The sequence below is a fragment of the Ruegeria sp. CK1 genome, assembly GCF_056536545.1.
The window spans coordinates 57,378-114,454 of sequence record NZ_JBQFPX010000002.1; the positions used below are offsets into that span (position 1 = coordinate 57,378).

Annotated in this window: 52 protein-coding genes, 4 tRNA genes and 1 pseudogene (1 of these 57 only partly in view); 33 read left to right on the forward strand and 24 right to left on the reverse strand. The window is 55.4% G+C overall.

The features are described 5' to 3' along the window. Positions 1-651: the start of a cysteine--tRNA ligase gene (gene cysS / locus ACR0L3_RS06845; protein ID WP_480744766.1), read on the reverse strand. Its footprint begins 747 nt before the window's first position; 651 of the gene's 1,398 nt are visible here — the first part of the coding sequence; its start codon is at positions 649-651; its stop codon lies off the left edge, out of view. Positions 652-915: 264 nt separating this feature from the next. Between cysS and ACR0L3_RS06850 the strand changes: the two genes are divergently transcribed. Further along, on the forward strand, positions 916-2,124 hold the full coding sequence (locus ACR0L3_RS06850) for a pyridoxal phosphate-dependent aminotransferase (protein ID WP_480744767.1): 1,209 nt from the start codon (positions 916-918) through the stop codon (positions 2,122-2,124). On the opposite strand, the gene ACR0L3_RS06855 is transcribed toward ACR0L3_RS06850, so the two are convergent. Then, positions 2,110-2,628 carry an outer membrane protein gene (locus tag ACR0L3_RS06855; protein WP_480744769.1) on the reverse strand — a complete coding sequence of 173 codons (519 nt, stop codon included), beginning with the start codon at positions 2,626-2,628 and terminating at the stop codon, positions 2,110-2,112. The two genes, ACR0L3_RS06850 and ACR0L3_RS06855, sit on opposite strands and share 15 nt — an antisense overlap. Before the next feature lie 415 nt (positions 2,629-3,043). Here ACR0L3_RS06855 and ACR0L3_RS06860 point away from each other — a divergent pair, with 415 nt between their 5' ends. Continuing rightward, positions 3,044-4,588, forward strand: a complete 1,545-nt coding sequence (locus tag ACR0L3_RS06860; protein WP_480744771.1) for a trimethylamine methyltransferase family protein — start codon at positions 3,044-3,046, stop codon at positions 4,586-4,588. Between the two features lie 47 nt (positions 4,589-4,635). On the opposite strand, the gene ACR0L3_RS06865 is transcribed toward ACR0L3_RS06860, so the two are convergent. From ACR0L3_RS06865 to ACR0L3_RS06875, 3 genes are all read right to left on the reverse strand, one after another. Beyond that, positions 4,636-4,881, reverse strand: a complete 246-nt coding sequence (locus ACR0L3_RS06865) for an EF-hand domain-containing protein (protein WP_480744773.1) — start codon at positions 4,879-4,881, stop codon at positions 4,636-4,638. A 527-nt stretch (positions 4,882-5,408) separates the two neighbouring features. After that, positions 5,409-5,696: a hypothetical protein gene (locus ACR0L3_RS06870; RefSeq protein WP_480744775.1), complete on the reverse strand. Its 288-nt coding sequence runs from the start codon at positions 5,694-5,696 to the stop codon at positions 5,409-5,411. A gap of 12 nt (positions 5,697-5,708) precedes the next feature. Then, positions 5,709-9,329: a vitamin B12-dependent ribonucleotide reductase gene (locus ACR0L3_RS06875; RefSeq protein WP_480744777.1), complete on the reverse strand. Its 3,621-nt coding sequence runs from the start codon at positions 9,327-9,329 to the stop codon at positions 5,709-5,711. Between the two features lie 499 nt (positions 9,330-9,828). On the opposite strand from ACR0L3_RS06875, the gene ACR0L3_RS06880 reads away from it, so the two are divergent. Next, positions 9,829-10,296, forward strand: coding sequence for a hypothetical protein (locus ACR0L3_RS06880; RefSeq protein WP_480744778.1), 468 nt, complete (start codon positions 9,829-9,831; stop codon positions 10,294-10,296). A gap of 10 nt (positions 10,297-10,306) precedes the next feature. Here ACR0L3_RS06880 and ACR0L3_RS06885 read toward each other — a convergent pair. From ACR0L3_RS06885 to pdxH, 4 genes are all read right to left on the reverse strand, one after another. After that, positions 10,307-10,383, reverse strand: a tRNA-Pro gene (locus tag ACR0L3_RS06885). Positions 10,384-10,427: 44 nt separating this feature from the next. Further along, positions 10,428-10,895, reverse strand: coding sequence for a DUF192 domain-containing protein (locus ACR0L3_RS06890; protein ID WP_480744779.1), 468 nt, complete (start codon positions 10,893-10,895; stop codon positions 10,428-10,430). A gap of 6 nt (positions 10,896-10,901) precedes the next feature. Continuing rightward, positions 10,902-11,429 carry a cold-shock protein gene (locus ACR0L3_RS06895; protein WP_480744781.1) on the reverse strand — a complete coding sequence of 176 codons (528 nt, stop codon included), beginning with the start codon at positions 11,427-11,429 and terminating at the stop codon, positions 10,902-10,904. A gap of 121 nt (positions 11,430-11,550) precedes the next feature. Beyond that, on the reverse strand, positions 11,551-12,156 hold the full coding sequence (pdxH, locus tag ACR0L3_RS06900; protein WP_480744782.1) for a pyridoxamine 5'-phosphate oxidase: 606 nt from the start codon (positions 12,154-12,156) through the stop codon (positions 11,551-11,553). A gap of 135 nt (positions 12,157-12,291) precedes the next feature. Here pdxH and fabI point away from each other — a divergent pair, with 135 nt between their 5' ends. The 5 genes from fabI to trpE all read left to right on the forward strand — a co-directional run bounded on the left by fabI (position 12,292) and on the right by trpE (position 18,260). Continuing rightward, positions 12,292-13,098: an enoyl-ACP reductase FabI gene (gene fabI / locus ACR0L3_RS06905; protein ID WP_480744785.1), complete on the forward strand. Its 807-nt coding sequence runs from the start codon at positions 12,292-12,294 to the stop codon at positions 13,096-13,098. A gap of 4 nt (positions 13,099-13,102) precedes the next feature. After that, positions 13,103-13,612 carry a xanthine phosphoribosyltransferase gene (gene gpt, locus ACR0L3_RS06910; RefSeq protein ID WP_480744787.1) on the forward strand — a complete coding sequence of 170 codons (510 nt, stop codon included), beginning with the start codon at positions 13,103-13,105 and terminating at the stop codon, positions 13,610-13,612. A gap of 28 nt (positions 13,613-13,640) precedes the next feature. Further along, complete coding sequence (locus ACR0L3_RS06915) at positions 13,641-14,816, forward strand: aminotransferase (protein WP_480744789.1); 1,176 nt, start codon at positions 13,641-13,643, stop codon at positions 14,814-14,816. 78 nt (positions 14,817-14,894) lie between these two features. Then, positions 14,895-16,736, forward strand: coding sequence for a peptidyl-prolyl cis-trans isomerase (locus tag ACR0L3_RS06920; protein ID WP_480744790.1), 1,842 nt, complete (start codon positions 14,895-14,897; stop codon positions 16,734-16,736). 12 nt (positions 16,737-16,748) lie between these two features. Further along, the gene (gene trpE, locus ACR0L3_RS06925) at positions 16,749-18,260 is read left to right on the forward strand and encodes an anthranilate synthase component I (RefSeq protein ID WP_480744792.1); all 1,512 of its coding nucleotides are present in this window, start codon (positions 16,749-16,751) and stop codon (positions 18,258-18,260) included. Between the two features lie 44 nt (positions 18,261-18,304). On the opposite strand, the gene ACR0L3_RS06930 is transcribed toward trpE, so the two are convergent. Further along, on the reverse strand, positions 18,305-19,711 hold the full coding sequence (locus ACR0L3_RS06930; protein WP_480744794.1) for a divergent polysaccharide deacetylase family protein: 1,407 nt from the start codon (positions 19,709-19,711) through the stop codon (positions 18,305-18,307). 196 nt (positions 19,712-19,907) lie between these two features. Here ACR0L3_RS06930 and ACR0L3_RS06935 point away from each other — a divergent pair, with 196 nt between their 5' ends. The 6 genes from ACR0L3_RS06935 (at position 19,908) to lexA (ending at position 24,733) form a co-directional block, all read left to right on the forward strand. Beyond that, on the forward strand, positions 19,908-20,489 hold the full coding sequence (locus tag ACR0L3_RS06935; protein ID WP_480744796.1) for an anthranilate synthase component II: 582 nt from the start codon (positions 19,908-19,910) through the stop codon (positions 20,487-20,489). Then, on the forward strand, positions 20,486-21,505 hold the full coding sequence (gene trpD, locus ACR0L3_RS06940) for an anthranilate phosphoribosyltransferase (protein ID WP_480744797.1): 1,020 nt from the start codon (positions 20,486-20,488) through the stop codon (positions 21,503-21,505). The genes ACR0L3_RS06935 and trpD overlap by 4 nt, the downstream gene beginning before the upstream one ends. Continuing rightward, complete coding sequence (gene trpC, locus ACR0L3_RS06945; protein WP_480744799.1) at positions 21,502-22,314, forward strand: indole-3-glycerol phosphate synthase TrpC; 813 nt, start codon at positions 21,502-21,504, stop codon at positions 22,312-22,314. The genes trpD and trpC overlap by 4 nt, the downstream gene beginning before the upstream one ends. Further along, positions 22,314-22,787 (forward strand): cyclic pyranopterin monophosphate synthase MoaC, encoded by a 474-nt coding sequence (moaC, locus tag ACR0L3_RS06950; RefSeq protein ID WP_480744801.1) that lies wholly within the window; start codon positions 22,314-22,316, stop codon positions 22,785-22,787. Before trpC ends, moaC begins: the two co-directional genes overlap by 1 nt. Then, on the forward strand, positions 22,784-23,956 hold the full coding sequence (locus tag ACR0L3_RS06955) for a molybdopterin molybdotransferase MoeA (protein ID WP_480744802.1): 1,173 nt from the start codon (positions 22,784-22,786) through the stop codon (positions 23,954-23,956). Before moaC ends, ACR0L3_RS06955 begins: the two co-directional genes overlap by 4 nt. Positions 23,957-24,034: 78 nt before the next feature. Continuing rightward, complete coding sequence (lexA, locus tag ACR0L3_RS06960) at positions 24,035-24,733, forward strand: transcriptional repressor LexA (protein ID WP_480744804.1); 699 nt, start codon at positions 24,035-24,037, stop codon at positions 24,731-24,733. Here lexA and ACR0L3_RS06965 read toward each other — a convergent pair. Then, complete coding sequence (locus ACR0L3_RS06965) at positions 24,730-26,778, reverse strand: ComEC/Rec2 family competence protein (RefSeq protein WP_480744805.1); 2,049 nt, start codon at positions 26,776-26,778, stop codon at positions 24,730-24,732. The genes lexA and ACR0L3_RS06965 overlap by 4 nt on opposite strands. A 78-nt stretch (positions 26,779-26,856) precedes the next feature. On the opposite strand from ACR0L3_RS06965, the gene gltX reads away from it, so the two are divergent. Continuing rightward, complete coding sequence (gltX, locus tag ACR0L3_RS06970) at positions 26,857-28,257, forward strand: glutamate--tRNA ligase (protein ID WP_480745442.1); 1,401 nt, start codon at positions 26,857-26,859, stop codon at positions 28,255-28,257. A gap of 120 nt (positions 28,258-28,377) precedes the next feature. Next, positions 28,378-29,673: a citrate synthase gene (gene gltA / locus ACR0L3_RS06975; protein ID WP_480745443.1), complete on the forward strand. Its 1,296-nt coding sequence runs from the start codon at positions 28,378-28,380 to the stop codon at positions 29,671-29,673. A gap of 48 nt (positions 29,674-29,721) precedes the next feature. Here gltA and ACR0L3_RS06980 read toward each other — a convergent pair whose 3' ends face one another. After that, positions 29,722-30,786, reverse strand: coding sequence for a PA0069 family radical SAM protein (locus tag ACR0L3_RS06980; protein ID WP_480744806.1), 1,065 nt, complete (start codon positions 30,784-30,786; stop codon positions 29,722-29,724). Positions 30,787-31,076: 290 nt separating this feature from the next. On the opposite strand from ACR0L3_RS06980, the gene ACR0L3_RS06985 reads away from it, so the two are divergent. Both ACR0L3_RS06985 and ACR0L3_RS06990 read left to right on the forward strand, forming a co-directional pair. Then, positions 31,077-31,775 (forward strand): corrinoid protein, encoded by a 699-nt coding sequence (locus ACR0L3_RS06985; protein WP_480744808.1) that lies wholly within the window; start codon positions 31,077-31,079, stop codon positions 31,773-31,775. An 89-nt stretch (positions 31,776-31,864) separates the two neighbouring features. After that, positions 31,865-32,530 carry a DUF1638 domain-containing protein gene (locus ACR0L3_RS06990; RefSeq protein ID WP_480744809.1) on the forward strand — a complete coding sequence of 222 codons (666 nt, stop codon included), beginning with the start codon at positions 31,865-31,867 and terminating at the stop codon, positions 32,528-32,530. 6 nt (positions 32,531-32,536) lie between these two features. Here ACR0L3_RS06990 and ACR0L3_RS06995 read toward each other — a convergent pair whose 3' ends face one another. After that, positions 32,537-32,947, reverse strand: coding sequence for a SufE family protein (locus tag ACR0L3_RS06995; RefSeq protein WP_480744811.1), 411 nt, complete (start codon positions 32,945-32,947; stop codon positions 32,537-32,539). 139 nt (positions 32,948-33,086) lie between these two features. Here ACR0L3_RS06995 and ACR0L3_RS07000 point away from each other — a divergent pair, with 139 nt between their 5' ends. Further along, positions 33,087-33,614 (forward strand): hypothetical protein, encoded by a 528-nt coding sequence (locus tag ACR0L3_RS07000; protein WP_480744812.1) that lies wholly within the window; start codon positions 33,087-33,089, stop codon positions 33,612-33,614. Between the two features lie 6 nt (positions 33,615-33,620). On the opposite strand, the gene rnd is transcribed toward ACR0L3_RS07000, so the two are convergent. From rnd to purM, 3 genes are all read right to left on the reverse strand, one after another. Next, the gene (rnd, locus tag ACR0L3_RS07005; protein WP_480744814.1) at positions 33,621-34,778 is read right to left on the reverse strand and encodes a ribonuclease D; all 1,158 of its coding nucleotides are present in this window, start codon (positions 34,776-34,778) and stop codon (positions 33,621-33,623) included. Positions 34,779-34,894: 116 nt separating this feature from the next. After that, positions 34,895-35,491, reverse strand: a complete 597-nt coding sequence (gene purN / locus ACR0L3_RS07010) for a phosphoribosylglycinamide formyltransferase (RefSeq protein WP_480744816.1) — start codon at positions 35,489-35,491, stop codon at positions 34,895-34,897. Beyond that, positions 35,488-36,534 carry a phosphoribosylformylglycinamidine cyclo-ligase gene (gene purM, locus ACR0L3_RS07015; protein ID WP_480744818.1) on the reverse strand — a complete coding sequence of 349 codons (1,047 nt, stop codon included), beginning with the start codon at positions 36,532-36,534 and terminating at the stop codon, positions 35,488-35,490. Before purM ends, purN begins: the two co-directional genes overlap by 4 nt. Positions 36,535-36,641: 107 nt before the next feature. Here purM and ACR0L3_RS07020 point away from each other — a divergent pair. The 10 genes from ACR0L3_RS07020 (at position 36,642) to ACR0L3_RS07065 (ending at position 45,856) form a co-directional block, all read left to right on the forward strand. After that, positions 36,642-36,718: transfer RNA gene (locus tag ACR0L3_RS07020), tRNA-Ile, on the forward strand. Positions 36,719-36,832: 114 nt separating this feature from the next. Then, on the forward strand, positions 36,833-37,849 hold the full coding sequence (locus ACR0L3_RS07025) for a GlxA family transcriptional regulator (RefSeq protein WP_480744819.1): 1,017 nt from the start codon (positions 36,833-36,835) through the stop codon (positions 37,847-37,849). A 133-nt stretch (positions 37,850-37,982) separates the two neighbouring features. After that, the gene (locus ACR0L3_RS07030; protein ID WP_480744820.1) at positions 37,983-39,122 is read left to right on the forward strand and encodes an aromatic ring-hydroxylating oxygenase subunit alpha; all 1,140 of its coding nucleotides are present in this window, start codon (positions 37,983-37,985) and stop codon (positions 39,120-39,122) included. Next, positions 39,119-40,654 (forward strand): choline-sulfatase, encoded by a 1,536-nt coding sequence (gene betC, locus ACR0L3_RS07035; RefSeq protein ID WP_480744822.1) that lies wholly within the window; start codon positions 39,119-39,121, stop codon positions 40,652-40,654. Before ACR0L3_RS07030 ends, betC begins: the two co-directional genes overlap by 4 nt. Then, positions 40,651-41,442 (forward strand): SDR family NAD(P)-dependent oxidoreductase, encoded by a 792-nt coding sequence (locus tag ACR0L3_RS07040; RefSeq protein WP_480744823.1) that lies wholly within the window; start codon positions 40,651-40,653, stop codon positions 41,440-41,442. Before betC ends, ACR0L3_RS07040 begins: the two co-directional genes overlap by 4 nt. Further along, complete coding sequence (locus tag ACR0L3_RS07045) at positions 41,439-41,834, forward strand: cupin domain-containing protein (RefSeq protein ID WP_480744825.1); 396 nt, start codon at positions 41,439-41,441, stop codon at positions 41,832-41,834. Before ACR0L3_RS07040 ends, ACR0L3_RS07045 begins: the two co-directional genes overlap by 4 nt. Further along, positions 41,816-42,760: a 3,5-dioxohexanoate:acetyl-CoA acetone transferase gene (gene kce, locus ACR0L3_RS07050; RefSeq protein WP_480744826.1), complete on the forward strand. Its 945-nt coding sequence runs from the start codon at positions 41,816-41,818 to the stop codon at positions 42,758-42,760. Before ACR0L3_RS07045 ends, kce begins: the two co-directional genes overlap by 19 nt. A gap of 11 nt (positions 42,761-42,771) precedes the next feature. Further along, entirely contained in the window at positions 42,772-44,190 is a 1,419-nt protein-coding gene (locus ACR0L3_RS07055; RefSeq protein ID WP_480744828.1) for a gamma-aminobutyraldehyde dehydrogenase, read from the forward strand. After that, positions 44,190-44,930, forward strand: coding sequence for an SDR family NAD(P)-dependent oxidoreductase (locus ACR0L3_RS07060; RefSeq protein ID WP_480744830.1), 741 nt, complete (start codon positions 44,190-44,192; stop codon positions 44,928-44,930). Before ACR0L3_RS07055 ends, ACR0L3_RS07060 begins: the two co-directional genes overlap by 1 nt. Continuing rightward, positions 44,930-45,856: a 3-hydroxyacyl-CoA dehydrogenase NAD-binding domain-containing protein gene (locus ACR0L3_RS07065; protein WP_480744832.1), complete on the forward strand. Its 927-nt coding sequence runs from the start codon at positions 44,930-44,932 to the stop codon at positions 45,854-45,856. Before ACR0L3_RS07060 ends, ACR0L3_RS07065 begins: the two co-directional genes overlap by 1 nt. A 123-nt stretch (positions 45,857-45,979) precedes the next feature. On the opposite strand, the gene ACR0L3_RS07070 is transcribed toward ACR0L3_RS07065, so the two are convergent. Next, complete coding sequence (locus ACR0L3_RS07070; protein WP_480744833.1) at positions 45,980-47,299, reverse strand: ATP-binding protein; 1,320 nt, start codon at positions 47,297-47,299, stop codon at positions 45,980-45,982. Positions 47,300-47,343: 44 nt separating this feature from the next. On the opposite strand from ACR0L3_RS07070, the gene ACR0L3_RS07075 reads away from it, so the two are divergent. Both ACR0L3_RS07075 and ACR0L3_RS07080 read left to right on the forward strand, forming a co-directional pair. Then, the gene (locus ACR0L3_RS07075) at positions 47,344-48,252 is read left to right on the forward strand and encodes an MBL fold metallo-hydrolase (protein WP_480744835.1); all 909 of its coding nucleotides are present in this window, start codon (positions 47,344-47,346) and stop codon (positions 48,250-48,252) included. 83 nt (positions 48,253-48,335) lie between these two features. After that, positions 48,336-48,410, forward strand: a tRNA-Asn gene (locus ACR0L3_RS07080). A gap of 142 nt (positions 48,411-48,552) precedes the next feature. Here ACR0L3_RS07080 and ACR0L3_RS07085 read toward each other — a convergent pair. After that, positions 48,553-49,152 (reverse strand): hypothetical protein, encoded by a 600-nt coding sequence (locus ACR0L3_RS07085; protein ID WP_480744836.1) that lies wholly within the window; start codon positions 49,150-49,152, stop codon positions 48,553-48,555. A 352-nt stretch (positions 49,153-49,504) separates the two neighbouring features. Here ACR0L3_RS07085 and ACR0L3_RS07090 point away from each other — a divergent pair. Next, positions 49,505-49,579, forward strand: a tRNA-Asn gene (locus tag ACR0L3_RS07090). Between the two features lie 20 nt (positions 49,580-49,599). Here the strand turns inward: ACR0L3_RS07090 and ACR0L3_RS07095 are convergent. The 4 genes from ACR0L3_RS07095 to zwf all read right to left on the reverse strand — a co-directional run bounded on the left by ACR0L3_RS07095 (position 49,600) and on the right by zwf (position 55,116). Then, positions 49,600-51,219, reverse strand: a complete 1,620-nt coding sequence (locus ACR0L3_RS07095; protein WP_480744838.1) for a long-chain-fatty-acid--CoA ligase — start codon at positions 51,217-51,219, stop codon at positions 49,600-49,602. Positions 51,220-51,377: 158 nt separating this feature from the next. Next, the gene (pgi, locus tag ACR0L3_RS07100) at positions 51,378-52,988 is read right to left on the reverse strand and encodes a glucose-6-phosphate isomerase (protein WP_480744840.1); all 1,611 of its coding nucleotides are present in this window, start codon (positions 52,986-52,988) and stop codon (positions 51,378-51,380) included. A gap of 5 nt (positions 52,989-52,993) precedes the next feature. Continuing rightward, the gene (gene pgl, locus ACR0L3_RS07105) at positions 52,994-53,665 is read right to left on the reverse strand and encodes a 6-phosphogluconolactonase (RefSeq protein ID WP_480744842.1); all 672 of its coding nucleotides are present in this window, start codon (positions 53,663-53,665) and stop codon (positions 52,994-52,996) included. Next, positions 53,662-55,116, reverse strand: a complete 1,455-nt coding sequence (gene zwf, locus ACR0L3_RS07110; RefSeq protein ID WP_480744844.1) for a glucose-6-phosphate dehydrogenase — start codon at positions 55,114-55,116, stop codon at positions 53,662-53,664. Before zwf ends, pgl begins: the two co-directional genes overlap by 4 nt. Before the next feature lie 232 nt (positions 55,117-55,348). On the opposite strand from zwf, the pseudogene ACR0L3_RS07115 reads away from it, so the two are divergent. Further along, positions 55,349-55,819 (forward strand): annotated as a pseudogene (locus ACR0L3_RS07115) (radical SAM protein); the annotation flags it as partial. Here the strand turns inward: ACR0L3_RS07115 and ACR0L3_RS07120 are convergent. Beyond that, the gene (locus tag ACR0L3_RS07120) at positions 55,820-56,515 is read right to left on the reverse strand and encodes a lipid-binding SYLF domain-containing protein (RefSeq protein WP_480744846.1); all 696 of its coding nucleotides are present in this window, start codon (positions 56,513-56,515) and stop codon (positions 55,820-55,822) included. A 103-nt stretch (positions 56,516-56,618) separates the two neighbouring features. After that, positions 56,619-56,888 carry an usg protein gene (locus ACR0L3_RS07125; protein WP_480744847.1) on the reverse strand — a complete coding sequence of 90 codons (270 nt, stop codon included), beginning with the start codon at positions 56,886-56,888 and terminating at the stop codon, positions 56,619-56,621. Positions 56,889-57,077: the final 189 nt, after the last annotated feature.

Here is a 57,077-nt window from a genome sequence, read left to right on the forward strand (position 1 = left end):
GCCTGGGCGACCCCGTCCCCAAGGGCTGTCCCAGCCTGGCAATTCATCAGTCGAGGGCTTCCAAAGGACAAAATCCATCGGGTTCTTTTTGTAGGGTGCAACCTCGACCCGCGCGCCTGCGATCATGTCATCCACTGAACGGCCGGAAAGAGCGCCGTAATGCTCTTTCCAACTATCTACCGCGAACAACACATGCCCTTCGGCTACATAAGCGTGCCCTTTCGCAATCAGATCTTCGATCATCTCGATCATCTCGTCGATGTACTGGGTGGCGCGTGGCATTTCGTTTGGCTCAAGCGCTCCCAAGGCTCCCATGTCGTGCAGATACCAACCGATCGTCTCATCAGAACGTTCCTGCACCAGCTGTTCCAGCGTGCCTTCGGCACCAGCCTTCTGGCGTGCCAAGGCGGTTGCATTGATCTTGTCATCTACGTCGGTGAAATTGCGCGCATAGGTCACGTGATCTGCGCCATACACATGCCGTAGCAGGCGAAATAGCACATCGAACACCACTACTGGTCGAGCATTGCCCAGATGAGCACGATCATAGACCGTTGGTCCACAGACATACATCCGCACATTGTCGGCACTGATCGGCACGAAATCCTCTTTCGTCCGCGTCCGTGTGTTGTGCAGTCTGATTGTTGTCATCGGTCGGCTCCTAAAGACAGCGTTGCTTCTCGCGTTGGCGCGGGCTTAGCAACTTGTCTCTGGGATGAAAACGAAAGAAACCGGCCCGCTTGAAGGATCAGCAGGTAATGCAGCAAATAATGATGCAGTTCATCGGGTTCATGCTCATCCACTAGCACGCTGCTTGCTCTGAGCCAAGTGCTGAGTTTTTGCGCCAGCATCGCTGATTGACATTTCTCCGCACCTCTGGCCCTGTCTGCGCAAAAGATTTGACGGAGGCGGGCCATGAAATTGTCGGAGCGTGTCACTCACCTGACCGGAGGTGGTAGCGATGGGTGGGAGGTGTTTTACCGCTCGCGTCGGATGATCATGGACGGCTTCGCCGTGACTGAGTTGACCATTGGCGAACATGACATCCGCACCGATCCGTCGATTCTGGAAGCGATGGATCTTTCAGCGCAGCAAGGTCACACCGGATATGCTATGGTTCCCGGCACAGATTTGCTGCGCGATACGGTTGCCGCTCGTCTTCAATCGCGTACTGGCGTCCCTACAACACGCAACAACGTGCTGATCACTCCAGGCGGTCAATCCGCCTTATTCGCAGCCCATGTTGCTGTTTGTGACCCCGGGGATGTAGGGCTGTATCTTGATCCGTATTACGCCACCTACCCCGGCACGATACGCGGCGCAGGTGCAACCGCCCGCGCCATCCAGACAACAGCAGATAATGCGTTCCAACCCAGCGCCGAACAGATCGATGCCGCCGCTGATGGTGCCGTTTCATTGCTGATTAACACGCCCAACAACCCGACCGGAGTAGTCTATTCGCGACAGACGTTGGAAGGAATCGCTGAGATCTGTAAGAAGCGAGACCTTTGGCTGATTTCGGATGAGGTCTACGATACTCAGGTCTGGGAAGGTGAGCATATCTCGCCGCGCACCCTGCCCGGCATGGCCGAGCGCACTTTGGTTGTTGGGTCGATGTCCAAATCACACGCTATGACTGGTTCGCGCTGCGGGTGGGTCGTTGCCCCAGAAGAGGTGATTTCTCATCTTATAAACCTCGCTACGCACACCACCTATGGAGTTCCCGGATTTATTCAGGACGCCGCCAGTTTTGCTTTGAATTCAGGGGATGCGTTGGAGGAAAAGATTGCAGCGCCGTTCCGCAGGCGTCGTTCGATTGCGCTTGGTATTCTTGGCTCTCAAAACACCGTCGGCCTCGTGCCCGCCCAAGGTGCGATGTACCTTATGCTGGATATCCGTGCCACTGGCCTCAGCGGTGAACAATTTGCCAACGCCTTGCTGGACACACATGCAATAGCCGTAATGCCCGGCGAGAGTTTCGGCATCGCAGCGGCAGGTCATATCCGTGTAGCAATGACAATCGAGGATGAACGTTTCGCAGACGCACTGAAAACCATTTGCTCATTTGCGGCTGAACTGTCTGGCCAACACGTCGTTGAGCTTCAAAGTTCAGAAGCGAAATGAGGTGCGCAAGTTAAAGACGTTAGTGTCCAAAGTACCATTCGAGCGGGTAACGTCGTCGAATTCCTGCCTTAAAGCCTCACCGCTTATGATCAAACGGTCATTGATCGGATATGCCAAGCCGATTCCATAGACAGCGGCAGTGTCATTATCTGCAGAAGAGTCGGCCCTTGCTGCCCCGACCACCACATATCCTAACGCTGGGCCAAAATCGTACCCGCCTCGCAGCTTCAAGCTAGTTACGCTGTCCAGGCTACCTTCGCCCTCACCTAAGTCTAGGGACAGGCGATTATATTCCAACTCACCTCCCAAAACGAAACTGCCAAAATCTCGGTCGTATCCGGCATGGAGACCAAAACTCGGATCATCGCCGCCTGAGCCGTTTGGCCCATCCGCATCTGCGTATCCAAAGCTGAAACCAGCATAAGGCCCAGTCCAATCATCAGCCACCAAAGGGGTCGCGAACGACACAACCATTGTGAGACTGAGGGCCTTAAGAGCTTTCATAAATCTCTCCAAAAAACCTTTCGATTCTGCGTCGGCGTTAAAAGTCGCCTTAACTTTAAAACATGGCTCGAAATCCTTAAGATTCAATTTCGATCACAAGCCGTTCTTAAATAACTAAAGGAACTATAACAGATTTTTGTCCGGTTCGAAAAAAAATGTGCAGACAAATTAACAGTGTGACATCCGCATGCACATTTCGCTTTTGAGCAGCTTGGTCGCAAACAGAACAGAATATGACCGTGCAGACCGAAATACTGCAATTCACAAGGTGAGGACCTGAATGCAAAACGACGTTTGGAAGATTCGGCTGGTCGTACGCACCATCGGTGCTGAACGTGGTCGCGCGGCTCGTGGGCGGCCAATAGCGCTGTAAAGCAGCGACATTGACCAAAATTACACGACCGGAACCTAAAACATGAACGATCAATCCCGAAACACCTCCCGCAGTGGCGGACGCGCCGCGCGTCGTGCTGCCCGCGCCACCGCATTGCCTGAGCATCTGCGCCCCGTCCGCCCTGGCATGGAAGGTGGCGTTCTCAATGTTCTGACCCCAGTACAGGTCGAACAGATCCATCAGGCCGCGCTAACCGCATTGGAAACCATCGGGCTGGCCGATGCCCCACAAAGTGGAATCGACTATCTGGTCGGTGCAGGTTGCATTTTGGGCGATGATGGCCGCATCCGTTTCCCTCGCGCCCTTGTCGAAGATACGATCGCCAAAGCCAATCGTTCCGTAACACTGTTCAGCCGTGATGGGAAAACTGATCTGGAACTGTCGGGCACAAAGGTACACTATGGTACTGCCGGTGCCGCGGTAAGCATGGTTGATGTTCACGGGCAAGAATACCGCGACTCGACCGTTCAGGACTTGCACGACGCCGCCCGAATCTGCGAACAGCTTGAAAACATACACTTTGTTCAGCGTCCAATGGTCTGCCGCGATATTGCTGACAATCTTGAAATGGACCTGAACACGATCTACGCCGCCTGTTCAGGCACTTTTAAGCACATTGGTACATCTTTCACAGAACCAAGCCACGTCGCTCCGGCGATGGAAATGCTTCACATGATTGCCGGTGGCGAAGACAAATATCGCGAACGGCCATTCGTGTCGAATTCGAACTGTTTTGTTGTCCCTCCGATGAAATTCGCAACTGAAAGCTGCGAAGTAATGGAGGAATGCATCAAAGCCGGAATGCCGGTGCTGCTGCTATCAGCAGGGATGGCCGGGGCCACCGCGCCCTCAACCATTGCCGGGGCGATCACGCAAGCCACCGCAGAATGTCTCGCCGGTCTGGTTTACGTAAATGCCGTAAGCCCCAGCGCACCAGCGATTTTTGGCACTTGGCCATTTGGCTTGGACCTGCGCACAGGTGCGATGTCCATCGGTTCAGGAGAACAGGCGCTACTGACCGCAGGCTGTGCGCAGATGCACCGTTTCTACGACCTGCCTGGCGGAGCCGCAGCCGGCGCATCGGACTCAAAGCTGCCCGACATGCAGGCCGGATGGGAGCAGATGTGCTCGAACGTCATGGCGGGTCTCTCGGGTTTGAACATGGTGTACGAGGCCGCTGGAATGCATGCGTCATTGCTGGGCTTTTGCCACGAAAGCTTGATCCTAAGCGACGACTTGATTGGTCAGGCTCAGCGCTGCGTGCGTGGGATCGAAGTTTCGGACGAAACGTTGGCGTTAGACCAGATTGCCGAGGTCTGCATGGGTGGACCGGGTCACTATTTGGGTACCGACGCGACACTCAGCCGGATGCAAGCGGACTACGTTTACCCCACATTTGGAGATCGGACGTCACCCAAGGAATGGGTCGAACTGGGTAAACCTGACCTAATTGAAAAGGCGATCAAACGGAAAGAAGAAATACTTTCCGTACCGTCTCCAGCCCGGTTTGATCCGTTGCTGGACGCCGAAATTCGCGGCGGGTTCAACATATACCTTCCTTCGTAAGGCTTTAAAAAAGCGGCCAGAATTTCTCTGGCCGCTTTCTTTTCAAATCAGCCGTCGGTCGCAGGTAAAATACCTGCTTCTTGTGCAACTGCGATCTCGGCCTCGTCCAAAGCACCGTCGCCATTGGCATCCATCGCCGAGAATGTGCTTGAGTCCACATCAGGCAAAACGGCCTGCACTTCTTCTATAGTCAGCACTCCATCCCCGTTTGCGTCGACCGAGGACTGGCCAACGGCGAGAGTTGGCAAGCTAAGTGCGAAAGTGGAAAGTACAGCTAGAGTTTGCGGTTTCATTGTGATGCCTCCTGATTGAGTTTTTTGCATGTTTGCGTCCGGACACGCATCAGAAACACCTCAACCCTCCACATTGTCACCCGCATTGATAGAAACCGACAGTTTCGCGCCAATCTCCGCGTGTTTATCAGAGTCGCGTATGCGGCGAGCCGCTGGGCAAAATTCCCCCAAAGCGTCTAGGCGAGTCTTGCCCTACGTTAAAGCGTCATTCCGGCAGACCTTTGCCAAAAAAGAAAGGGGGCCGAAGCCCCCTGTCAGTTTCGCCTTCCAGGCTCATGTCGTTGACCGCCCGGTGTTTTTTTGCCTGCGGCCTGGACTGCGCATGAGACGAGCGCACCCGTCTCTTGAAAGAGTGGGAGGGAGCAAAAATTTCGCCCCACCCTGTTCCCGGCCAACACGGGCATGTCGACCGAGTAGAACAAGGCACCTAGTGGTAAGTCTTAGGCGTCGCCTTGCTCTGTGTTCGTCGGGACCGGAAGTCCGGGGGAAATCCAGGTCCCTACACCCCGCCTGGCGGGGCGTTTCTGTTAATGTTTCTCCCTAACCACTTCAAATACAGCGGGTATTTTCATTTCGGCGCTGGATGGAATTCGATCTGAACCATAAGTTGGTTTTAACCCGATGTGACTACTCAAAACGCTGATCTGATCCCGTTTATCGAAGGACTTTAGCCCCACAAATGATCCCGGCGTCCAATTTTTAGCAATGTCATCTAGATCGAGGCTCACTACGCAAACTTCTTGATCGCCCTGTACTTCGAACGGAACAACTACTTCTCGTTTAAGCTCACCAATTTGGATAACGCCTTCGAACATTGGCTTCTCTCCTCAACTACACCCGCTCGTAGCGCCGCAGGTGTTGCATTTCATGCAGGTGCCGTTGCGCACCAGCGTATAGTTTCCGCACTCACCGCAGGGATCACCCTCATACCCCTGCATTTTGGCTTTGGTCCGTGCGTCCATTCCGGTCGCGACAGCTGTTTCTGCGGCGGGCGCTTCAAATGTTGGCGCGGTTTCCGCCATTCCGGTCACCTCGGCCTGACCGCCGTTGAAGACCATCAGGTCTTGCGGCAGGCGCTTACGCAGGTAACCTGTCGAACTGATTTGTTTCAGCACTTCCAATGACTTGGTCGCCGCGCTGTCGCTCAACTCCGATACATTCGCGACACCTTCTTCCTCTCCCCGACCCAGGTCGTCGAAGGTCGCACCCTCGGGCTTCACATGGGCCAAATCGGTGCGATCTAGATAGGAAACGGCCAGTTCACGGAAGATGTAATCAAGGATCGACGTTGCGTTCTTGATCGAGTCGTTGCCCTGCACCATCCCCGCCGGTTCGAACTTGGTGAAGGTGAAGGCATCCACGAACTCTTCCAGCGGCACGCCGTATTGCAGGCCGACCGACACCGCGATGGCAAAGTTGTTCATCATCGCCCGGAAGCCAGCGCCTTCCTTGTGCATGTCGATGAAGATCTCGCCCAGCTTGCCGTCTTCGAACTCGCCGGTCCGCAGGTAGACTTTGTGGCCACCCACGATCGCCTTTTGAGTATAGCCCTTGCGGCGATGCGGCAGTTTCTCGCGATGGCTGCGGATCATTTCCTTGACCACAACCTTCTCGATCACTTTCTCGGCCAGAACGACGGCTTTTTCCTGCGCCGAGCCGCTTTCCAGCACTTCTGCCGCTTCGTCATCATCCTCGACCAGCGCTGCCGCCAGAGGCTGCGACAGTTTCGAGCCGTCACGATAAAGCGCGTTGGCCTTCACACCCAGCGACCAGCTGAGTTCGTAGGCTTTCTGGCAATCCTCGATGGTCGCATCGTTCGGCATGTTGATCGTCTTCGAGATCGCGCCAGAAATGAAGCTCTGAGCCGCCGCCATCATGGTGATGTGGCTGTCAACCCCAAGGAAACGCTTACCTTTCTTGCCGCACGGGTTGGCGCAGTCGAAGATCGAATAGTGCTCTTCCTTCAGGTGTGGCGCGCCTTCCAGCGTCATGGTTCCGCAGACGTGATCGTTCGCCGCGTCGATATCCGCCTTGGTAAAGCCCAAGTGGCGCAACAGGTCGAAAGTCGGGTCATTCAGTTTGGTCGCCGGGATGCCCAGAACGCCGGTGCAGAAATCCTCACCCAGTGTCCACTGGTTAAAGACGAACCGGATGTCGAAGGCGCTTTCCAGCGCGGCGTCCACTTTCGCCAGCTCATTGGGGCCAAAACCGTGACCGGTTAGCGAGGTGTGGTTGATCCCCGGCGCGTTGCCGATGGTGCCGTGACCCACCGCGTAGCCCACGATCTCTTCGATCTGAGACGAGGAATAACCCAGCTTTTCCAGCGCCGACGGAACCGAGCGGTTGATGATCTTGAAGTAACCGCCTCCCGCAAGCTTCTTGAACTTGACCAGAGCAAAGTCCGGCTCGATCCCGGTGGTGTCGCAATCCATCACCAGACCGATGGTGCCGGTCGGTGCGATAACGGTCGCCTGCGCATTTCGGTAGCCGTTCTTTTCGCCAAGGCTCAGCGCCTCATCCCAAGCCGACATGGCCAGATCGACCAAACGCTTGTCTGGACAGTTATTGTGATCCAGAGGCACCGGCTTCACTGCCAGCTTCTCATACCCCTCGACCACGCCTTGTGCGGCGCGACGGTGGTTGCGCATGACACGAAGCATGTGGTCTGCGTTGCGCTCATAGCCTTTAAAGGCGCCCAGCTCGCCGGCAATCTCAGCCGAAGTTGCATAGGCCACACCGGTCATGATTGCGGTCAGCGCGCCACAGATCGCCCGGCCCTCGTCCGAGTCATAGCTGTAGCCCATGTTCATGAGCAGTCCGCCGATATTGGCGTAACCCAGACCCAGCGTACGGAAGTCGTAAGAAAACTGCGCGATTTCCTTTGACGGGAACTGCGCCATGGTCACCGAGATTTCCAGCGTCAGGGTCCACAGGCGCGAGGCGTGCATGTAATCCGCCGCCTGGAACTCACCATCCTTCAGGAAGGTCAGAAGGTTCATCGACGCCAGATTACAGGCCGTGTCATCCAGGAACATGTATTCCGAGCATGGGTTCGAGCCACGGATCTCACCGTCTTCGGGGCAAGTGTGCCACTCATTTACGGTGTCGTGGAACTGGATGCCCGGATCGGCACAGGCCCATGCCGCATGGCCAACTTTTTCCCACAGATCGCGGGCCTTGACGGTCTTGGCAACGTTGCCATCGGTTCGGTTGATCAGTTCCCAGTCCGCGTCTTTTTCCACTGCGGTCAGAAACGCGTTGGTCACGCGGATCGAGTTGTTCGAGTTCTGGCCTGAGACCGAGCTGTAGGCTTCCGAATCCCAGTCCGTGTCGTATGTCGGGAATTCAATGCTATCGTGCCCCTGCTTTGCGTAATCCAGAACGCGCTTAACGTAAGTTTCTGGGATCGCAACTTTTTTAGCTTCACGAACCGCTTTCTTCAGGCTGTCATTCTTGTTGGGATCATACGCATCGTCTTGCGCACCGTCCCAGCTTCGGATGGCCTCGAAAATGCCGTTCAGCATCTTCTCGTGCATCTTCGATCCGGCAACGATCGAGGCCACCTTCTGCTCTTCGATCACCTTCCATTCGATAAATTGCTCGATGTCAGGGTGATCCGCATCGACGATCACCATTTTTGCTGCTCGACGGGTTGTTCCGCCTGATTTGATCGCGCCAGCGGCGCGGTCGCCGATCTTGAGAAAGCCCATGAGGCCCGAAGACTTGCCGCCACCTGACAGCGCCTCGCCTTCGGCACGCAGATGGCTAAAGTTGGTCCCTGTGCCCGAGCCGTATTTGAACAGGCGCGCCTCGCGCACCCACAGATCCATGATGCCGCCTTCGTTCACCAGATCATCATCGACAGACTGGATGAAGCACGCGTGCGGCTGCGGATGTTCGTAAGCGGATTTCGATTTGGTCAGCTTGCCGGTTTTATAGTCGACATAGTGGTGCCCTTGCGCGGGGCCGTCGATCCCGTAAGCCCAGTGCAGACCCGTGTTGAACCATTGCGGCGAATTCGGCGCGGCGCGCTGCGTCGCCAGCATGTAGCGCATCTCGTCGAAATAGGCTCGTGCGTCTTCCTCGGTCGAGAAATAGCCGCCCTTCCAGCCCCAATAGGCCCATGCGCCGGCCAGACGGTCGAACACTTGCTTGGACGAGGTTTCCCCATCAAATTCAGCGCCTTCCGCAGGAACCGAGCGCCAAAGGAATTCGGGAACGCCCTTTTCTTTCACTTTTTTCAGGGCTGAAGGAACACCTGCCTTACGGAAATACTTTTGCGCGATGACGTCACTTGCGACCTGACTCCATTTCGCGGGGACTTCGATATCATCCAGACGAAAAACAATAGTGCCATCTGGATTGCGAATCTCAGACGTCGCAGCGACAAAGTCCAGATCTGCGTATGCGTCCTGCCCTGATTTGGTGAATTTTCTTTCAATCTTCATGTCCGCAGCCCTAGGTTCAAAAATCTTGTCCGTTGGCTTCAGGTAATTTCTTCGACCCGTCCACCGTGCCAGAAAATTTTGGGCGCAAACGACCGGTCGCTGTCTTCGACAGCGCAAAACCGCTTTCTACGGTTGCACTTAAAATTAATGTGCTTTCCGACCCTCGCCCTATGCCTTTTCTGATTTTTCCACCAGATTTAGTAGCATTCCTCTCGGCCCATACAATTTGGCGTATTCACCCATAGGACGTCAACGTCATTTTTCGGTCATTTTTTGAATCTTTTATGTTGACCGATTTCTTGCGGTGGATCTTTGAGCATCGGTTTCCGATTCTTATATGGGTTTGTCCGCAAACCTTCCGGCGCGCGCCTCCGATTAATCAGCTGAATTAACCGTTTTACTCGGCAGAGTTACCAGCACTTGGTAATCTAACGATAAGGTGCATAGGTCGGGAAAGAATCGGGACCCTCTCACTTAGTTATGAAAAACGACGTGCCGCGTGCAAATTGACTACGAAAAGGAAAAAGGTGTGTTGACGACGTTTCGCTTACTTCCTGTTCTGTGTTTAATCGTGGCCTGCGCACCACAAGATGTGCCTCCACCAACACGTAGCGCGCAGTTCGCCGATTACCCTCAACGTCTATTCGATACGTTCGAAACTGAGTGCAACGGACCAGGTGAAGAGTTCAGCAAAAGCAGTGGCCGGGTTTTTGAATGTGCTGAATTTCTGCCACCTGAAACAACTGCTTTTCTGATTCTCAACTACGACGGGTACCCGCAGGACTTGCCCAAAAGCATATTGCGGATGACCTCAACCAAGAATTCATCGGGTTACCGAGTGGACGCTGAGTTGTTCTTTAATGTACCGCAAAGAAAAGGAACTTCGGTTCAAGTTCCTGTTGAGAGCAAAGATTTGGATCAGGCGCTAGGCGCTCTGTTCCAAACAATGGGTGGATCACCAACATAGTAGTGAGAAGTGGTCGGGGCGGCAGGATTCGAACCTACGACCCCCTGTACCCAAAACAGGTGCGCTACCAGACTGCGCCACGCCCCGGACCGTGCGCTGTTCCTAACGATGCCGATCTGATTTGAAAAGCCCTAACAGGGCCAAATTGCAGGACCTTGCGAAAAAATTTCGTGCTGCATCTGCGTTCCGGGCGTAATCAGGTAGCGCGAAGCCAGCCCCGCGTTGATTTCGAGCACTGCAAAGATCGAATCTCCACCTTCGATCACGGTTTCGTCGCCGGGAATCGCATTTTCGTGCACATGAACAACTGTGCCTTTTCGATCGACAAAAATGATGTCCAAAGGAATCAGTGTGTTTTTCATCCAGAACGCAGTTCGCTGCGGCGGGTCGAATACAAACAACATACCCGACCGCTGCGGCAGCGACTCGCGGAACATCAAGCCCCGCGCCCTGTCCTGCCGACTGATCGCCAGTTCAACGTTGAAATTAATCTGAGTCTTGTCGTTTCGAAGATTGACCTGGTCATCCTTACAAGCGGCAAATGCGTTCGTAGTCCAAAGCAGTGTTAGACCAGCAAGAACCGCGAGCAATCTCTTCATGTCGATTTAGTCGTCCAGAGCAGATTCCCAGGCCAGAACCTGAGCTGCCATGCGTCCGCGCTTGCCATCAATGACGCGCATAGCCAACGCTTCGCCCGGTTGAAGATCGGCAAGACCAGATCGGCGCAAGACTTCAATATGCAGGAAAACGTCCTCACCCCGACCAAAGACGTTGGCGAATCCAAATCCCTTGCCTTTGTCGAACCATTTTACCCGCGCAGCTTCCAGCGGCGCTTCTGCGATGGCACCCGGATCAAGCTCGGCAAAGTCCGCCAGCATCATTGAGTCGGTGCGAGCTGGTGGATCGACACTTATAATTTCGACCGCCTGAACACCACGATCAGTTCGGTGCGTCATAATTTCGATCCCAGCACCATCCGCGACAGAGCTTTGACCAAAGTTACGCAACACATTCACATGCAAAAGAATATCCGGGCCACCCTCGTCGGACACAACGAATCCATACCCCTTGGCGGGGTCGAACCATTTTACGTGTCCACGAACGCGGTACATGTTGTTCAGGTCTTCTGGCACGGTTTTTCCATTGCGAAAGTTAACAGGTCGTTAAGGTTTCGATGTGTATGGGATTGGTGCGCAAATTCAAGCTGAAAAAACCCTTTGCTTTCTGTGTGTTGCATTTCACGATACGCGAACGTCATGGATTCAACCTTTGCACTTCCCACGCCGAGCCCTCTTGATCCCGGCACCACTGGAACCTGTCGTGCAACCTAAATGCACCATCGGCCCAAAACTCGATCTCGGTCGGCGTCAGCCTGTATCCACCCCAAAAAGCCGGCCTCGGAGGATTAGGGCCCAGCTTCGCTGTCACCTTAGCAACCTCAGCCATCAAAGCCGACCGACTGCTCAGGGGTTGAGACTGCTTGGATGCCCAAGCCCCCAAACGGCTTTTCAACGAGCGGGACGCGTAATATTCATCAGCTTGCGGTCCGCTTTCTCGGGTAATTATACCACGAACACGGATTTGACGCCGCAACGATTTCCAATGCATTACAAACGCAGCCTTTCCGGCCGAATCAAGCTCGGCTGCCTTGGCGCTTTCATAATTTGTATAGAATACGAAGGCTTTGGATTCGATTTCCTTCAACAGCACCATTCGCACGTTGGGCATGCCGTCCGAGTCAACGGTTGCCAACGCAACGGCGTTGGGATCATTCGGTTCGCTGTCTTTGGCCTCACCCAGCCACCGCGCCGCAATTTTAAACGGATCGGTGCCGGCGAATATGCCGTCTCGCTCTGACATTTCCATCCCCCGGAAACTTTTGACGTTCACCCTAGGGCGAGAACTCGCCACGGGCAAGAGTTCGCGGCCTTGAAGCAGCGCATCCAATGGCATAAACCAACTCAACATGACGCGAAGACAGGCGGAGAACCAAACATGTCAAATCAGTTGATGGCCGGTAAGCGCGGCCTCATCATGGGACTGGCCAATGATAAATCGATCGCATGGGGAATCGCCCGCGCGTTATCTGAATCCGGGGCCGAGCTGGCCTTTTCTTATCAAGGCGATGCCCTGAAAAAGCGGGTCGATCCCCTCGCGGCGCAACTGGGCAGCGAGATCGTCTTGCCTTGCGATGTGAGCGACGAGGCTTCGATTGATGCTTTGTTCACATCGCTGGAAGAGAAATGGGGCAAGCTGGACTTCATCGTTCACGCCATCGGCTTTTCTGACAAGAACGAACTGCGCGGTCGCTATGTCGACACCAGCCGAGCGAATTTCAAGCTGACCATGGATGTATCGGTCTACTCGTTTACCGCAGTGATGCAGCGGGCAGAGAAAATGATGTCCGAGGGCGGCAGTGCCGTCACCCTTACATATTACGGCGCTGAGCAAGTGATGCCGCACTATAACGTAATGGGTGTCGCCAAGGCCGCGCTGGAAGCGTCGGTAAAGTATCTGGCCGAAGACCTAGGCAAAGATGGTATTCGCGTGAATTCGATCTCGGCCGGCCCGATCAAAACATTGGCCGCCAGCGGTATCGGCGACTTCCGCTATATAATGAAGTGGAACGAGTATAACTCTCCCCTTCGCCGCAACGTGACCATCGACGATGTGGGCAAATCAGCTCTCTACCTACTTTCTGATCTCAGCAGCGGCGTCACCGGTGAGAACCTGCATGTCGATTCAGGTTATCACATCGTCGGCATGAAAGCCGTCGACGCCCCAGATGTCGAAAAAGGGTAAGAACATGAGCGCCAAAGACCGCCTGCCCCACGAAAAAGGCTTTCACATCAGTTGGGACCAGATTCATCGCGACTCGCGTGCTTTGGCGTGGCGACTGGACGGTCAGGGCCCGGACGACGGTGCCTGGCGCGCCGTTGTCGCAATTACTCGTGGCGGTATGGCCCCTGCGATGATCGTAAGCCGGGAACTGGACATACGCACCGTTGATACGGTCAGTGTCCGGTCCTATCACCATCAGGAGCAAGGCCAGGCAGAGGTGCTTAAAGCCCCCGATGCCGAGTTGATGGGCGATGGCGAGGGCGTGTTAATTATCGACGATCTTGTCGACAGCGGAAAAACGCTGGAATTGGTGCGTGCTATGTATCCCAAGGCGCACTTCGCCACCGTTTACGCCAAGCCCAAAGGCCGCCCGATGGTGGATACCTTTATTACCGAAGTCAGTCAGGACACTTGGATTTTCTTCCCGTGGGATATGGCCTTGCAATATGTCGAGCCCTACCGCGGCACCGACTGATCCCTTCACCAAACACTTAGGATCACGCATGACCCGGACCCGCACCGCCGCCACATTTGCCCCTCCGGTGATGGAGGCGCGGCGTTGGCTTGAGGGAGCGGTTTTCCCAGAAAATCGCCCCTTGATTAATGTCAGTCAGGCGGCTCCTGTTGATCCGCCACCGTTGGCCCTGCGGCAAGCAATGGCTGAGTTTGCTGTTACCGAAGACAAAGCGCACCTTTATGGGCCGGTTCTGGGAAACCCAGAACTACGCGCCGAATTGGCAGCTCAGATCGATCGACATTACGACGCTGACATCGCACCGGACCAGGTCGCTATCACTTCGGGCTGCAATCAGGCTTTCGCTGCAACGATCTCGGCCATCACAGATGAAGGTGATGAGGTCATCCTGCCAACTCCATGGTATTTCAACCATAAAATGTGGCTCGACATGGCGGGAGTGTCAGCAGTTGCCTTGAATACCGGTGATGACCTGCTGCCTGATGTTGACGCAGCGCGTGCTCTCATCACGGATAAAACCCGCGCGATTGCTCTGGTGACCCCCAACAATCCCGGCGGCGTAGAATACCCTTCCGAGCTGGTGAGAGAGTTTTACGAACTAGCCCGCGAAACCGGCCTGCGTTTATTGGTGGACGAGACTTACCGTGACTTCGATAGCCGCAGCGGCCCCCCGCATGATTTGTTTCAGCAGCCGGGATGGAACGAGACGCTGGTTCACCTATATTCCTTTTCCAAAGCGTATCGCCTTACCGGTCATCGCGTCGGCGCAATCGCAACTGGCGCTGAATTGCTGTCCGAAATCGAAAAATTCCTGGACACCGTCGCAATCTGCCCCAGCCAGATCGGGCAATTTTCGGCCCTTTGGGGAATGCGGAATCTATCACAATGGGTCGCTGGGGAACGCGACGAAATCCTTGATCGGCGCGCTGCTATCCAAGAGCAGTTACCGCGTTTAACCAACAAGGGCTGGCGCTTACTTGGGCTGGGTGCTTATTTCGCCTATTTCGAGCATCCTTTCGATATTCCATCCGACGAACTCGCCCGTCGTTTGGTGTCTGAAGCAGGCATCCTGTTGTTACCCGGAACAATGTTTATGCCCGCAGGCGATCCCGCTGGAAAAAGCCAAGTACGCATTGCTTTTGCCAATCTCGACCGTGCTGGAATCGCGCAATTGTTCGAACGGTTAGAAGCACTATCCTTCTAAGCTTGCCCCTCGGCGGTGCGCGTCGTATTCAGGGCGGCAACCGACAGGGCAGTTTTTGCCAAAGAATAAGAGGGCACCATGGCCGCAGGCATGAAAAACCTATCAAAGACCTTTGTCTGGATTCTCATGGGCCTATTGATGCTGGGCCTTGCAGGCTTTGGCGCAACCAGTTTGACCGGCACCGTGCGCACCGTCGCGCAGGTCGGGAACGAAGATATTTCGGTCAACGAGTATGTCCGTGAACTGCAACGAGAAATCCGCGCAGTGGAACAACAAACAGGCCAGCCCCTGCAAATGTCGCAGGCGCATGAGTTTGGGCTGGATCAATTGGCTCTGTCTCGCCTGACCGCTCTGGCTGCGCTGGATAATGAAGTCGGTGAATTGGGCATCTCAATTGGGGACGAAAACCTTCAGAAAGAGATTGTTGCGATCCCCGCTTTTCAAGGTGTCAACGGAACGTTTGATCGTGAAGCATATCAGTTCCAATTGGATCAGGTCGGAATGACGGATACCGAGTTCGAATCGGACCTTCGCAAGGAAACCTCTCGTACAATCGTGCAAAATGCCGTCGTCAGCGGGGTTGAGATGCCCGCGACCCTGACCCAGGTGTTGACGGACTACGTCGGTGCGCGCCGCAGCTTTACTGTCGCGACGGTCGGACCGGATGCGTTGACCGCGCCCATTCCTGCACCGACAGACGAACAAATTCAGGCCTACTACGATGAGAACACCGATCAATTCACCCTGCCCCGCACGAAACAGCTGACTTATGCAATTCTGTCTCCTGACATGTTGTTGGACAGTGTCGAGGTAGAAGAGGACTCGGTGCGCCGTCTTTATGATCAACGCGCGTCGGAATTCTATCAGCCCGAACGCCGCTTGGTCGAAAGACTGACCTATCCGAACCAAGAGGCTGCCGAGACTGCCAAGGCCCAGCTTGAAACTGGCGGCACCACTTTTGAACAGTTAGTGCGGGACCGTCAGCTTGAGCTCAGCGATATCGATCTGGGCGACGTGACGCGCGAGGATCTTGGTGAGGCTGCAGACGCCGTTTTTGCTGCCGAGTTGGATACAGTAGTTGGCCCCCTGCCTTCGACTTTCGGCCCCGCATTATTCCGTATCAATGGCTCTTTGGCTGAAAACAACACCCCGTTCGAAGACGCGGCTCCTGCACTGCGTGAAGAGCTGGCCTCGGATCGCGCCCGCCGCCAGATCGAAGCGCAGGCCGAAGACATTGACGACTTGTTGGCCGGCGGTGCAACGCTGGAAGAACTGGCTGGTGAGACTGAGATGGAATTGGGTCAGATCGACTGGACCCTTCAAAGCGATGACGGTGTTGCAGCCTATGACGGATTCCGCACTGCTGCCCAAGCGGTAAACGAAGGCGATTTCCCTGAAGTCGGCTTTTTAGAGGACGGTTCGATCTTTGCTCTGCGCTTAAACGAAGTGCTCCCCCAGCGCCCTGAACCGCTGGAATCCGCTCGTGATCGGGTGGCCGCTGCTTGGACACAAGTAGAAACCAATAAAGCACTGGAAGAAAAAGCCAATTCGGTTTTAGAGCAGTTGACGTCTGACGGAGATTTCACCGCCACCGAGCTGCCCTTCCGTGTGGAAAATGCCCTGACCCGCACCGCTTTTTTGGACGATGTGCCCGCTGATTTCATGGTTCAGGTATTTGAGATGGAACCCGGCGAACTGCGCGTCGTGCCCGGCGCCGGTACCGCGTTCATTGTTCGTTTGGACGAAGAGCTGCCACCGGCTGAAACCGATGAGCTGCGTCAAGCTCAGGAAGCGTTAGAGGCTCAGTTGAACCAAGCATTGGCTCAGAACATCTTCGATGCCTATGTGCGCGACGCACAAACACGCGCGCGTCCTGTCGTTGATCAGCAAGCGCTAAACGCTGTGCAGTCAAGCTATTAAAAGAGACCGAAAATGGCCCTGACCCCCGAGTTTGACAGCTTCGCCCGCGCCTATGAGGCTGGCGAAAACCAGGTCGTTTATACCCGTTTAGCGGCGGATTTGGATACGCCCGTTTCCCTGATGCTTAAGCTTACAGGCGCTCAGAAAGACGCCTTCATGCTTGAATCCGTGACTGGTGGGGAAGTACGCGGCCGGTATTCAATCATTGGGATGAAGCCAGATTTGATCTGGCGCTGCCACGGTGAAACATCCGAACTGAACCGCTCAGCCAGGTTCGATAACGAGGCATTTTCGAGCCAAGACGGTAATCCACTTGACAACTTTCGTGCTCTGCTCGCCGAAAGCCGAATTGAGCTTCCCGATGACCTGCCACAAGCCGCAGCGGGGCTGTTTGGCTACCTCGGCTATGACATGGTTCGGCTGGTGGAATACCTGCCAGATGTAAACCCAGATCCGTTAGGGCTGCCCGATGCGGTCATGCTCCGCCCTTCGGTCGTCGCGGTTCTTGACGGTGTGAAGGGCGAAGTTACTGTCGTTTCTCCCGCTTGGGTGGCCGAGGGACAATCGGCCAAAGCCGCCTATGCGCAGGCGGCTGAACGTGTGATGGACGCCGTCCGCGATCTGGAACGCGCCATGCCGGCCGAAACCCGTGATTTGGGCGACGCATCCGAGGTTGCACCACCGGTGTCGAACTTTACCAAATCGGGCTATATGGAAGCGGTTGAAAAGGCCAAGGAATACATCCGTGCGGGCGACATCTTTCAGGTCGTCCCGGCGCAACGCTGGACGCAGGATTTCCCACAGCCGCCTTTTGCGCTCTATCGCTCGCTGCGGCGCACTAACCCGTCGCCGTTCATGTTCTATTTCAACTTCGGCGGCTTTCAGGTCGTGGGCGCCAGCCCCGAGATTCTAGTGCGTGTCTTTGGCGACGAGGTGACGATCCGTCCCATCGCAGGTACGCGCCCGCGTGGCGCCACACCCGAAGAGGACAAGGCCAACGAAATCGACCTACTTGCCGACAAGAAAGAATTGGCCGAGCACCTGATGTTGCTGGATTTGGGTCGAAATGATACCGGTCGCGTGGCCAAGATTGGCACCGTCCGCCCAACCGAAGAGTTCATTATCGAACGCTACAGCCACGTGATGCACATCGTTTCAAACGTTGTCGGAGAGCTGGCCGAAGACAAAGACTCTCTGGACGCTTTCTTTGCCGGTATGCCCGCAGGCACTGTATCGGGTGCGCCAAAGGTACGCGCAATGGAAATCATAGACGAGCTAGAGCCCGAGAAGCGCGGTGTTTATGGCGGCGGCGTTGGCTATTTCAGTGCCGGTGGCGATATGGATATGTGCATCGCCCTACGGACGGCCATCGTGAAGGATCAGAAACTATATATTCAAGCCGGTGGCGGCGTCGTTTACGACAGCAACCCCGAAGCTGAGTATATGGAGACCGTCCATAAGTCGAACGCCATCCGACGCGCCGCTGCAGATGCAGCACGGTTTACGGGTGCGGGCAACTCATGAAAAGGGGCTGATCTGACGGATCAGCCGTATTTCCAGCTCGGGCTTTACTGAACTTCTTTCATCATTACCGCCGAGATCGGGGCCATTGCAACGCGGTTGCCGCGATCTTCTAACCCCCAAAGCAGCAGCGCCGATATTGTATCGGGGCGCAAGCGACCCAGCATGACCACAGTGCCTTCCTGTCCGGCGCGGAACGCGGCCTGATCAAGGAAACGCCGCATGATCTTGGGGTCCTGACGCGCACCGTCTATGTCCCGGAAAATCACGCCCGACGGCACACCATTTCGTGCGGCCAGCTTTTGCACGGTATTAAGACCGTTGTCCTGAGTGATCAGCCCCCGACCGGTACCAGCAGCAATAGCAGCCACCTGATCCGCCAACTTACGATTGCCCTGAATACCTGTGTTCACCCCTTCGAGAATTCCCACCGTTTCAGGTAACGTGTCCAGCCAAACCGCCATTGAAACTTCGGCATCCTGCGCACTGGCAGCTTCGGGCAGATCAGCCAAAGCCAACACTTCAAAGCCAGCCTCACGATGGCGCGCCATCTTTTCAGCGGCCTCGGGGTCCGAAGGGCTGACGGCAAAGCTAAGCGGATAAGGGAATTCGTGCAACGCTTCGGCACCATAGGCACCTTCGTCATCGATAAGAATGATTGACATAAGCGGCTTAGCTTCGGGGTTGTCGAATTCGGCCGCGAAGGTTTCGATGGGTTTTCCGAGCTCGACGACCTCTGTTTCAGCAGAACCCGCGTCGGCTCCATCATCGCGCTCGGTTAGTGGAACAACACGAGTGCCAACGTTTGCTACTGCGGAGGTTTCATCTTCACCGCCGATCTGTGGAACCGATGCGATCCGAGGCAAATTACGCGGCGCAGTATCCTCGTCGCCTTCAACGGCAATCGGGCTGTCCTCAAATGGGTTTGTCTCGGGTTCCCGAGCGCTGTCATTTGATACTTGCGATTCCGTTTGGGGCGCGACTTCGGTGATTTCAGGCTTGGGCTGAACAGCGGGCACCTCAAGCGATACATCCGGAAGGGATTCAGTATTCGGCGAGCTTTGCACCAAAGGCGGGGACTGCGGTGCAATCGGTGCCTCTGTCATTACACTGACAGGCGCAGAACCAGCGGCTTCAGGTGCTTGTACCTCTACCGAAGCGTTCTGCACTTGCGGCTGCGCGTCGGGCTCAATCTCAACATCCGTTAACTGGGCGAGTGTGTCCGTCTGCTTTGTATCGGCTTCCGGCGTGGCCGGTGGCAAATCAAGAATGTCGCCATCACCTACCGCCTCAGTGGAATCTGCCACTTCGCTCGGAGTTTCAACTACCGCTGGTTCCGGAGCTGATACTGCCACATCCGGTTTGTTCGTCAGAGGCGTGTTCAGCGATAGTACTGCGCCCAACACAAGTACAACGATCGTTCCCACGAGCATTCCGCCGACAAATCCGCCCATAACTTTTTGCCTCTCGTACTGGCCCTGCTTCGATCACATGTTCGCCGTCTGTTGCGGCATTTGCTTACCAGAGCGTCAAGAACGGGATGTCCCCTTGACGCTGCCGCGCAAGCCTGAGCATGTATGTCCGGACATTATACCGTGGCTCGGGGCTGCATCGCCAGCCCGAAATGCCCAAGCCGAGACAAGTGCCCAAATGCTGCTGCTAATCGACAACTACGACTCGTTTACCTACAACCTGGTACACTACTTAGGCGAACTTGGTGCCGAAATGGTTATTAGGCGGAATGATGCCTTGGATGTTCAAGAAGCCATGGCAATGAACCCCGCAGGTATTCTTCTTAGCCCCGGCCCTTGTGATCCGGATCAGGCTGGAATCTGCCTCGCCTTGACTGAGGCGGCGGCCGAAACAAAAACGCCGCTGATGGGCGTGTGTTTGGGGCACCAGACCATTGGCCAAGCCTTTGGTGGCGACGTTATTCGGTGCCACGAAATCGTGCATGGAAAAATGGGTACCATGCATCATACCGGCAAAGGCGTGTTTGCTGGGCTACCTTCGCCTTTCGAAGCAACACGCTATCATTCGTTGGTGGTTGATCCCCAAACCCTGCCCGAATGCCTTGAAATCACGGCTGAGCTGGAAGATGGCACCATCATGGGACTTCAGCACAAAGAACTGCCCATTCACGGCGTCCAGTTCCACCCTGAGTCTATTGCATCAGAGCACGGCCACGCCCTGCTCAAGAATTTCCTGTCTGAGATGAAAGTTCCTGCATGAGCGACGCTCTGAAACCGCTGATCGGTGCCGCTGCCGATCGGCCTCTGACACGTGCTGAGGCTGAACAGGCCTTTGGCATTCTGTTCGACGGAGAAGCCACACCCAGCCAGATCGGTGGATTGCTGATGGCGATGCGCACCCGAGGCGAAACCGTTGACGAGTACGCCGCTGCTGCCGCTGTAATGCGCGCAAAGTGTAACGCAGTTAGCGCGCCAGACAGTGCCATGGACATTGTCGGAACCGGAGGTGACGGCAAAGGTACGCTGAACATCTCTACCGCCACGGCCTTTGTCGTTGCCGGAACTGGGGTCACCGTTGCCAAGCATGGCAACCGCAATCTCAGTTCAAAGTCCGGTGCAGCTGACGCACTGGGGCAGCTTGGAATCAACGTGATGGTCGGCCCAGAGATCGTTGAAAACGCACTACAAGATGTCGGCATCGGCTTCATGATGGCCCCAATGCACCATCCGGCTATTGCCCATGTCATGCCATCCCGCCAGGAACTTGGGACACGTACGATTTTCAACATTCTTGGCCCTCTCACCAACCCTGCCGGCGTCAAACGCCAGCTAACCGGAGCCTTCAGCCGTGAGCTTATCCGCCCCATGGCTGAAACACTGCGCCTGCTTGGTTCGGACCGCGCATGGCTGGTACACGGCTCGGATGGCACCGACGAGCTGACAATCACAGGCATCAGCTGGGTTGCCGCGCTTGAAGACGGAGTCATCAAGGAAGTTGAACTTCACCCCGAAGATGCGGGCCTACCTGTTCATCCGTTTGAGGACATCATCGGAGGCACACCCGAAGAAAACGCCGTCGCCTTTCGCGCGCTGCTGGATGGCGAACGCTCAGCTTATCGGGATGCGGTTTTGCTGAATTCTGCTGCCGCATTGGTTGTCGCGGATGCCGCCACCGACTTGAAGGATGGCGTTGCCAAAGCCGTAGAAAGCATCGACAGCGGAAAAGCCAAAGAAAAAATCGCCGCACTGGCCCAATTGACTCAGGAGGCCGTATGACCGAGACGGTTCTGGATAAAATCAAAGCCTATAAGCTGGACGAAGTTGCCTCTGATAAAGCATCGAAATCGCTGGACCTGTTGGAAAGCGAAGCAAGGCTTGCCCCAGAAGTTCGCGGCTTTGCCGACGCCCTGCAGAAGGCAGCGCGTCGTGGCTATGGTTTAATTGCCGAAGTTAAAAAGGCCAGCCCATCCAAGGGGCTGATCCGTCCAGATTTCGATCCACCTGTTCTGGCCAAGGCTTACGAAGAAGGCGGCGCCGCGTGCTTGTCAGTGTTGACTGACACACCAAGCTTTCAAGGTGCAAAAGAATATCTGACCGCAGCCCGCGAAGCCACATCACTGCCTGCTTTGCGCAAGGATTTCATGTATGATCCTTATCAAGTGATCGAGGCGCGCGCTTTGGGAGCGGATTGCATTCTGATCATCATGGCCTCTGTCGAAGACGCTCAGGCGGCCGAATTGGAACAAACCGCTTTTGATTGGGGCATGGACGTGTTGATTGAAGTTCATGACGAAAATGAGCTGGAACGCGCAACGCAGCTGAAGAGCCCGTTGATCGGCATAAACAACCGCAATCTCAAGACCTTCGAAACCTCGCTCGACACGACTCGCCGCCTCTCAAAGCTGGTTCCGGGCGACCGGACTATCGTGTGTGAAAGCGGTCTTAGCACGCCCGAAGATCTGGCAGACATCGCCCGTTATGGCGCACGTTGTTTCCTAATTGGAGAAAGCCTGATGCGTCAGGACGATGTTACCGCCGCGACCCGCCAACTTTTGGCAAACCCGCTGATCCCTGGGGTGATGTGATGCCACTGACCCATTTTGACGCTCAAGGCCAAGCGCACATGGTAGATGTCTCGGACAAGGCCGTGACAGACCGTGTTGCAGTGGCAGCAGCTCACATCAAGATGGCACAGGAAACCTTTGATTTGATTTCCGAAGGTCGTGCCAAAAAGGGTGATGTTCTTGGCGTTGCACGTCTGGCCGGGATAATGGGGGCAAAGAAGACGCCGGAGCTAATACCCCTGTGCCACCCTCTGCCGGTCACGAAGGTTGCGGTCGAGTTAACACTCGATCCCGAACTGCCCGGCGTTCAGATCGAAGCAACTGTTAAGACCTCGGGCCAAACCGGCGTTGAGATGGAAGCGCTAACTGCCGCCTCAACCGCAGCATTAACCGTCTATGACATGACAAAGGCCGTTGATAAGGCCATGGAGATCGGTGGCGTTCGCGTCTTGCTTAAAGATGGCGGAAAGTCAGGACGTTACGAGGCGAAATGATTTCCGTAGAAGACGCCCGATCACTGCTGTTTGATCTCGTTTCTCCTCTTGAAGCGGAATTGGTGCCTCTTACCGAAGCCGCCGGACGCGTTCTTGCCGAAGACGTAAGCGCAACCCGGGATCAACCGCCGTTTGCCGCATCTTCGATGGACGGGTATGCCTTAAAGTCGACCGAGGTCGAACTGCATGCGATGTTCAAGGTCATAGGAGAATCCGCTGCAGGTCGCCGTTTCAGCGGCACGGTCGGCGCAGGGCAAGCGGTTCGCATCTTTACTGGCGCTCCAGTTCCTGACGGAACGGATTTCGTGGTAATTCAAGAAGACACCGAACGACGCGGGGATCTACTTACTATCACCGATGACCCCGGCCCAAAGTCGAACATTCGTCCAGCAGGTATCGATTTTACTTCCGGTGCGAAAATTACTGCACCGCGCTGTTTACGGCCAGAAGACATTGCTTTGATGGCCGCAATGAACATCCCCGTTGTGCCGGTTAGGCGCAAACCGGTTGTTGCTTTGATCTCGACAGGAGATGAGTTGGTGATGCCTGGTGAGACACCGGGCCCGGACCAGATTATCGCCTCGAACACTTTCGGGTTAAAAGCACTTTTAGAAGAAGTTGGCGCACGGGTACGCGTTCTTCCTATAGCTCGTGATACCGTCACATCACTTGAAACGGCTTTTGAGCTGGCCAAGGGTGCTGACCTAGTTGTCACCATCGGTGGCGCGTCGGTGGGCGCGTACGATTTGGTCGGTGACGTCTCGGAAAGTTTGGGGATGGAGCGATCATTTTACAAGATCCGTATGCGTCCCGGCAAACCTTTGATGGCCGGACGCCTGGGATCTGCTGCGATGGTTGGATTACCGGGCAATCCCGTGAGTGCGATGGTTTGCGGATATCTGTTCTTGGCACCGATGTTGCGCCGCATGCTCGGCATTGCGCAAGTTCTACCGCCGTTCCAACGTGCGCGGTTAGCTGAGCCTATCGGCAAGAACGGTCCACGTGAGCACTATATGCGTGCAGTTCTCAGCGACGACGGCATACGAGCCTGCCAAGACCAAGACAGTTCGTTACTTAGTGTGCTTGCCCAAGCCAATGTGCTGTTGGTTCGCGAACCGCACGATCCGGCACGTCAGTTAGGGGACGAAGTGTCGTACCTAGCAATATAGTCGGGCTTCAAATCCATTGACACAAAACGTGAACATGCGTAGAACAAAAGAAAACGCATAACCGACGAGGTGTGAGCAATGCTGACCAAGAAGCAGTTGGATTTGTTGGAATTCATCCACAAACGCGTTCAGGCGGACGGTGTTCCGCCAAGTTTCGACGAAATGAAGGCCGCGTTGGACTTGCGGTCGAAATCTGGCATCCACCGGCTGATCACTGCACTGGAAGAACGGGGCTTTATCCGCCGCCTTGCCCACCGTGCGCGCGCGATTGAAATCGTGAAACTGCCTGAAAGCCTTGGGGGCGAACCCACCGCTGCGTTCAAGCCACGTGTCATCGAAGGTGACAGGCCCGAAGGTAAGCGCCCAGCCAATTTTGAACCCGTTACTGTTTACGCGACTGAGCTGCCTGTCATGGGGCGCATTGCAGCTGGTGTTCCGATTGAGGCCATCAGCCACGAATCTCATCGTGTTGCTGTGCCCGGAAGCATGATCTCGGGTAAAGGCGACCACTATGCCCTTGAAGTACGCGGAGATTCGATGATCGACGCGGGTATAAATGACGGTGATGTTGTGGTCATTCGCGAAACGAAAGTGGCAGACAACGGCGATATCGTTGTAGCCTTGGTCGAAGATCAGGAAGCTACACTTAAGCGTTTTTTCCGACGTGGAAACGCGATCGCACTTGAAGCGGCCAATCCGGCCTACGAAACCCGCGTTCTGCCCGAAAGTAAGGTTAAAGTGCAGGGACGTCTGGTGGGGTTGATCCGCAGCTACTAGTCCATTTGTCGGTTGCGAACCCCCGGCATTTCCGGGGACCACAATCGATATCCGATGACTTCTCGGCTGGTTGTGATGCGGCCGTTTAAAATGGCCAGACTACCTGTTTCTCTTAAACGCTCTGGATCGAACGTCCCGCATGCCCCCCGCAGGTCCAAGGCAACGGCGGACACCACGATTTGGTTGGCTCGGCATTCCTTGAACCCTTGGGCGGCGCGTTTTCCGGTGACATGCACAAGTTCCTTGTCTTGCCAGACATATCGCTGCACCAAATCCGGCCCCTGCGGCCAGCGGCTTGCTGCTTTGGTCTGATCAACACCTTCTCCGTCGTTTTCCAGCCAAACCGTAGCGATAAATCCGCTGCCTTTTTTCTTGCTCAGCGCCCGACCGCCTTCAGTCATAACCCCGACAAGACCCCCAGTATCGGCGATCAGAATCTCAGGTCTCTGCCCCTGCCCCCACATTAAGAAAGCCACCAAAACAGGCCCAATCCCAATCCATTTCGCGCGTCCGTGCCAAAGGGCTACCCACAATGCACCAAGCGCAAACATTGGCAATACGTAGTGCGGCGGGCTGACAACATACCCTTGAGCCCCATCCAGAGCCGACACCCGATCCGAAACGGACAGTATCCACTCCAGCCCAAGCCCCATCACTTTCAGCGCCAGCGTTTCCAAGCCAAAGGGCGCCAGTAGCGCGGCTACAAAGGCGGCAGGCACGACTATTGTGCCCATTACAGGAACCGAGAGTATATTGGCTAACAACCCGTAATGAGACAGGGTATTGAAATGTGCTGCGCCAATCGGAGCCGTCGCCAGCCCTGCAATTGCGGACGATAGCAACAGCCCTGCCACAGGTTTCAGCCATTTAGGTACGGGCATGGGCCCCATGTCACGCAACCAACCAAATACAGCGACAAGTGCCGTTGTCGCCGCAAATGACATTTGAAATCCGGGGCTAAGCAGGGATTCTGGCCGCAACGTCAACACAATCAAAGCGGCAACCGCAACAACACGCAGTGAAATCGCGCGGCGGTCTATGAGAACAGCACCAAGCATGACGCTGACCATGACAAACGCCCTTTCTGTCGCGACGTTGCCACCGGACAACATGAGGTAGACAATCGCCGCAACAAGCGCAGAAACCGCCGCCAATTTTCGGACTGGCAGTCTCAAAGCAACCGATGGAACCGCCGACAGGCCTAAGCGGCAAACCAAGAACACGAACCCAGTCAACAACCCCATATGCAGCCCTGAAATTGCAAGAAGATGCGCGAGGTTTGACGCCCTGAGGGATTTCAAAGTCTCCTGCCCCATGCCACTGCGGTCACCGGTCGTAACAGCTGCCGCGAATCCACCAATCTCTCCGGGAAGAATTGCGCGCACCCGCTCTGATATGGCCATTCGCCACGCCGTGATACGCACCCCTTCGACCGCGTGGTCCGCAGGCGCAACGGTCATTACGGGAACTCGCGTGTATCCCACTGCACCTAGGCGCTGAAACCACGCGTGGCGACGGAAATCGAATCCACCAGGCTCAACCGGTCCTTGTGGTGGGGACAGATGTCCGGTTGTCATGATCCTTTGGCCGGGCTTCAATGAACTCACCGCCCCGTGCAGTGAGAGTCGGACGCGCTGCGGACGGTGGTCTTCGGGCACCTCCTCGACTCGAACCCGGTCCAGCGTCACCCGCAGCGCATCCGACGCAGAGCGATCCAAGGCTATGACCCTCCCCTCGATAGGGCCATAGTAGCGCCATGTAAGGACCGGCTCTGCGACCGAGTGTGCCCGCGCACCTGCCAGCACAAAGCCAGCCGCAATCAGCGCACCCCCAATGGCTAACGAGGCCCAGCCCGAGTTATTTGCGCGCCCGATCCAAACCAGTGCTGCGGACACGCCAATAAGACAGCCATAGACACGCCACCCTGGTTCGAAACGAAGGCTGAAATACAAGCCGATGCCAATGGCCAAACAAATTGGAGACCATTGAAACAAATACCCCGTTTGGTTCAGCAATGCGGCCTCGACCCGTGCCAGAACACGCATGGTTGCCCCCGTCCTTCGGGCTCGTTAGACAGGCGCCAATCTATGCCCGACACGGTTACCAAAAGGTTAATCCACACAATGTCCGATCAGGTCGTCACTCGTTTCGCCCCCTCGCCCACCGGCTTTCTGCACATCGGTGGCGCACGCACCGCGCTGTTCAATTGGCTCTATGCTCGTGGGCGTGGCGGCAAGTTCCTGCTTCGGATCGAGGACACAGACCGCGAGCGTTCCACTCCCGAGGCAACAGCCGCGATTTTGCAAGGTATGGAATGGTTAGGGCTGGATCATGACGGAGACGTTATCAGCCAGTTCGAGGGCGCAGCGCGTCACGCTGAGGTTGCGCGTCAACTTCTTGCCGAAGGGAAAGCATATAAGTGTTTTTCAACGCAGGAAGACATCGCAGACTTTCGTGAGAAAGCCCGCGCCGAAGGTAAGTCGACTTTGTTCCGCAGTCCCTGGCGCGACGCAGATTCAACAGCCCACCCGGATGAACCGTATGTAATCCGCATCAAAGCACCACAAAGCGGTGAAACCGTCATTCGCGATCAGGTTCAAGGCGACGTGATCATCCGAAACGATCAATTGGACGACATGATTCTGCTGCGCTCTGACGGTACACCGGTCTATATGCTGGCCGTGGTGGTGGATGATCACGACATGGGCGTGACACATGTCATTCGTGGCGACGACCACCTGAACAACGCAGCGCGTCAGATGATGATCTATGAGGCCATGGGATGGGACGTGCCAGTCTGGGCACATATTCCGCTGATTCATGGTCCGGACGGTAAGAAATTGTCCAAGCGGCACGGTGCCTTGGGGGCTCAGGAATATCAAGCGATGGGATATCCGGCCGCCGGCGTACGCAACTATCTTGCACGTCTTGGCTGGAGCCACGGAGACGACGAATTCTTTACTGACGAGCAAGCCAAAGAATGGTTTGATCTGGATGGAATCGGAAAAAGCCCGGCCCGCTTTGACTTGAAAAAGCTCGAGAATCTTTGCGGCCAGCATATTGCAATTTCCAATGATGCTGCATTGCGGCATGAAATCGAAGCCTATTTGGCTGCGGCAGAGCGCCCCGCTCTCACTCCGACACAATCCAGTGATTTGGAACGCGCGATGTATTGTTTGAAAGATCGCGCACGAACCTTCCCGGAATTACTTGAAAAAGCACACTTTGTGTTGACCTCGAGGCCAATTGAACCGGATGAGAAAGCGGCAAAAGCCATACAATCTGTATCCGACGGTATACTGAGTGAATTGACGCCGCACGTGCAAAATGTTAGCTGGTCGCGGAACGAACTGGAGGAAGCCCTCAATGCCTTTGCCGAGGCACAGGGCGTCAAGTTCGGCAAGCTCGCTGGTCCGCTGAGGGCTGCGCTGGCAGGTCGTGCTGTGACACCTTCGGTGTTTGACATGATGCTTGTGCTGGGGCGCGATGAGACCCTGGCGCGGCTCTCCGACGCAGCAAAATAATCCTGGCTTCATGATCAGGTAACGCTGCTCCGCTACGACACGGTCAGCACTTGGTGTATGACCGCAGACCGCGCTGCCAACCACTCGCTTGGTGCGCGCATGAACGAAGAAGGGACAACGATGACCGACAACAAAAAAACAGCCACTCTTACAGTACATGGTGAAAGTTACGAGTTGCCGGTTCACTCGCCAACCGCGGGTCCGGATGTTATCGACATTCGCAAACTCTACGGCGACGCGGGCGTATTTACCTATGACCCCGGCTTTACCTCGACAGCAAGCTGCGACAGCACCATCACGTATATCGACGGTGAAAAAGGTGAACTGCTGCACCGCGGCTATCCGATCGATCAACTGGCAGAGAAATCGCACTTCCTAGAAGTATGCTACCTGCTGCTGTACGGAGAGCTGCCTGCCGCAAAAGATCTGGAGAAGTTCGAAACCACCATTACCCGCCACACCATGCTGCACGAACAGATGCAGTATTTCTATCGTGGTTTCCGCCGTGACGCCCACCCTATGGCGATCATGGTTGGTGTTGTTGGTGCAATGTCGGCTTTCTACCACGACTCGACCGATATTCATGATCCCCGCCAGCGCGAGATCGCCTCGCACCGCTTGATCGCAAAGATGCCGACCATCGCGGCTTGGGCCTATAAGTACCACAACGGTCAGCCCTTCGTGTATCCGCGCAACGATCTGGACTATGCGTCAAACTTCCTTCGCATGTGCTTTAGCGTCCCTGCCGAGGAATACGACGTCAATCCGATCCTGAGCCGTGCAATGGACCGCATTTTTACTCTGCATGCCGATCACGAGCAGAACGCTTCGACCTCAACCGTACGTCTGGCTTCGTCATCGGGTGCGAACCCATTTGCCTGCATCGCCGCTGGTATCGCCTGCCTCTGGGGTCCGGCCCACGGTGGTGCAAACCAAGCGTGCCTGGAGATGCTTGAAGAAATCGGTTCGGTAGATCGCATCCCTGAATACATTGCCCGCGCCAAGGACAAGGACGATCCGTTCCGCCTGATGGGCTTTGGCCACCGCGTTTACAAGAACTTTGACCCGCGCGCGAAGGTGATGAAACAGTCGGCCGACGAAGTGCTGGATCTGCTGGGCATCGAGGACAACCCGAAGCTGCAGGTTGCCAAAGCACTGGAAAAGCAGGCGTTGGAAGATCCGTATTTCGCTGAGAAGAAATTGTTCCCGAACGTAGACTTCTACTCGGGTATTATCCTCGACGCGATGGGCTTCCCGACTTCGATGTTCACCCCGATCTTTGCGCTGTCTCGGACCGTTGGCTGGGTCAGCCAGTGGAAAGAGATGATCGCCGATCCACAGAACAAAATCGGTCGCCCACGCCAGCTGTATCTGGGCGAAACCCTGCGCGACTATGTAGATATCGAAAAGCGCTGATCTTTGCGATTGAATGCGAAAGCCCCGGACCCGCGTCTGGGGCTTTTTCTATAATAGGCTCAACTGATCACCAACCTGAGCAGGTCTATCAAACAAGTCACATCTCAGCGGTGGCGTTTTCGTCGCAAGCCCCAGCCGTTTCACCGCCAACTTGAACCGCTTGGCGACAAGTCCTGCATACTCGCCCTCACCCCGCATGCGATGCCCCCAACGTGGGTCATAATCCCTGCCGCCGTGCATCTCACGCAGTTTGGACATGATTTTCTCGGCCCGCGCAGGTTCATGCTCTTGCAGCCAGTCCTGCCACAGCTCTGAGACCTCGCGCGGAAGGCGCAGCATGATCCAACTGGCCGCATCGGCCCCGGCATCGCGCCCCGCTTCCAGCAGCAGCTCCAGTTCATGATCTGTCAAGCCAGGCACTATCGGAGATGTCATCACTCGAACCGGGACACCCGCTTCTACAAGACGCCGTATTGTGGCCAGCCGTCGCTTGGGCGATGGCGCGCGCGGCTCCATTCGGCGGGACAGGTCTGCATCCAATGTGGTCAGAGAAATCCCAACACGCACCAACCCCTTTTTCGCCATTGAGGCTAAAATGTCCAAATCCCTCTCGACCAGTACCCCTTTGGTAACGATCCCTATTGGGTGATTAAAATCTTGCAGCACTTTCAAGCAGTTTCGGGTGATTTCACGCGTTTTTTCAACCGGTTGGTATGGATCGGTGTTTGTTCCCAGCGCTATGGTTGCCACTTTATATGCTTTGCTGGACAACTCTTTGCGCAAGATGTCCGCGGCGTTCGGTCGTGCAATCAATTTCGTTTCAAAGTCCAATCCGGGCGAAAGTCCAAGATAGGCGTGCGATGGGCGCGCAAAGCAGTAAACACACCCATGCTCGCAGCCGCGATACGGATTGATTGAGCGGTCAAATGGAAGATCCGGTGAGCGGTTGTATGTGATCAAGCTGCGCGCGATCTCATCGCGAACATCTGTCCGCAATAACGGGATATTCTCCTCAATGTCCCAGCCATCATCGTAGGCAACCGTTTCGAATTGTTCGAACCGTCCTGCGTTGTTTGTGGCGGTTCCCCGCCCCCTGATATGCGGCGCGCTCATGTTTGTTCACTTTTTGTTCCTTTTCTTCGGTATATCGAACACAACATGGTCAGGCAAGCACACCATGAAAATTCAGAGACTTGCGTCTACGATTGCGATCTACCACCTGTTGAAAGGAATGCAGGATAATCATGCAGAAAATTCTGTCGTGAGATCCAAAAATCTGACGTATAGGTCGGTCCCGAAACCACTGAGGTCGCAATCGTCACAGTCAAACTGCGACGTTTTGGCCAAAAACGGGAAAAATGCCACCACGGGCCCAAGGTCCGCACAGCTCAGGGAAATGCCCCATGTCCGATGAAGAAGACATCGTCCTGTCCGAACTAAATGACGACGAACTCGTCGAACAGATGTTCGACGATCTTTATGACGGCCTGAAAGAGGAAATCGAAGAAGGTGTAAACATCCTGCTGGAACGCGGATGGACCCCTTACAACATTCTCACCAAAGCTCTGGTCGGTGGTATGACCATCGTTGGCCACGACTTCCGCGATGGTATCTTGTTCGTCCCCGAGGTTCTGCTGGCTGCTAACGCGATGAAAGGCGGCATGGCGATCCTAAAGCCTCTGCTTGCTGAAACCGGCGCACCGCGGGTTGGAAAAATGGTCATCGGCACCGTCAAAGGCGACATTCACGACATCGGCAAGAACCTTGTTTCGATGATGATGGAAGGCGCAGGTTTCGAGGTCGTAGATATCGGCATCAACAATCCGGTCGAAAACTATCTTGAAGCGCTGGAAACCGAACAGCCCGACATTCTGGGCATGTCGGCGCTGCTGACTACAACAATGCCATACATGAAAGTTGTGATCGACACTTTGGTAGAACAGGGCCTCCGTGAAGACTATATCGTTTTGGTTGGCGGCGCACCGTTGAACGAAGAGTTCGGCAAAGCCATTGGTGCAGACGCCTATTGCCGTGACGCGGCCGTGGCAGTTGAAACCGCCAAGGAATTTGTCTCGCGCAAGCACAACCAACTGGCCGGCTGATTGGACAGACAAAATGTTCACAGGCCGTCCGGTTTTCGGGCGGCCTTTTTTGTTCATGCGGCTGTCTTATAGTTTTGAAGGGGCTCCAGATGCAGCAGGAAAAAATGCCAGACGATGTAAGCCTGACGACCAAAGGCTACGATTCTAATGAGAAGGGACAGATTCTGCTGCTTGCGTGTGGCGCGCTCGCGCGTGAAATTCTGGACCTTAAACGGCAGAATGGTTGGGACCACATGTCGCTGACCTGCCTCCCTGCGATCCTGCACATCCACCCCGAAAAGATCACTCAGGCAGTTCGGGACGCTATTGCCAAGCATCGCGATGACTATGATCAGATTTTTGTAGTTTATGCTGATTGCGGCACTGGCGGTTTACTTGAAAAAGCCTGCGCCGAACTTGGGGTTGAAATGGTCAAAGGCCCGCATTGCTATTCCTTCTTCGAAGGAAATCAGGCCTTTGAAGCGCGCGGCGACGATGAAACCACTGCGTTTTACCTGACGGATTTCCTCGCACGGCAATTCGATGCCTTTGTCTGGAAACCACTTGGCCTGGATCGCCACCCCGAACTACGCGATATGTACTTTGGAAATTACACCAAGCTTGTCTATCAGGCGCAAATCGATGATCCCGAACTCACGTCCCGTGCCCGCAAATGCGCCGAGAAGATGGGTTTGGAATTCGAACGCCGTTTCACCGGCTATGGCGATCTTGAAACAACGTTAACGGATTGGGCGACGCGCGCACCGGCCAACTAATCGGCGTCAGGCGTTTTCCTGGGCGACGTCCCGGATACGTTCTATCATAGACCTCAGCCCGTTCGAACGTTGCGCGGAAAGGTGATCATTCAAGCCTAGCCGCGCCAATTCGCCGCCTGCATCAACCTTGGTCACTTCGCTGACTGGCAGGCCGTTGTACAGCGCACGCAAAACCGCGATCAGGCCGCGAACGATCAAAGCGTCACTGTCACCATCGAAACGGAAAACACCGCGTTCGATAATCGGGTGCAGCCAAACCTGACTGGCGCAACCATTGACCTTTGTAGCCGGAACTTTGAAGGCGTCGTCCAGGGGGTCCATGGCCTTGCCCTGATCGATGACATGGCGGTACCGGTCTTCCCAGTCCTCCAGAAATTCGAAATCCTCGACGATTTCTTCAAAGGCAGGCGTTGCCATTTTGGGGCGGTCCTTTCGATGCGTTCACAAGTGTGAACTATGCCTCCGTTCCATGCCTGTCCACCCCCTTGCGTGGCTTTTCAAGCGCCCGAATTTACGATAACCCATTGTTGCATCTACTGCTCTGGACGTTGGGACCATGCAAAAATCGTTTATTGTTCTCTTGGTTGCCACTCTGACCGTGTCAGCATGCAGCAACTGGCGTGACTCGCGGGCTAACCCGTCCAACTGGTTCGGCCCCAGCACTCCGTCTGCACCGAGCGAGGTTTCGGCAAATGACGCCGATGCACTTGTGCCTAAGAAAAAGGAAGGCGCAGGGCTGTTTGGCAGATCAGAAGCCCCTGACACTAGCGTCCCAATTGCCAAGATCGATGAGGTGCGGATTGATCCCACCCCAAATGGTGCAATTGTTTATGCGACTGGCACCGCATCCCGGCAAGGCGCCTACAATGCCCAACTGGTACGCGTCAGCAGTGAAGAGAATCAGAAGAACGGCGTTCTCGAATTCACCTTTCGGGTAAATTACCCGGAACGAGCGACCAATCAGGGGACCGAGCGTTCGCGCATGGTTTCAGATGCGATCAATATCAGTCGGGAAGACTTGCAAAACACGCGGTTGGTGCGGGTTGTGGGGCAACAGAACGCGCTTGAATCGCGTCGCCGATAATCGACTTTAAAGCGCAACGACCTTGACGTTTTGCCCCTTGGCGGCCAGAGCGATCTTACCCTCGCAGAGTTTCAAAGCATCCTCACCGAACACCTCGAACCGCCAACCCGACATAGCGGGCAATTCGCGTTCACCCGCTGCAATCTGATCCAGTTCCGAACTGGTAGCGATCAGTTTAGCCGCCACACCCGAGCTTTCGGTTTTAGATTTCAACAGCACACGCAGAAGATCTGCCAAGGCCGGATTGACCTTCAGTTTGTCCCGACTGTTATCAACGCTCGGCAACTGATCGGCAGGGCAATTTACGCCGTTTCTTACCGCAGCCAAAATACCATCGGCAATCGCGCCCTTACGCGCCTCGCGCAGTAAAAGACGAGAACCGCCAAGATCAGATGGAGACTTAGGTTTGGTTGAAGCCAGCTCAATGAGCGCATCATCCTTGAATACCCGGCTGCGTGGGACGTTGTTCTCCTGAGCATAGGTTTCTCGAAATTGCGCCAACTCACGTACAACTGCCAGAAACTTGGCCGAGTTTGTCCGTGTTTTTACGCGTTTCCACGCATCTTCAGGTCGGATGTCGTAAGTTTCAGGCTGGGTCAGAGTCCGCAGCTCTTCCGCCACCCAGTGGATGCGCTGCGATTTCTTCAACTGCGCTGCCAGAAATTCGTAGATTTGGCGCAGATGGGTCACATCGGCCAGCGCATAAGTCTTTTGCGCCTCGGATAGCGGTCGCCGGGACCAATCGGTAAAACGCGAGGTTTTGTCGACACCTTGTTTGCAAATCTTGCGCACCAGTGTCTCATAGCCAACCTGCTCACCAAATCCGCAAACCATCGCCGCGACCTGTGTGTCGAATAGCGGTTTGGGAAAAACACCAGCATCAACCCAAAAAATCTCAAGATCCTGTCGCGCGGCGTGGAATACCTTGACCACGTCTTCATTGCCGAACAGCTCGTATAATGGCTCGAGCGACAATCCATCAGCCAGCGGATCAACCAAAACAGCGCTATCTTCATCGTCGGACGCAAACGCCAACTGCACGAGACAAAGCTTCGAATAGTAGGTTCTTTCGCGCAGAAACTCGGTGTCTACAGTAACATAGTCGTATTCCGCAGCGGCCTTGCAGAAATCGGCCAGCTCTTGCGTCGTTGTCAGGGTTTTCATACGCGGTGCTGTTCTTGCTCTTTTTCTTTGTGGCTGACAGTCAATTCTTTGCCTTACCCAGCCGATGAGCAGACCATAGGCCGAATATGACGCGCATGTAAATCACCCTGAAACGATCAGGGCAGCAACACCGGAGTCCGCTCTCCACTGGCGTAACGGCGCAACACTGCGGGGTAGAGTCTGTGCTCCCATTCCAGCACGCGGGCCGCCAGCACCTCTGGTGTGTCACCGGGTTCGATGTTCACTCGTGCTTGCCCAAGGATCGGACCGTCATCCAACGCCGCCGTCACCTCGTGAACCGAACATCCATGTTCCGCATCACCGGCCTCGATGGCCCGGGCATGGGTGTTCAGACCTTTGTACTTCGGCAGCAATGAAGGGTGGATGTTCAGCATCCGTCCCTGAAAGCGCGAAACAAATTCGGCCGTCAGAACCCGCATGAACCCGGCCAAGCAGACGATATCTGGCTGCGCCTGATCTAGCGGTTTCAGCAGCTCGGCCTCAAAGGCAGCGCGATCACCTTTAAAGGGGCGGTGATCTACTGACGCTATCGGGATGCCACGCGCGGTGGCTTTTTTCAGCCCGCCCGCTTCAGCGTCATTCGAGAGCACCAGACAGGGCCGCGCTGGGTGGTCCCCGACCATGCTGTCGACCAGCGACACCATGTTGGACCCACCCCCGGAAATCAGGATGGCGACGCGTTTGTGGCTCACAGCAACTGGCCCGAATAGGCCATGCCAGGAGCGTCGGTTACGGCGCCAAGACGCGAAACAGTCTCGCCCGCCTCAGCCAGCAGCGCGGCCAGCTCGTCGGCGCGGTCTTCGGCGCAAACAACGATCATGCCGATGCCGCAGTTAAAGGTTTTCAGCATCTCGGCTTCGGCAATGCCACCGGTTTCAGCCATCCAGCGGAAGACAGGCAGCAGGTCCCAGGCGTTCAGGTCAATCTCGGCACCCAGCCCTTCGGGCAGTACGCGCGGCAGGTTTTCAGTCAGACCACCACCGGTGATATGGGCCAACGCATGCACCCCCCCGGCCCGGATCGCCTGCAGCGCCGGTTTCACATACAACCGCGTTGGCGTCAGCAACGCCTCACCCAGCGATCCTTTACCAAATGGCGACGCCGCGTCCCAACCAAGGCCAGAAATCTCGACGAGCTTTCGCACAAGCGAATAGCCGTTGGAATGCACCCCGTTCGAGGCCAGACCCAGCAGAACATCACCCTTTTGCACGTCGGCAGGCAAATGCGCCCCCCGTTCCATCGCGCCGACCGAGAAACCGGCCAGATCGAAGTCGCCATCCGGGTACATGCCCGGCATCTCTGCGGTCTCACCACCGATCAATGCACAACCGGACTGAACACAACCCTCGGCAATGCCTTCGATGATCCGCGCCGCTGTGTCGGTGTCCAGCTTACCGGTCGCAAAATAATCTAGGAAAAACAGCGGCTCCGCCCCTTGGCAGATCAGGTCATTCACGCACATCGCAACCAGATCAATACCGACACCATCAACCACACCGGTATCAATGGCGATTCGCAGTTTGGTGCCAACGCCATCGGTCGCGCCTACCAGAATGGGGTCCTGATACCCGGCATCCTTCAGATCGAACAAAGCACCAAATCCGCCCAGCCCACTCATCACGCCCGAGCGGTTTGTCCGCTTGGCCGCGGGCTTGATCCGGTCGACCAAAGCGTTGCCCGCATCAATATCAACGCCTGCATCGGCATATGTGATTCCGTTCTTGCCCGTCGTCATGGCCAGCCCCTTATGAATGGTTCCCGCGCGGGTTAGTCGATTGTGCGACATGTTGCAACGGTCAGGCTTGACGCGGCTGTTCACCGTGATAGTCAAAGCCGCATGGCGGGCCTGTAGCTCAATTGGTTAGAGCAGAGCGCTCATAACGCTTTGGTTGCGGGTTCAAGTCCTGCCGGGCCTACCAAATCCTCGCCTTCTTTCATGAACTAGGTAGTTCGCCGGGCTGCATCCGACCTTGCGCGATGGCCACAAATCGCTTTCTTTTGACTTGAATGGTGGCAAGCGAGGTCATTAGGACATGGATGAAACGATTCAGCCCACGACCGGCCTTTTCATCGTCGTCACACCCAGTTTTAACATGGCAGCCACGATGGATTTCATCGACCCGTTCCGGGCCGCGAATTATCTGGATGGCCGAGCCTACTTCAAATGGCAGATCGTTTCGGAATCCGGTGGGCTTTGCGTGTCTAGCAACGGTGTTGGAGTTGAAACACAGGCGCTGAGTGACCTGGGGCCTCAGCAGCCAGACATTGCCATCGTCTCAACCAGTTGGACCCCTGAAAAGCACATGACCGACCGTCTTGGCAGCGCACTGCGCCAATGGGCGCGATCCGGCGCAACGTTGGGCGCGCTGGACACAGGCGCATTTGTGCTGGCTCAGGCCGGACTATTGAAGGGGCGGCGCGCAACCGTCCACTACGAACATATCGACGCCCTTAAGGAGCTTTATCCAGATATCGAAGTGGTCGAAAACCTTTATGCTCTGGACGGAAACCGGATCACCTGCTGTGGCGGCGCAGCGTCCATTGATTTCGCCCTGCAGATCGTTCAGGGGATTCATGGAAGTGCGCTGGCAAACGCTGCGGCACGGTATATTTTTCACGGTCAGCTAAGAGGACCAGCAGCAATGCAGCAGCCGGAGGGAAGCGAACCTTTTGGCGCTCTGGTTCCGGCAACCCTGAAAACGGCAATCCAGGTAATGGAAGCACACTTGGAAGATCCTCTGCCCATTCCTGACATCTGCAAACTGACGGGAATTTCGCACAGGCAGTTGGACCGGCTCTTTGCGACCTACATCAAGAAGACCCCTGCCCTGTATTACCGTGATATTCGGCTGGACCGAGCGCGCGGGTTAGTGACGCAGACCGAGCTGCCGATTGCACAGGTCGCGATGGCATCGGGCTTTGCCAGTCAGGTTCACTTTAGCAGGTCATACAAAGACCGCTTTGGATTGCCACCAAGCCAGGACCGTATCGAAGGTCGCGTTCCTTTCGAATACCGGGCTTGGCCGATGCACCGAAAACCACGGGCGTAACTTTGCCCAATGGCTTTTTGTGTTAATTTGATGACGTAAAAAGTTAAGCGTCAAATAATTTTTCAGAGGAACATACACGTAGCAAGCCAACCTTCCGGGACAGTCCCGGGCGAGTTACGTGGAGCCTCCTAAAATGACCGCGCTGCCGTCCAAAGAGCAATTCGACCGAATCTCAGATGGGTTCAGCCCTGACCCGCTCAACACGCAATCCCTGAAGGCCGAAGCCTACGTGGATCCTGCGTGGCATCAGATCGACCTAAACGAAATTCTAGCCAAAACGTGGCAATGGGTGTGCCACGTGGAAAAGCTGCGGGCGCCCGGATCATACGTGACTGTTGAGATCGCCAACCGCCCGATTGCTGTGGTGCGTGACCGCGAAGGAACGTTGCGCGCCTTCTACAACGTCTGCAAGCACCGCGCCCACCATCTTTTGTCTGGCGAGGGCGAAACAACGCGCATCATGTGCCCCTACCACGCGTGGGTCTACAAATTGGACGGTCAGCTGGTCCGCGCACCGGAAACCGAAAGCCTGACAGCCTTTAACACTAAAGACATTTGCTTGGATCAGGTGAAGGTCGAGGAGTTCGCAGGCTTCATATATGTCAATCTCGACCCGAACGCGCGACCGTTGCACGAACTGTCTGGCAATTTGGAAACCGAAATTCGCCACTGGGCGCCGGATATCGAAAACCTGACTTTTGGCCACCGCCTGACCTACGACATCAAGTCGAACTGGAAGAACGTCGTCGATAATTTCCTAGAATGTTACCACTGCCCAACCGCGCATAAAGATTTCTGCGATTTGGTCGATATGGACACCTACAAGGTGACCACGTACGGCATCTACTCCAGCCACATGGCCGAGGCGGGCAAAGGTGCGAACACCGCCTATGATGTGTCGAACGCGACTGTACGCACCCATGCGGTTTGGTGGTTGTGGCCTACGACCTGCTTGATGCGTTATCCGGGGCGGTCGTCGATGATCGTTCTCAACATCATTCCTATTGGTCCGGATCGAACGCTGGAGACCTACGACTTCTTCCTCGAAACCCCGGAACCGGACGAGGCGGAACTGGAAGCAATCCGCTATCTCGACGAGGTTCTACAGCGCGAAGACATCGACATCGTTGAAAGTGTTCAGCGGGGCATGAGCACACCGGCCTTCACCCAAGGGCGGATCGTGCATGATCCGAACGGCTCGGGCAAATCGGAGCATGCAGTGCATCACTTCCACGGGCTGGTTCTGGATGCCTACGCGCAGGCCGCGCCGTGAGACGGCCCAATATCGTCGTCGTTATGGCAGACCAACTGGCGCCGCATTTCTGCGGCGCTTATGGTCATCCGACTGTGAAAACACCCCATATCGATGCATTAGCCGCGCGCGGGATGCGGTTCGACGCGGCCTATTGCAACTCACCGCTTTGCGCTCCGTCGCGCTTTGCCTTCATGTCTGGTCAGTTGATCAGCCGGATCGCAACCTATGACAATGCTAGCGAGTTTCGCGCGTCTGTTCCGACCTTCGCGCACTACCTTCAGGCGCTTGGCTATCGCACTTGCCTGTCCGGCAAGATGCATTTTGTCGGCCCCGATCAGAAACACGGATTTCAAGACCGGGTAACGACCGACATCTACCCTTCAGACTTTGCTTGGACCCCTGATTGGGAAGCAGCCGACGAACGCATCGATAAGTGGTACCACAACATGCAGACGGTCAAGGAAAGCGGCGAGGCCATCGCCACCGTCCAAACCGACTATGATGACGAGGTCGAATTCGCCGCCCGCCGCTGGCTGATTGACCGTGGCCGCGACCGAGCAGCCGGGGATGAAACACCGTTCTGTCTGGTCGCCAGCTTCATCCACCCACACGATCCGTATGTAGCCAAACCGGAGTGGTGGAACCTGTACTCAGACGATGACGTCCCCATGCCGGAATTCACCCTGACGCCCGAGGAACAGGATCCGTTCTCACGCCGGGTGATGGACGGGATCGAGGCGAGCTACGTTCCCTTGACCGAAGAGGAAGTCCGCCGCGCACGCCGTGCGTATCTAGCCAATGTCAGCTATTTCGACAGCAAGTTGGGCGCGATGGTGAAGGCGCTAGAAGAGATTGGCGAACTGGACAATACCATCGTTATCGTGACAGCCGATCACGGCGATATGCTGGGCGAGCGTGGGCTGTGGTACAAGATGAACTTCTTCGAACACTCCGCCCGCGTGCCCTTGATCATGGCCGGTCCCGGTGTTGCGCAAGGCACGGCGTCGAACGCCTGTTCGCTGCTGGACCTGCTGCCTACGTTCGTAGACCTCGCCGGGGGTAGCGAAGCGATGTTCGGAGAACCGGTGGACGGTCGCTCCCTCATGCCGCTGGCGCGCGGAGAGCCCGACGCGGTTGACGAGGCTATTGGCGAATACTGCGCCGAAATGACACCCTATCCAGTCTTCATGATCCGCACCGGGCCATTGAAATACATCCACTGCGATCCGGACCCTCCGCAGCTTTATGACCTGGCCATCGACCCGCTGGAAAAGGTGAACCGCGCGCAAGACCCGGATTACGCCGACCAAGCAGCGCAATTCGCGGCTCGCGTTGCTCAACGCTGGGACAGTGAAAAACTGCGTGCGGATGTCATCGCCACACAAAAATCCCGCCGTGCCCTGCATGCGGCGATGGAGGCCAACCCAGTCGAAAGCTGGGACTACAACCCGCCACGCGATGCCTCGCAGGACTATGTGCGCAACCACATGGATTGGACCGTTGCAGCGACACGCTATCGCTATCCGCCTTTGAAGGAGACCAACGAATGATGCTGGAAGGCAAAACCGCCCTTGTAACCGGCGGCCGTGGCGGCATCGGTCGCGCCATTGTCGCCCGGTTCCTACGCGAAGGCGCGCGGGTTTACGCGGCCGATCTGACGCCCGAGGGTTCTTTGACCGCGCATGACGATGACGGCAGCATCTTTGTCAAACTGGACGTCACGCAGGAACCCGACGCCATCGCAGCGATGGAACAAGTGGCGAAGGACGCAGGCCGGTTGAACATACTGGTTAATGCCGCGGGGATCGAAATAGAGAAAACTATCGAAGAAACCTCGCTGGACGAATGGAACCTGTCCTTTGCCGTCAATGTGACGGGTACTTTCCTGACCTCTAAACATGCACTGCCCCTGATGCGGAAAGCAGCCAACAGTGGCACTACCTCGATCATCAATTTCGGCAGCTATGACGGGTTTATCGCCGACCCCGGCCTCGCCGCATATTGCGCGACCAAAGGCGCGGTGCATGCCCTGACAAAGGCGATGGCTTGCGATCACGGCCCCGAGGGTATCCGCGTTAACGCCATATGCCCCGGTTATGTCGACACACCGATGCTACAGAGTTTTTTCACCGGCGACGGTTCGGGTGGTGGTGGCAAGACCATCGATCAACTGCAACAAGCCGTTCGAGACGTGCACCCTATGCGTACCTACGGCACACCTGAAGATATCGCCAACTTGGTCAACTGGCTGGCTTCGGACGAGGCGCGCTATGCTAGTGGGCAACTTTGGGTTCTGGATGGAGGGCTGAGCGCACAGGTTCAGCAGATGAAGCTATGAAAGTGATTAAATCGAGCCAAACCGATACGAAACCTGCGACCGGAGATTTATTTCTGGGCGACACTATCACCTTCGCTCCTTTAGTGGGGCTGCCTGAGACCGAGGACGTTGAACTTTACATTGTCAATTTTGGTCCCGGCGAGCGCAACAGGGTGCATGTCCACAAAGTGGATCAGATCCTTATTGCGACTGTGGGACGTGGCATCATCGCAGACGAAAACGGTGAACAGATCATGGAGCCCGGCGACGTGGTGACCATCCCTGCTGGCTACCCGCATTGGCACGGGGCAACGGCAGACAACAGTTTTTCTCATATCACCGTAGCGCGGCCCGGCGATGTCATCACCATCGTCGATCAAGAGCCGCGCGGCGCATGGGGGGCTATCGGGTGAGCAAATCGGTCATCATAACCTGTGCCCCCACTGGTGGCATTCATACACCGACCATGTCGGAATACCTGCCGATCACCCCGAACGAGATCACGGACGCGAGTATCGGAGCGGTCGAAGCTGGGGCCTCGATTATCCACCTGCACGCCCGCGATCCCGAAACCGGGAAACCTCATGCGGACCCCGAACTGTTCATGCAATTCCTGCCGCGTATCAAACAGGCAACCGGCGCGGTGATGAATGTCTCAACCGGTGGTGGGCTGGGCATGACTCGTGAAGAGCGCCTTCGTGCCGCCCTGCGAGCCAGCCCCGAAATGGCCAGCATGAATATGGGATCGATGAATTTTGGCATCTTTCCGATGATGCAGAAGTATTCAGACTGGAAACATGACTGGGAGCCCGAGTTTCTGGGCATGACGCGCGATTTCATTTTCCGAAACACATTCGCTGATATCGAATACGCGATGAAGGAACTTGGTGGCGGTCACGGCACCAAATTCGAATTCGAATGTTACGACCTTGGACATCTCTACAACCTCGCTTGGGTGGTAGATCAGGGTTGGGTCAAACCCCCGTTCTTTATCCAGATGGTGTTCGGAATTTTGGGCGGTGTCGGTGCCGATCCCGACAACCTGATGCACATGCACACAATCGCCGAAAAGCTGTTCGGCGGCAGCTATGAATGGTCGGTTCTGGCTGCGGGTCGTCATCAGATGGCATTCACCACTCAAGCCGCAATACTGGGCGGAAATGTTCGGGTTGGGCTGGAAGACAGCCTCTATATCGGCCCTGGCGAAAAAGCAAAATCCAACGCCGACCAAGTTCGCAAAATCCGTTCAATCATCGAAAACCTCGGCCTCACGGTCGCGACGCCGGATGAGGCCCGCCAGCGGCTTGGCCTCAAGGGCAGCGACCAGACAGCTTTCTGACGGGAAACAACATGCAAACGAAAATGCTGATCAACGGAAAGATGGTCGAAGGCGGCGGCGACGCCCTGCCCGTCCTGAACCCCGCGACCGGGGAAACTGTCGCACATGTACCCGAGGCAACGCCGGAGCAGATTGAGGCTGCGACCCGCGCCGCGCATGAGGCATTTGAAACCTATCGTTTGGTGACACCTTCCGAACGTGCCGGTTGCCTGCTCGCAATTGCCGATGTGATTGAAGCCAACATCGAAGAACTGGCCGAGCTGGAAACGCTCGACGTCGGTAAACCCTGGCCCATGGCCCGTGACGAAGAGATGCCTCTGACCATCGACACGTTCCGTTTCATGGCCGGAGCATCCCGCACCATGAGCGGCTCGGTGACAGGTGAATATGCGGCGGGCCACACTTCGATGATTAGGAAAGATCCGCTTGGTCCGGTAGCCTCGATTGCGCCCTGGAATTATCCGCTGATGATGGCTGCGTGGAAGATCGCGGCGCCGCTGGCTGCAGGTTGCACCATCGTAATGAAACCATCCGAGATCACACCACTAGCCACGCTGCGGCTAGCTGAACTGCTGGCCGATGTCTTGCCCAAAGGCGTATTGAATGTGGTGCATGGCCGTGGGGCATCGGTTGGAGACACATTGATCAACGACCCACGGATCGAGGGGATTTCAATAACAGGATCTCCTGCGACAGGGATGGCGGCAATGCGCGCAGCATCTCAGCAAATTCGCCACGTGCATTTGGAGTTGGGCGGAAAGGCTCCGGTTATTGTTTTTGACGACGCGGATATCGACGCATTGGCCGAGACGATCCGCTATGGTTCGTTCTTCAACGCGGGGCAAGACTGCGCCCAACCTTGCCGAGTGATGATTCAAGACTCGGTCTATGACAAGGTGGTTGCAGCTGTCACTGATCAGGTTGGCCAAATCAAAATTGGCGCACCCAGAGCCGACGGGGTTGAGATGGGCCCTATCGTTTCCGCTGCCCAACGCGACCAAGTTGCTGGCTTCGTCGATCGCGCCCGCGCCAGTGCTGAGATCGTGGTGGGAGGTGAGGTCGGCGAAGGCGCTGGGTTCTTTTACAAACCGACCGTCGTGGCCAATGTCGACAACGATGCCGAAATCGCATGCCGCGAAGTGTTTGGACCCGTTGTAACCATTTCGCGCTTTTCCGAGGCTGAGGACGCGCTGCGAATAGCCAATGCCGGTCGGTACGGATTGGCCTCTTCGGTTTGGACCAAAGACGTTTCGACCGCGATGAAGATGACCGCGCAACTGAGATACGGCATGACTTGGGTCAACACGCATGGGATGCCCGCAGCCGAGATGCCTTGGGCAGCAATGAAGGGCTCAGGAACTGGCTGTGACATGTCGGTCTACGCTCTTGATGCCTATACGTCCGTGCGCCATGTGATGGTGGCACACTGATGCGGTTGGCAGGGAAACAGGCGTTGGTCACAGGCGGACGGCAGGGCATCGGACGCGCGATAGTTGAGGCGTTTGCCCGTGAAGGCGCAAAGGTCACGACATGCGGACGCGGGGCCAGACCCGAAGGGCTTGATCAGAACATCATATGGTATCCGCTGGACGTTACCGATGTTGCTGCGGTTAAAGAACTGGCGACGGCAACAAACGGCACCGACATCCTTGTCAACAATGCAGGCGTACAAGTTGAAAAGTCGGTCACCGACAGCACCGATGCAGATTGGGACCTGGTGATCGGCACCAATTGCAAAGGCGTATTCAATCTGTGCCGCGCCTTTATTCCGAAAATGTCTGAAGGAGGAGCGATCATCAATATCGGATCTATTTCGGGCTCTGTCGCTGATCCGTCTATGGCGCTCTACAATGCTTCGAAGTCCTTTGTTCATGGGTTGACCCGGTCTATCGCCGTGGATCACGGCCCCAAGATCCGTTGCAACGCTATCTGTCCCGGCTGGATTGAAACCGGTATGATGGATGCGGGTTTTGACCTTGCCACTGACCCCAAAACGGCGCGACAGGACGCGTTGGCGCGCCACCCAGCACGTCGGTTTGGAAGGCCAGAAGACATCGCCAGCATGGCGGTCTGGCTCGCCTCAGACGAAGCTGGATTTGCCACAGGACAGCTGTTCACCTTGGATGGCGGTATGACGGCTGCCTCTCCTCTTAATCCGGGATTATTCTGATGGATTTTCAACACACTGCCTGCCTTGGAGGCGGCGTAATCGGTGCCAGTTGGGCCGCGTTGTTTCTAGCCTCTGGGCGTTCAGTCGCCATGTTCGATCCGGACCCTAAAGTGGAACAAAGGGTACGCAGCTACATTGAAGCGGCGTGGCCTGCGATGACCGATCTTGGGCTAACGCAAAACGGCGACCCAGAGGTCATAACCTTCCACTCCAGCGCAGCGCGTGCTGTCAAGGGGGCCGCGTTTGTTCAGGAAAACGTACCGGAGCGTTTACCACTCAAGCATGCAACCTTTGCTGAGATCGAACCTGCTTTGGCTCCTCAAGCGATCGTTGCAAGTTCTGCCTCGGGTTTAACACTTAGCCAAATGCAGCCCGGTTGGAAGGACCCATCACGCTTTGTTCTGGGCCACCCATTTAACCCACCACATCTGATCCCCTTGGTCGAAGTTTTGGGGAACGAGAATACCGCACGCGGCGTGGTTGAAGACACGCAGCGCTTTTACGAGTCTGTTGGAAAGACAACGATCCGCCTCCGGAAAGAAGTGCCTGGACACGTAGCTAACCGACTGCAAGCAGCGATTTGGCGCGAAGCGATCAGCCTTGTCATGTCTGGCGTTGCTTCGGTCGAGGACGTGGACAAGGCCGTATGGGCTGGCCCCGGTTTGCGTTGGGCGGCGATGGGACCGACCATGTTGTTCAACCTTGGGGCGGGCGAAGGAGGTCTTCAAGCCTTCTGCGACCATTTCACGGATACGTTCAACGGCTGGTGGGATGATCTTGGACAGGTTCACTTGACCAAAGACGTGACCCAAACATTGACGCAGGGCGTAAAGGCCGAAGCCGCAGGAAAGTCTCCGGCGGAGCTGTCTCAAATGCGAGATGCGCTGATCGTCGCTATGCAGAAATCAGTTGTTGGAATGCGTTAGTCACTCGGCAAATAGGCCGTTGAGTTTTTCCATTAAACCCGCGGCGCAGTGAGGTAATGCAACGAAAAGAAATATCCTCGAGATCTGCGACAGGCTGTATTGACCTACTGTGTCAGGTGTTTTTCAGCGCCCGATGATGATGTCAGCACATAGGCCACCCAGTCGATCGCTCTTGCCGAGGCGCAAAACTCCTCCATGGGCGCGTGCAATGTCAGAAACAATGGCAAGACCCAACCCGACCCCACTACCCTGATTTTGATTGCGGGCCGGATCAAGGCGCGAGAAAGGTTTGACTGCTTCAGACCGCTGCTCGGGTGGAATACCCGGCCCGTCATCTTCGACCCGAATACGCAAGGATTTTGGCGTGACAAACAGGCTAACATCGGCGCGTTTTCCATAGCGAACTGCGTTTCCGATCAGGTTCTCAACCGCGCGCCTTATTGCAGTTGGCCTGAGTGTCACTGTCCCCTCACCTTCGACGGAAACAAGCTCAGCCTGATGTCCGGCGCGACGAGCGTCTTTTACAATTTGCTCTAACAAAACTTTAGGGTCGACTGTTTCGGGCGTTCCTTCTGATGCCCCACGCGAAAACTCCAGGAAAGCGTCCAGCAACAACTGCATCTCATCTACATCCTGCTGCAGCGGGGCAGCATCATCCTCGGGCAACATCGACAAGCCAAGTTTTAAACGAGTTAGTGGGGTGCGAAGGTCATGACTGACGCCAGACAACATCATGGTGCGTTGCTCCATCTGGCGTTCGATACGCGCTCGCATTTCCAAAAAGGCACTGCCCGCGGCACGCACTTCAATCGCGCCGCCGGGCGTATACGAAACCACTCTACCGCGACCGAAAGCCTGCGCTGCCTCAGCCAATCGGGAAATAGGGCGTAACTGGTTGCGCATATAAAGAAAGGAGATCGAAGTCATGACGATAGCAAAGAACACCATCGTCACGATCAATTGGTGCGGAGCCGTGGGAGACAAGCGACGGCGATCAAATGTCAGCTGCAACACCCCAAGATTTGTCTGAAGGTAAACCCGTGCCTCATCTCCGCTTGGTAGTGCGACGGCGACAAGATCGGGTAGTAAAAATTCCAAGTCCGCTTCTACCCTTGGCGCTATAAAATCATACCACCGGCCTCGGCCCAATTCTGGTTCTTCATTTAGACCTAAAAACCGCGCTTGCATTTCAAGCGCCAGCAAATCCGGTCGGACGACCGCAAGCGCCTGTTGTTGGGTTTCCGTATTCTCCATGGCATCGACAACCAGCAATATCTCACGCGAGGCCGCACGCGTCATTTGCGCCGTGACGTCTTCAAGGTGCTTTTGAAGAAAAGCAATACCAACGACCAAAAGTAGAACAACCACTGGAAGAACCAGTATCAGCGCAGCTCGGGTATAGAGGCTGCGCGGCATATAGGGTTTGAGCCATTGCGCGGACATGCGCTAAACCTAACGGGCTGAACCGACAAGAGAAAGAGCGCAGAATGCAGGCTGCTGACCAATTCGACCCAACGCCAGGCACTGCCATAGAGCTACAGCCGGGATTGCGACGTATTCTGGCACCGAATCCCTCACCCATGACTTATAGGGGCACTAACACGTACCTGTTGGGCACAAGTGAGCTTGCGGTGATCGACCCTGGCCCTCTCAATCAGACGCATCTGGATGCGATTCTGGATGCGGTGCAGCCCGGTCAGCGGATTAACCATATCGTCGTTACGCACAGTCATTTGGATCACTCTCCACTGGCTCGTCCACTTGCAGAACGCACGCAGGCACCGGTTTTGGCGTTTGGTGGCCCAGAGGCCGGGCGCAGTGCAATCATGACCCAGCTAGCGCGGGATGGGCTTGTAGGAGGTGGTGAAGGAATCGACACCTCCTTTCGCCCCGATGTCGAACTTTCCGATGGTGAGCAAATTGTCGGCGAAGGTTGGCAGCTAGAGGTGATTCACACACCGGGACATCTTGGAAACCATATCGCTTTGGCGTGGGGAGAGGTCTGCTTCACCGGTGATCACGTTATGGGCTGGGCAAGCTCATTGGTTTCACCTCCAGATGGGGATCTGACTGACTTTATGGCGGCTTGCCACCGTTTGCGAAGCCGCGACTGGTCAGTTTTTCACGCCGGACACGGAGCTCCAATCACCGACCCTCCTGCACGGCTGGATTGGCTGATTAATCACCGTCTGACACGTGAAGCACAGATTCTGTCCGCGCTAGAGGAAAAACCAGGTACAGCACGTGAATTGGCCGAACATATCTACGTAGACACCCCCGCTGCACTTTTACCTGCAGCCGAAAGAAATGTTTTCGCCCACCTTATTGATTTGAATAGTAAATCTCAGGTCTCAGTGGTAGGAAAACTGTCAAAAGATGCTCGTTTCAAACGGTAACTATACACACGGAAAACTTTTTTGCGAAAACGTCACATTCCCCTCTGGACGGCGAAAATTCGGGTTGTTATACGCCCCTCAGTTCCGGCGTAGCTCAGCGGTAGAGCAGTTGACTGTTAATCAATTGGTCGTAGGTTCGATCCCTACCGCCGGAGCCAAAATCCTCGAAAAACTACCTGCATTGCTCCCATACCTGAGTGAGAACTCAAACTTAAAAAAACAGAATACTCTCAAATTTCATACAAGCAAGTTCTTTTGGAAAAGCTTTTTGGGTTCGATTGAGCAAGTAAGGCATTCATTTTAAGGCATTGACAGCAAACGAATAACGCGGATCAGCTTATCTGCTGGAATCTGAAGAGGCTCCACTTTGAATACCGCCATACGTCCAACTAATTCCGGCTTATTCAAAAACTCCTCAGCAACTTGCATTCGCGGTCGGTCTCCGTAGTCGTCAAACAAAAGCGTTACGGGGCGTTTGATGTTGAATGCAGTAGCCAAGGCACAGCCTACGCGGAAACGCCCATCGACTAGAACTACGTCGGGATGTTTGAACCCATCGCTTTGCCAAATCGACAATGGGTATTTTGGATATTGATTCGCCCTATCGTTGTTTGCAGGGAACCCCCATTTTTTGGTCTGGCCAATATTAACCCAAGAAATATTGACCTCTGTTCCTGCATTAGGTGGATTTTCTCGGAACCAACGCACCATTTTCCGGGCCCATCTGCGGTCGCTTTCGACACTGAAAACAGTTTTAGCCGCCATCTCTCCCGCCACCACGGTCGAGCCGCCCGACCCGTATTCCAGGATGACCGAAGCACCTTCATAATGTTCGCGAAGAACTTGCTGAGCATCTTCAGGCATCGTCAAAATAGGTTTTTCAAGTTCGGCGGTTTTCAACTCTCTCTCCTGAAATTCTTAGCAATTCACACCTGACCTCTGATTTTCGTCTAGATCGCAGACATCCGGTCTCTTTACTTACTGCATTTCAACCCGCCACGTTGAAAGCAATAACAGTGATTTTGAGCCCCTTCTGAGAACCTTCTTGCCAAGGCGGTTGATGAATTGGCAAAAAGCAACTCAGCATACTGCTGAGTTTACGGTCGCCCCTACATTATGCTCAACACTCTCTTGGTGCGTGATCGTGAAAGTGGCCTCAAGGACGCAAATTTTTGGTTAAGTAACTTTTCCAAAGAATCTTAAGACCTGCTCTGGACGCCGCAGAAACAGGTTGTTATACGGCGCGAACCGTTCCGGCGTAGCTCAGCGGTAGAGCAGTTGACTGTTAATCAATTGGTCGTAGGTTCGATCCCTACCGCCGGAGCCATATCCCCTTCTTTACGACGATTAACCACTTAAAGCGTGTTCAAAATCTGCCCTTAATTTGCGCTTCAGAATTTTACCTGTTGCGTTCAGCGGCAAGGCATCAACGAACACCACCTTGTCCGGCACCTGCCACTTGGCGATTTTTCCGTCGAAGAAATCCAGCAACTCTTTTTCAGTTGGCTCTTCTCCCTCAGCTTTGACGGCTACCAGCAAGGGCCGCTCATCCCATTTTGGATGTGGCACACCCACCACAGCCGCAGTTGCGAGCTTGGGATGCGCGACGGCAATGTTTTCCAGTTCGACTGAGCTGATCCACTCACCTCCGGATTTAATAATGTCCTTGGACCGATCCCGGATGGTCATGTAGCCTTCGGGGTCCAAAGTTGCGACATCACCCGTCGCGAACCATCCATCCTGCAACAAATCTTCGTCCTGCATCTGGTAATAGCTATCCAGAACCCAATACCCGCGAACCATCAAATCGCCCTGGGTTTCACCGTCATGCGGCAGGTCATTGCCGTTATCGTCTACAATTTTCAACTCAACCCCGTAACAAGGCCGACCTTGGCACTCTCGCATCTTGTGCTGATCTTCAATCGGAAGGTCACGATGTTTGGCCAAAGGATGATTTGCTGTACCAAGAGGGCTCATTTCACTCATCCCCCAAGCGTGGATAGTGTCGACGCCATAGGTTTCGCGGAAGGTTTCGATCATCGATGGTGGGCACGCAGCGCCGCCAATCACAGTTCGCTGCAAACTGGAAAGTGTGCTGCCTGACTGTTCAGCATGGGTTAGCAGACCTTGCCAAATCGTCGGCACACCCATGGCCAGGGTCACACCATAGGTATCGATCAGGTTAACAAGCGCCTCTCCATGCAAACCCGGTCCTGGCAGGACCATGCGCGAGCCAGACATGGCACAGGCATACGGTGAACCCCAAGCGTTAACATGAAACATCGGCACCACCGGCATCACCACGTCCATGGCGGAATATCCAATCACGTCGCGGGTGTTCGAGCCGAAACTATGCAACACGGTCGAGCGGTGTGAATACAACACTCCTTTTGGATGCCCTGTTGTGCCCGAGGTGTAACAAAGGCTAGAGGCGGTGTTTTCGTCAAAACTGGGCCACTGAAATCCCGCATCCCCATTCTCGATAAATTCGTCATAGAATTGCACGCTTGGGACTTGGGAAATGACCTCCTCAGCCCTTGGGCCCATCAATACAAAATGCTGCACGTCTGGCAGATGTTCTTGAAGGGCCGCGACCAGAGGAATAAAGGTCGCATCAAAAAACAGGACGCGGTCCTGCGCATGGTTTATGATGTATGTCAGCTGTTCGGGGAACAGACGCGGGTTGATAGTGTGACACACAAACCCAGCACCCGAAGTACCATAGTAAATCTCAAGATGGCGGCGATTGTTCCAGGCCAACGTGCCAATCCGGGCTTGCGGCTCCAATCCCAGCTTGTTCAGCGCCGACGCCAGCTTGCGCGCATTCTTCGCCACCTGGCTCCAACTGGTCTCAGTCACTGTGCCGTCGGTTTCGACCGAGAATATCTCGGTCTGACCATGGTACTGATCGGCGTGATCTATCAGCGACGAAATCAGCAACGGCTGCGTCATCATCTGTCCCAGCATGGACGTCCTCCCTATGGTGGCACCACTTATAGCCCCGGACGCAACAGCCCGCGCCGGAATGTGTGGCGTTTCCTCAGGTAGAACCCTGCCAATCATTTAATTGTCTGACAATAAGAGAATGTGGCTTGCTGCCAGACAGACCTTACAAAATTGGCCTCCTAGTCCCGATGGCGCAGTGCATACGCAACCAATGCAGCGGTCGAGCCGTCCTTTCCGTCTGCGCTTTCATCGCCATCCACAATCGGACCCAACGAGGTTGCAAGTTCCTTGCCCAACTCGACGCCCCATTGGTCAAACGAATTGATCCCAAGCAGCACGCCTTCGACAAACACGCGGTGTTCATAAAGGGCGATAATTTGACCCAAGACAAACGGCGTAAGCTTCGGGTAGATCAGGGTCGATGACGGCCGGTTACCCGGGAACACGCGGTGACGGGCTTGCCGTTCCAACTCGTCTCCGTTCAACCCTTTTTTCGCCATGCGCTTGCGCGCTTCGTCCAGCGACCTGCCCCGCATCAGTGCTTCGGATTGGGCCAAACAATTGGCCAAAAGTAGGCGATGATGATGGGTAAGCTCGGGTTCATGCCCTTCTGCGGCCACCATGAATTCGCATGGGATTACATCGGTACTCTGATGGATCAGCTGGTAAAACGCGTGCTGACCGTTGGTGCCTGGTTCGCCCCAAACGACAGGACCTGATGGAATGGTCAAAGAGCTGCCATCCATCGCCACGGACTTGCCATTCGACTCCATCTCTAACTGTTGAAAATAGGCCGGTAGCCGGAGCAACCGTTGATCATAAGGAAGCACCGCCCGGCTGGTGTGGCCAAGAACCTGACGGTGCCAGAAACCGACAAGGGCCAGCATCACTGGCATATTGTCTGCCCAATCAGCGGCGCGAAAATGCACGTCCATCGCCTGCCCGCCTCGCAAGAAAGCATCAAAGGCGTTCGAGCCGACGGCGATCATCACCGGCAAACCGACCGGTCCCCAAACAGAATAGCGACCGCCGACCCAGTCTGCGAAGCCGAACACGCGATCCTCCGGGATGCCAAAGGCGCCGGTCTTATCAACGGCACTGGACACAGCGGCAAACTGTTTGGTCGGATCACCGCCACCATCTATCATCCAAGCCCGCGCGGTGCGGGCATTGGTCATCGTTTCGATCGTCGTGAACGTTTTCGATGCGACAATCACAAGCGTTCGGGTCGGATCAAGCTGTCGCAGCGTGTCAGCGATATGGGCACCGTCCACATTGGACACATAATGCAACCTTGGCCCATCGTGATAAGGGGCGAGCGCCAGGGTCGCCATGACAGGACCCAGATCAGAACCGCCAATTCCAATGTTCACCACGTCGGTAAAGCTGCCACCGGCCCCGGCAATCGAGCCGCCACGCACTTCTTCGGCAAAGACACGCATCCGGTGCAGCGTGTCCAGCACGTCGGGCATCACATCCAATCCGTCGACCTCAACCGAGCCGCCATCCAGATTTCGAAGCGCGGTATGCAGAACTGCGCGCCCTTCGGTTTCATTGATCTTCTCGCCTGAAAACATAGCCGCGCGGCGTTCTGCCAATCCGGCTTCTGTACACAGGTCGATCAATGCAGCACGTATTTCGTCGTCAATCTGAGTTTTCGAATAATCGAACAGCAGATCACCAGTTGAGGTTGAAAACGCCTCGGCCCGGTTTGTGTCTTTGTCGAAAAGATCGAGGATGGTTTGATTTTGTCGATCAGCGGCCAGTGCATTAAGTGTGTTCAATTGCATCGCATTTACTCCGCCCAGTGTACCGTCATGCCGCCCAATACCGCGGCGATCGGTGCTTCTTCGGGCGGCAAAGACATGGCTTTCTCCAGCGCCTCCCGTTTCGCAGCTCCGAAGATGATCAGATGTTTCGACAGCGCTCCATCCAGTACAGGCGCCGTCAACGAGATCCGCGCTTCTGGCTGAACCTCAGGCCGCGCTATGACCAGTGGCGGCGCGTGGCTGTCCAATGCGGCTTGCAAGCCTTCCATGCCGGGAAACAGCGACGCTGTGTGCATGTCATCACCCATTCCAAGCACAAGAACCGACAAAGGCCGTATCGGAGTGATCAGGCTTTCCAGTTCGGGCAACACATCCTCGGGCTCTTTCCCTGACAAATACAGCGGGATGTACTGAGCGACGGAAGCACGATTGGTCAGCAAACGTGCACGGATCAAACGCTCGTTCGAGCGGTCGTGATCACCTGGCACGCAGCGTTCGTCCGTGGGTAAAACACGAACGCGATCCCACTCCAGATCCGCCGCGCACAGAACATCAAAAACCGGTCCCGGCGTCGTACCACCCGGAACAGCCAGCGAGACGACGTCATGGTGCAACAAGGCGGATTCCAAATCACCTGCAAGCACGTTTGCCACGTCTATGGCCAGCATATCCCTGTCGGCGTATTCCTGTAGTTTCATGGGTTTATTCCTTGCCAGCGGCGACCGTCTCGTTTCATCAGCAGCTCAGCGTCGCCCGGGCCTGTGCTGCCACTTTCATAAGGTTTTGGGACATCCCCGCGTGCCTGCCAGCCCGCAATAATCGGGTCAGTCCAGGCCCAAGCGGCCTCGACCTCGTCCCCGCGCATGAACAGCGTCTGGTTGCCGCGGATCACATCCATCACCAGCCGTTCATACGCGTCAGGTGGATCCTGATTTTCCGGCCCCAGCGCTTCTGCAAAACTCATGTCCAGCGGCACGTCAACCAGACGCATCCCGCCCGGACCCGGCTCCTTGATCGTCACCTTGAGCGTTATGCCCTCGTTCGGTTGCAGCCGGATCGACAAAACATTCGCATGACGCCCGGCATCAGCCCCAAAGATCGAGTGTGGCGCATCTTTGAACATCACATTGATTACCGAGGATCGCGCCACCAACCGTTTACCCGTTCGCAGGTAAAATGGCGTTCCTGCCCACCGCCAGTTGCTGACATGTGCGCGTAAGGCCACATAGCTTTCAGTCGTCGAGCGCGGATTACCAACGGTTTCCCGATAACTAGGCCCACTTGGCCCAGCTTCGAATTGCCCACGCACGATGTGGTGCGGTTCAACTGAGTCCAGAGCACGGATAACCTTTAGCTTTTCGTCCCGCACCGCATCAGGGTCAAACTTGGCCGGCGGCTCCATCGCAATCAGGCACAAGAGCTGCATAAGGTGGTTCTGAACCATATCACGCATTGCGCCTGCGCGGTCATAGTATTCTTCACGCCCATCAATGCCTACGGACTCTGCGACCGTAATTTGGATATGATCGACGTATTGGCTATTCCAAAGCGGCTCAAACAACATGTTGCCGAACCGGACAGCCATCAGGTTTTGAACCGTTTCCTTTCCCAGATAATGGTCGATCCGGTAAATCTGGCTTTCTGAAAAATGTGCTGCCAACGTTGCGTTCAGTGCCTGTGCGCTTTCCAAGTCGTGACCGAACGGTTTTTCAACAACGATCCGCGTTTGCGCAGTGGCTAAATCATGAGTCTGAATCTTTTCGGCAAGCGGTCCAAATAGGCTTGGACCAACCGAGAAATAGAAAGCCCGAACCCGATCCGTAGTCAGTTTTCCGGCAAGCTGCTCCCACCCCTCATCCGACAACGCATCAAGCGGCACATAGTCGACCCGCTGAAGGAACGATTCTAGAGCTTGCGTATTTTTGCACTGATTGGGCGCGTGCAAATGCAACGATTCCGTCACGATGGTCCGGAACACACATTGATCGTAAACTGCGCGCGCCGCGCCGATGATCTGCACGTCATCAGGCCACTGACCCGCACAAAAGCGCCGGAACAGCGCAGGTAAAATCTTGCGCTGGGCAAGATCGCCAGTGCTGCCAAAGATAACCAGATCGAACGGGTCAACGGGGATGACGCGAGAAACCATGTGTTTCCCCTACCTTACCCCTGCGGACATGTCTAACGTTAGCGCAATCATTTTCGCATTTTTTCCTTCATCAAAACTCTGTCAGGTCCGGCGTGTTGCCCTTAACTAAACCGCAACGAAAGGCTAAATCAGCATCAAGATTTCTAAAAACCGGATACCGGAATGAAAGACAACGCCTCTCAGAGCGCCAATATCGGCAAATTTCAGAACAAATTGGTGACTGCTGATGGGCAAACGCGGGCAAGGCAGCTTTGCCAAAACGCTGAGTGGCATGGAGTGGTTGCGCGACAATGGCTTTAACATGGCCGTTGCCGGACGCACTGTTTGGGGCGACAGCGACGCCGAAAGTCGGGCCGGTTATGCACAGTTCTTCGATCAACACGGGTTTGATATCGACGCGCATGATCCGGGCAAAACTGTCTTGTTCCCAGAGATGGATGAAACTGTTGAAGTGCCTGAAATAACAACGGCCTGTTGGGACATTCTGAACAAGTCTCCCAATGGCCTTATGTGTGCCAGTGCTCGTATGGTGGTGAAACGAAAAGGGGCGGCAAAACCCGCCGTTCTAGCCTGCACCCTTCTGCCCTATGCACCCGAGTTTGAAATGGGCCAATCACTGGCTGAGGCTGAGGCGGACGTGCACCTCAACCACCCGCATTGCGCCAAGTTCTGCGTGTTGGGCGGCGCCAGTTGTTCTGGCTGATTAGTTCAACTCGGGGGATTTCCAGAATTTTGTGCCGGACGCTCCTGCAGAAACGCGCCAGCCTTTTTTCCCGAGAACGAAAAACGACCGGCCATCAGTGAATCGCACTGTTTCTCCGGTGTTTTCATCGCCGTACATCGCGCCGGTCTCGGCCGTTGCGTCGTATCCGTATTCAATGAACTTTTCCAAGTCGGCTGTTGTTTCGAACATAATCACAAATTTTGTTTCGAACCCGCCGATCCCGATCGCGGCACCTACACCGCCAGTCCCCATGTTCATATAAGTGTGCTCACCAGTATCCTTTGAAACCGCCACCCCGCGCCCATACCCAGCGGAGACCGGAAAAACAGTGACCTTGCGCGAGTCAAACACCGCATAGCCAGCGCTTATGCCGAATAACTTATCCGCCTCGGGGTTTTCCGCCAAAAGTTGTGTCAGGACCTCACTGGCCATCAAGTCCAACTTGGCACGGGTCTCTTCGGGCGTAGCCTCATTCGTAACCAGATCGGCAGTGGAACTGACCGTATCATCTACGATACCAACACCTTTTTCGACGGTTTCGCCAACCGCTTCCGCCCCACGGCCTATAGCGTCGGCCGTGTTCTCTGCACCTTTTTTGATTTTACCCAGAACGCCTTCGGCCAAAGCCGGGCTACTTGTAAGCAAAGCGGCAAAGAGAAACAGAACTCGGGGCATAAAACGATTCCGTACGTGACTAACGTTTGGTCGCCACCTTACCGCAGGCATCCAGAATTTTAATACGTCTCAATAGCTGAGGATCGAAAAATCAGTCTCACGCTCAGTTCACTCTGAACTCACCCACGACGTTGCGCCATTCTCCGGGCGCGATCATCTTGCGGTGTGTGAACCGCACTGAATGAAGGGGGCCTTCAATTTCACGCTGCCAGAAGTCAATGAAATCGAACAGTTTCGGATGGTCCGGGGCCAGATCGTAGTCCTGCCAGATGAACGTGTTCAGAACGTGGATATAATCCGGCATGTGATAGAAAAATTCAGCCGTTGTTAAACCGTACCCTTTTAGCATCAATTCGGTTTCGCTTCGCTCCATCCAGACCTCCAAATTTGTTGCCAGGCCTGTTCAGGGTAACACAAAAACCCCCTAATCCTTAGTTAACAATATGTTACTGGGATGTTACGGGGGTTTTTCGCACGTAAACAGGTTGCTTGCTTGCACCCTATGTGCCGGGTCTGATAAGGTGCATCCACAAGATATAGACCCAATACAAAACACGGGCAG

Excerpts from the sequence above, each read along its gene's own strand:
- ACR0L3_RS07060 (WP_480744830.1), top strand. The coding sequence starts at position 44,190 with ATGCGGTTGGCAGGGAAACAGGCGTTGGTCACAGGCGGACGGCAGGGC.
- ACR0L3_RS06955 (WP_480744802.1), top strand. The coding sequence starts at position 22,784 with ATGATTTCCGTAGAAGACGCCCGATCACTGCTGTTTGATCTCGTTTCT.
- zwf (WP_480744844.1), bottom strand. The coding sequence starts at position 55,116 with ATGGTTTCTCGCGTCATCCCCGTTGACCCGTTCGATCTGGTTATCTTT.
- gpt (WP_480744787.1), top strand. The coding sequence starts at position 13,103 with ATGAGCGCCAAAGACCGCCTGCCCCACGAAAAAGGCTTTCACATCAGT.
- ACR0L3_RS07065 (WP_480744832.1), top strand. The coding sequence starts at position 44,930 with ATGGATTTTCAACACACTGCCTGCCTTGGAGGCGGCGTAATCGGTGCC.
- ACR0L3_RS06935 (WP_480744796.1), top strand. The coding sequence starts at position 19,908 with ATGCTGCTGCTAATCGACAACTACGACTCGTTTACCTACAACCTGGTA.
- rnd (WP_480744814.1), bottom strand. The coding sequence starts at position 34,778 with ATGAAAACCCTGACAACGACGCAAGAGCTGGCCGATTTCTGCAAGGCC.
- ACR0L3_RS06995 (WP_480744811.1), bottom strand. The coding sequence starts at position 32,947 with ATGGCAACGCCTGCCTTTGAAGAAATCGTCGAGGATTTCGAATTTCTG.
- trpD (WP_480744797.1), top strand. The coding sequence starts at position 20,486 with ATGAGCGACGCTCTGAAACCGCTGATCGGTGCCGCTGCCGATCGGCCT.
- ACR0L3_RS06920 (WP_480744790.1), top strand. The coding sequence starts at position 14,895 with ATGGCCGCAGGCATGAAAAACCTATCAAAGACCTTTGTCTGGATTCTC.
- pgl (WP_480744842.1), bottom strand. The coding sequence starts at position 53,665 with ATGAAACTACAGGAATACGCCGACAGGGATATGCTGGCCATAGACGTG.
- trpE (WP_480744792.1), top strand. The coding sequence starts at position 16,749 with ATGGCCCTGACCCCCGAGTTTGACAGCTTCGCCCGCGCCTATGAGGCT.
- ACR0L3_RS06980 (WP_480744806.1), bottom strand. The coding sequence starts at position 30,786 with ATGAGCGCGCCGCATATCAGGGGGCGGGGAACCGCCACAAACAACGCA.
- ACR0L3_RS07125 (WP_480744847.1), bottom strand. The coding sequence starts at position 56,888 with ATGGAGCGAAGCGAAACCGAATTGATGCTAAAAGGGTACGGTTTAACA.
- ACR0L3_RS07070 (WP_480744833.1), bottom strand. The coding sequence starts at position 47,299 with ATGTCCGCGCAATGGCTCAAACCCTATATGCCGCGCAGCCTCTATACC.
- lexA (WP_480744804.1), top strand. The coding sequence starts at position 24,035 with ATGCTGACCAAGAAGCAGTTGGATTTGTTGGAATTCATCCACAAACGC.
- ACR0L3_RS07075 (WP_480744835.1), top strand. The coding sequence starts at position 47,344 with ATGCAGGCTGCTGACCAATTCGACCCAACGCCAGGCACTGCCATAGAG.
- ACR0L3_RS06930 (WP_480744794.1), bottom strand. The coding sequence starts at position 19,711 with ATGGGCGGATTTGTCGGCGGAATGCTCGTGGGAACGATCGTTGTACTT.
- pgi (WP_480744840.1), bottom strand. The coding sequence starts at position 52,988 with ATGCAATTGAACACACTTAATGCACTGGCCGCTGATCGACAAAATCAA.
- gltX (WP_480745442.1), top strand. The coding sequence starts at position 26,857 with ATGTCCGATCAGGTCGTCACTCGTTTCGCCCCCTCGCCCACCGGCTTT.
- ACR0L3_RS07000 (WP_480744812.1), top strand. The coding sequence starts at position 33,087 with ATGCAAAAATCGTTTATTGTTCTCTTGGTTGCCACTCTGACCGTGTCA.
- ACR0L3_RS07040 (WP_480744823.1), top strand. The coding sequence starts at position 40,651 with ATGATGCTGGAAGGCAAAACCGCCCTTGTAACCGGCGGCCGTGGCGGC.
- kce (WP_480744826.1), top strand. The coding sequence starts at position 41,816 with ATGGGGGGCTATCGGGTGAGCAAATCGGTCATCATAACCTGTGCCCCC.
- ACR0L3_RS07030 (WP_480744820.1), top strand. The coding sequence starts at position 37,983 with ATGACCGCGCTGCCGTCCAAAGAGCAATTCGACCGAATCTCAGATGGG.
- purM (WP_480744818.1), bottom strand. The coding sequence starts at position 36,534 with ATGACGACGGGCAAGAACGGAATCACATATGCCGATGCAGGCGTTGAT.
- ACR0L3_RS06965 (WP_480744805.1), bottom strand. The coding sequence starts at position 26,778 with ATGCGTGTTCTGGCACGGGTCGAGGCCGCATTGCTGAACCAAACGGGG.
- ACR0L3_RS06865 (WP_480744773.1), bottom strand. The coding sequence starts at position 4,881 with ATGAAACCGCAAACTCTAGCTGTACTTTCCACTTTCGCACTTAGCTTG.
- ACR0L3_RS06890 (WP_480744779.1), bottom strand. The coding sequence starts at position 10,895 with ATGAAGAGATTGCTCGCGGTTCTTGCTGGTCTAACACTGCTTTGGACT.
- ACR0L3_RS06985 (WP_480744808.1), top strand. The coding sequence starts at position 31,077 with ATGTCCGATGAAGAAGACATCGTCCTGTCCGAACTAAATGACGACGAA.
- ACR0L3_RS06855 (WP_480744769.1), bottom strand. The coding sequence starts at position 2,628 with ATGAAAGCTCTTAAGGCCCTCAGTCTCACAATGGTTGTGTCGTTCGCG.
- ACR0L3_RS06915 (WP_480744789.1), top strand. The coding sequence starts at position 13,641 with ATGACCCGGACCCGCACCGCCGCCACATTTGCCCCTCCGGTGATGGAG.
- moaC (WP_480744801.1), top strand. The coding sequence starts at position 22,314 with ATGCCACTGACCCATTTTGACGCTCAAGGCCAAGCGCACATGGTAGAT.
- gltA (WP_480745443.1), top strand. The coding sequence starts at position 28,378 with ATGACCGACAACAAAAAAACAGCCACTCTTACAGTACATGGTGAAAGT.
- ACR0L3_RS06870 (WP_480744775.1), bottom strand. The coding sequence starts at position 5,696 with ATGTTCGAAGGCGTTATCCAAATTGGTGAGCTTAAACGAGAAGTAGTT.
- ACR0L3_RS06860 (WP_480744771.1), top strand. The coding sequence starts at position 3,044 with ATGAACGATCAATCCCGAAACACCTCCCGCAGTGGCGGACGCGCCGCG.
- ACR0L3_RS07045 (WP_480744825.1), top strand. The coding sequence starts at position 41,439 with ATGAAAGTGATTAAATCGAGCCAAACCGATACGAAACCTGCGACCGGA.
- fabI (WP_480744785.1), top strand. The coding sequence starts at position 12,292 with ATGTCAAATCAGTTGATGGCCGGTAAGCGCGGCCTCATCATGGGACTG.
- ACR0L3_RS06850 (WP_480744767.1), top strand. The coding sequence starts at position 916 with ATGAAATTGTCGGAGCGTGTCACTCACCTGACCGGAGGTGGTAGCGAT.
- pdxH (WP_480744782.1), bottom strand. The coding sequence starts at position 12,156 with ATGTCAGAGCGAGACGGCATATTCGCCGGCACCGATCCGTTTAAAATT.
- ACR0L3_RS07120 (WP_480744846.1), bottom strand. The coding sequence starts at position 56,515 with ATGCCCCGAGTTCTGTTTCTCTTTGCCGCTTTGCTTACAAGTAGCCCG.
- ACR0L3_RS07055 (WP_480744828.1), top strand. The coding sequence starts at position 42,772 with ATGCAAACGAAAATGCTGATCAACGGAAAGATGGTCGAAGGCGGCGGC.
- ACR0L3_RS07025 (WP_480744819.1), top strand. The coding sequence starts at position 36,833 with ATGGATGAAACGATTCAGCCCACGACCGGCCTTTTCATCGTCGTCACA.
- ACR0L3_RS06990 (WP_480744809.1), top strand. The coding sequence starts at position 31,865 with ATGCAGCAGGAAAAAATGCCAGACGATGTAAGCCTGACGACCAAAGGC.
- ACR0L3_RS06875 (WP_480744777.1), bottom strand. The coding sequence starts at position 9,329 with ATGAAGATTGAAAGAAAATTCACCAAATCAGGGCAGGACGCATACGCA.
- trpC (WP_480744799.1), top strand. The coding sequence starts at position 21,502 with ATGACCGAGACGGTTCTGGATAAAATCAAAGCCTATAAGCTGGACGAA.
- ACR0L3_RS07095 (WP_480744838.1), bottom strand. The coding sequence starts at position 51,219 with ATGCTGGGACAGATGATGACGCAGCCGTTGCTGATTTCGTCGCTGATA.